Annotated in this window: 56 protein-coding genes (1 of these 56 running past the window's edge); 27 read left to right on the forward strand and 29 right to left on the reverse strand. The window is 67.5% G+C overall.

All coding sequences use genetic code 11. The features are described from left to right. Positions 1–232: 232 nt before the first annotated feature. The gene (locus AC1DYD_RS26030) at positions 233–3,097 is read right to left on the reverse strand and encodes an aconitate hydratase (protein ID WP_478175653.1); all 2,865 of its coding nucleotides are present in this window, start codon (positions 3,095–3,097) and stop codon (positions 233–235) included. 134 nt (positions 3,098–3,231) lie between these two features. Between AC1DYD_RS26030 and AC1DYD_RS26035 the strand changes: the two genes are divergently transcribed. After that, positions 3,232–4,053: a helix-turn-helix domain-containing protein gene (locus AC1DYD_RS26035; protein ID WP_478175654.1), complete on the forward strand. Its 822-nt coding sequence runs from the start codon at positions 3,232–3,234 to the stop codon at positions 4,051–4,053. 76 nt (positions 4,054–4,129) lie between these two features. On the opposite strand, the gene AC1DYD_RS26040 is transcribed toward AC1DYD_RS26035, so the two are convergent. The 5 genes from AC1DYD_RS26040 to AC1DYD_RS26060 all read right to left on the reverse strand — a co-directional run bounded on the left by AC1DYD_RS26040 (position 4,130) and on the right by AC1DYD_RS26060 (position 10,168). After that, complete coding sequence (locus tag AC1DYD_RS26040; RefSeq protein WP_478175655.1) at positions 4,130–6,715, reverse strand: bifunctional aconitate hydratase 2/2-methylisocitrate dehydratase; 2,586 nt, start codon at positions 6,713–6,715, stop codon at positions 4,130–4,132. A gap of 70 nt (positions 6,716–6,785) precedes the next feature. Further along, positions 6,786–7,361: a hypothetical protein gene (locus tag AC1DYD_RS26045; RefSeq protein ID WP_478175656.1), complete on the reverse strand. Its 576-nt coding sequence runs from the start codon at positions 7,359–7,361 to the stop codon at positions 6,786–6,788. 26 nt (positions 7,362–7,387) lie between these two features. Next, positions 7,388–8,395, reverse strand: coding sequence for an HpcH/HpaI aldolase/citrate lyase family protein (locus AC1DYD_RS26050; protein WP_478175657.1), 1,008 nt, complete (start codon positions 8,393–8,395; stop codon positions 7,388–7,390). Then, positions 8,392–9,168, reverse strand: coding sequence for a trans-aconitate 2-methyltransferase (gene tam, locus AC1DYD_RS26055; protein ID WP_478175658.1), 777 nt, complete (start codon positions 9,166–9,168; stop codon positions 8,392–8,394). Before tam ends, AC1DYD_RS26050 begins: the two co-directional genes overlap by 4 nt. A 13-nt stretch (positions 9,169–9,181) precedes the next feature. Continuing rightward, positions 9,182–10,168, reverse strand: a complete 987-nt coding sequence (locus AC1DYD_RS26060; protein ID WP_478175659.1) for a malate dehydrogenase — start codon at positions 10,166–10,168, stop codon at positions 9,182–9,184. A gap of 191 nt (positions 10,169–10,359) precedes the next feature. Here AC1DYD_RS26060 and AC1DYD_RS26065 point away from each other — a divergent pair, with 191 nt between their 5' ends. The 19 genes from AC1DYD_RS26065 to accD all read left to right on the forward strand — a co-directional run bounded on the left by AC1DYD_RS26065 (position 10,360) and on the right by accD (position 29,969). Then, positions 10,360–11,121: a GntR family transcriptional regulator gene (locus AC1DYD_RS26065; protein WP_478175660.1), complete on the forward strand. Its 762-nt coding sequence runs from the start codon at positions 10,360–10,362 to the stop codon at positions 11,119–11,121. Between the two features lie 144 nt (positions 11,122–11,265). Next, positions 11,266–11,712: a succinate dehydrogenase, cytochrome b556 subunit gene (gene sdhC / locus AC1DYD_RS26070; RefSeq protein WP_478175661.1), complete on the forward strand. Its 447-nt coding sequence runs from the start codon at positions 11,266–11,268 to the stop codon at positions 11,710–11,712. Between the two features lie 43 nt (positions 11,713–11,755). Continuing rightward, positions 11,756–12,121, forward strand: a complete 366-nt coding sequence (gene sdhD / locus AC1DYD_RS26075) for a succinate dehydrogenase, hydrophobic membrane anchor protein (RefSeq protein WP_478175662.1) — start codon at positions 11,756–11,758, stop codon at positions 12,119–12,121. A gap of 4 nt (positions 12,122–12,125) precedes the next feature. Next, positions 12,126–13,934 (forward strand): succinate dehydrogenase flavoprotein subunit, encoded by a 1,809-nt coding sequence (sdhA, locus tag AC1DYD_RS26080; protein ID WP_478175663.1) that lies wholly within the window; start codon positions 12,126–12,128, stop codon positions 13,932–13,934. Between the two features lie 73 nt (positions 13,935–14,007). After that, entirely contained in the window at positions 14,008–14,709 is a 702-nt protein-coding gene (locus tag AC1DYD_RS26085; protein ID WP_478175664.1) for a succinate dehydrogenase iron-sulfur subunit, read from the forward strand. A gap of 15 nt (positions 14,710–14,724) precedes the next feature. After that, positions 14,725–15,027 carry an FAD assembly factor SdhE gene (locus tag AC1DYD_RS26090; protein WP_478175665.1) on the forward strand — a complete coding sequence of 101 codons (303 nt, stop codon included), beginning with the start codon at positions 14,725–14,727 and terminating at the stop codon, positions 15,025–15,027. Positions 15,028–15,051: 24 nt separating this feature from the next. Further along, positions 15,052–16,362, forward strand: a complete 1,311-nt coding sequence (gltA, locus tag AC1DYD_RS26095; RefSeq protein ID WP_478175666.1) for a citrate synthase — start codon at positions 15,052–15,054, stop codon at positions 16,360–16,362. Between the two features lie 121 nt (positions 16,363–16,483). After that, complete coding sequence (locus AC1DYD_RS26100) at positions 16,484–16,624, forward strand: entericidin A/B family lipoprotein (RefSeq protein ID WP_477665423.1); 141 nt, start codon at positions 16,484–16,486, stop codon at positions 16,622–16,624. 120 nt (positions 16,625–16,744) lie between these two features. After that, positions 16,745–17,692, forward strand: a complete 948-nt coding sequence (locus AC1DYD_RS26105) for a LysR substrate-binding domain-containing protein (protein WP_478175667.1) — start codon at positions 16,745–16,747, stop codon at positions 17,690–17,692. A gap of 30 nt (positions 17,693–17,722) precedes the next feature. Next, positions 17,723–19,144 carry a 3-isopropylmalate dehydratase large subunit gene (gene leuC, locus AC1DYD_RS26110; protein ID WP_478175668.1) on the forward strand — a complete coding sequence of 474 codons (1,422 nt, stop codon included), beginning with the start codon at positions 17,723–17,725 and terminating at the stop codon, positions 19,142–19,144. 16 nt (positions 19,145–19,160) lie between these two features. Beyond that, positions 19,161–19,814, forward strand: a complete 654-nt coding sequence (gene leuD / locus AC1DYD_RS26115; RefSeq protein ID WP_478175669.1) for a 3-isopropylmalate dehydratase small subunit — start codon at positions 19,161–19,163, stop codon at positions 19,812–19,814. A 216-nt stretch (positions 19,815–20,030) separates the two neighbouring features. Then, positions 20,031–21,119 carry a 3-isopropylmalate dehydrogenase gene (leuB, locus tag AC1DYD_RS26120; RefSeq protein ID WP_478175670.1) on the forward strand — a complete coding sequence of 363 codons (1,089 nt, stop codon included), beginning with the start codon at positions 20,031–20,033 and terminating at the stop codon, positions 21,117–21,119. Between the two features lie 87 nt (positions 21,120–21,206). Further along, the gene (asd, locus tag AC1DYD_RS26125; protein ID WP_478175671.1) at positions 21,207–22,349 is read left to right on the forward strand and encodes an aspartate-semialdehyde dehydrogenase; all 1,143 of its coding nucleotides are present in this window, start codon (positions 21,207–21,209) and stop codon (positions 22,347–22,349) included. Positions 22,350–22,549: 200 nt separating this feature from the next. Next, the gene (locus AC1DYD_RS26130) at positions 22,550–25,285 is read left to right on the forward strand and encodes a FimV/HubP family polar landmark protein (protein ID WP_478175672.1); all 2,736 of its coding nucleotides are present in this window, start codon (positions 22,550–22,552) and stop codon (positions 25,283–25,285) included. A gap of 26 nt (positions 25,286–25,311) precedes the next feature. Next, a complete protein-coding gene (gene truA, locus AC1DYD_RS26135) occupies positions 25,312–26,124 on the forward strand; it encodes a tRNA pseudouridine(38-40) synthase TruA (RefSeq protein WP_478175673.1) in 813 nt (270 codons plus the stop codon). Next, positions 26,121–26,822 carry a phosphoribosylanthranilate isomerase gene (locus AC1DYD_RS26140; RefSeq protein ID WP_478175674.1) on the forward strand — a complete coding sequence of 234 codons (702 nt, stop codon included), beginning with the start codon at positions 26,121–26,123 and terminating at the stop codon, positions 26,820–26,822. The genes truA and AC1DYD_RS26140 overlap by 4 nt, the downstream gene beginning before the upstream one ends. A gap of 48 nt (positions 26,823–26,870) precedes the next feature. After that, entirely contained in the window at positions 26,871–28,148 is a 1,278-nt protein-coding gene (gene trpB, locus AC1DYD_RS26145; protein WP_478175675.1) for a tryptophan synthase subunit beta, read from the forward strand. Continuing rightward, a complete protein-coding gene (trpA, locus tag AC1DYD_RS26150) occupies positions 28,145–28,990 on the forward strand; it encodes a tryptophan synthase subunit alpha (RefSeq protein WP_478175676.1) in 846 nt (281 codons plus the stop codon). The genes trpB and trpA overlap by 4 nt, the downstream gene beginning before the upstream one ends. Positions 28,991–29,096: 106 nt before the next feature. Beyond that, positions 29,097–29,969 (forward strand): acetyl-CoA carboxylase, carboxyltransferase subunit beta, encoded by an 873-nt coding sequence (gene accD / locus AC1DYD_RS26155; protein ID WP_478175677.1) that lies wholly within the window; start codon positions 29,097–29,099, stop codon positions 29,967–29,969. Positions 29,970–30,101: 132 nt separating this feature from the next. Here accD and AC1DYD_RS26160 read toward each other — a convergent pair whose 3' ends face one another. Beyond that, positions 30,102–30,659: a YggT family protein gene (locus AC1DYD_RS26160; RefSeq protein WP_478175678.1), complete on the reverse strand. Its 558-nt coding sequence runs from the start codon at positions 30,657–30,659 to the stop codon at positions 30,102–30,104. A gap of 49 nt (positions 30,660–30,708) precedes the next feature. Between AC1DYD_RS26160 and AC1DYD_RS26165 the strand changes: the two genes are divergently transcribed. From AC1DYD_RS26165 to AC1DYD_RS26180, 4 genes are read left to right on the forward strand one after another with little or no spacing between them, the layout of a single operon-like run. Further along, positions 30,709–31,356, forward strand: a complete 648-nt coding sequence (locus tag AC1DYD_RS26165) for an LON peptidase substrate-binding domain-containing protein (RefSeq protein WP_478175679.1) — start codon at positions 30,709–30,711, stop codon at positions 31,354–31,356. 58 nt (positions 31,357–31,414) lie between these two features. Then, positions 31,415–32,977 (forward strand): lysine--tRNA ligase, encoded by a 1,563-nt coding sequence (lysS, locus tag AC1DYD_RS26170; RefSeq protein ID WP_478175680.1) that lies wholly within the window; start codon positions 31,415–31,417, stop codon positions 32,975–32,977. Then, a complete protein-coding gene (locus AC1DYD_RS26175) occupies positions 32,974–34,260 on the forward strand; it encodes an Hsp70 family protein (RefSeq protein ID WP_478175681.1) in 1,287 nt (428 codons plus the stop codon). The genes lysS and AC1DYD_RS26175 overlap by 4 nt, the downstream gene beginning before the upstream one ends. Then, positions 34,257–34,769, forward strand: coding sequence for a M48 metallopeptidase family protein (locus AC1DYD_RS26180; RefSeq protein WP_478175682.1), 513 nt, complete (start codon positions 34,257–34,259; stop codon positions 34,767–34,769). The genes AC1DYD_RS26175 and AC1DYD_RS26180 overlap by 4 nt, the downstream gene beginning before the upstream one ends. A gap of 4 nt (positions 34,770–34,773) precedes the next feature. Here AC1DYD_RS26180 and nagZ read toward each other — a convergent pair whose 3' ends face one another. The 22 genes from nagZ to AC1DYD_RS26290 all read right to left on the reverse strand — a co-directional run bounded on the left by nagZ (position 34,774) and on the right by AC1DYD_RS26290 (position 54,333). Next, the gene (gene nagZ / locus AC1DYD_RS26185) at positions 34,774–35,847 is read right to left on the reverse strand and encodes a beta-N-acetylhexosaminidase (protein ID WP_478175683.1); all 1,074 of its coding nucleotides are present in this window, start codon (positions 35,845–35,847) and stop codon (positions 34,774–34,776) included. Next, entirely contained in the window at positions 35,844–36,239 is a 396-nt protein-coding gene (gene acpS / locus AC1DYD_RS26190) for a holo-ACP synthase (protein ID WP_478175684.1), read from the reverse strand. The genes nagZ and acpS overlap by 4 nt, the downstream gene beginning before the upstream one ends. After that, complete coding sequence (locus AC1DYD_RS26195; RefSeq protein WP_478175685.1) at positions 36,236–37,009, reverse strand: pyridoxine 5'-phosphate synthase; 774 nt, start codon at positions 37,007–37,009, stop codon at positions 36,236–36,238. Before AC1DYD_RS26195 ends, acpS begins: the two co-directional genes overlap by 4 nt. 55 nt (positions 37,010–37,064) lie before the next feature. Beyond that, positions 37,065–37,823 (reverse strand): DNA repair protein RecO, encoded by a 759-nt coding sequence (recO, locus tag AC1DYD_RS26200; protein ID WP_478175686.1) that lies wholly within the window; start codon positions 37,821–37,823, stop codon positions 37,065–37,067. Further along, a complete protein-coding gene (gene era, locus AC1DYD_RS26205; RefSeq protein WP_478175687.1) occupies positions 37,824–38,777 on the reverse strand; it encodes a GTPase Era in 954 nt (317 codons plus the stop codon). Further along, positions 38,774–39,472 (reverse strand): ribonuclease III, encoded by a 699-nt coding sequence (gene rnc / locus AC1DYD_RS26210; protein ID WP_478175688.1) that lies wholly within the window; start codon positions 39,470–39,472, stop codon positions 38,774–38,776. Before rnc ends, era begins: the two co-directional genes overlap by 4 nt. Positions 39,473–39,482: 10 nt before the next feature. Beyond that, the gene (locus AC1DYD_RS26215) at positions 39,483–39,839 is read right to left on the reverse strand and encodes a DUF4845 domain-containing protein (protein WP_478175689.1); all 357 of its coding nucleotides are present in this window, start codon (positions 39,837–39,839) and stop codon (positions 39,483–39,485) included. Positions 39,840–39,870: 31 nt separating this feature from the next. Further along, complete coding sequence (gene lepB, locus AC1DYD_RS26220; protein WP_478175690.1) at positions 39,871–40,842, reverse strand: signal peptidase I; 972 nt, start codon at positions 40,840–40,842, stop codon at positions 39,871–39,873. A gap of 2 nt (positions 40,843–40,844) precedes the next feature. Beyond that, complete coding sequence (gene lepA, locus AC1DYD_RS26225) at positions 40,845–42,656, reverse strand: translation elongation factor 4 (protein WP_478175691.1); 1,812 nt, start codon at positions 42,654–42,656, stop codon at positions 40,845–40,847. Between the two features lie 608 nt (positions 42,657–43,264). Beyond that, positions 43,265–44,737, reverse strand: a complete 1,473-nt coding sequence (locus AC1DYD_RS26230; RefSeq protein WP_478175692.1) for a DegQ family serine endoprotease — start codon at positions 44,735–44,737, stop codon at positions 43,265–43,267. A 216-nt stretch (positions 44,738–44,953) separates the two neighbouring features. Next, positions 44,954–46,012 (reverse strand): MucB/RseB C-terminal domain-containing protein, encoded by a 1,059-nt coding sequence (locus tag AC1DYD_RS26235; protein ID WP_478175693.1) that lies wholly within the window; start codon positions 46,010–46,012, stop codon positions 44,954–44,956. A gap of 23 nt (positions 46,013–46,035) precedes the next feature. Then, a complete protein-coding gene (locus AC1DYD_RS26240) occupies positions 46,036–46,677 on the reverse strand; it encodes a sigma-E factor negative regulatory protein (RefSeq protein ID WP_478175694.1) in 642 nt (213 codons plus the stop codon). A 13-nt stretch (positions 46,678–46,690) separates the two neighbouring features. Continuing rightward, entirely contained in the window at positions 46,691–47,365 is a 675-nt protein-coding gene (rpoE, locus tag AC1DYD_RS26245; protein ID WP_478175695.1) for an RNA polymerase sigma factor RpoE, read from the reverse strand. Next, the gene (locus tag AC1DYD_RS26250; protein ID WP_478175696.1) at positions 47,362–47,832 is read right to left on the reverse strand and encodes a hypothetical protein; all 471 of its coding nucleotides are present in this window, start codon (positions 47,830–47,832) and stop codon (positions 47,362–47,364) included. Before AC1DYD_RS26250 ends, rpoE begins: the two co-directional genes overlap by 4 nt. A gap of 13 nt (positions 47,833–47,845) precedes the next feature. After that, a complete protein-coding gene (gene fabF / locus AC1DYD_RS26255) occupies positions 47,846–49,090 on the reverse strand; it encodes a beta-ketoacyl-ACP synthase II (RefSeq protein WP_478175697.1) in 1,245 nt (414 codons plus the stop codon). A 93-nt stretch (positions 49,091–49,183) separates the two neighbouring features. After that, entirely contained in the window at positions 49,184–49,423 is a 240-nt protein-coding gene (gene acpP / locus AC1DYD_RS26260) for an acyl carrier protein (RefSeq protein ID WP_007830471.1), read from the reverse strand. 100 nt (positions 49,424–49,523) lie between these two features. Then, positions 49,524–50,267: a 3-oxoacyl-ACP reductase FabG gene (fabG, locus tag AC1DYD_RS26265; protein ID WP_478175698.1), complete on the reverse strand. Its 744-nt coding sequence runs from the start codon at positions 50,265–50,267 to the stop codon at positions 49,524–49,526. A gap of 23 nt (positions 50,268–50,290) precedes the next feature. Further along, positions 50,291–51,244 carry an ACP S-malonyltransferase gene (fabD, locus tag AC1DYD_RS26270; RefSeq protein ID WP_478175699.1) on the reverse strand — a complete coding sequence of 318 codons (954 nt, stop codon included), beginning with the start codon at positions 51,242–51,244 and terminating at the stop codon, positions 50,291–50,293. 46 nt (positions 51,245–51,290) lie between these two features. Beyond that, on the reverse strand, positions 51,291–52,268 hold the full coding sequence (locus AC1DYD_RS26275; RefSeq protein WP_478175700.1) for a beta-ketoacyl-ACP synthase III: 978 nt from the start codon (positions 52,266–52,268) through the stop codon (positions 51,291–51,293). Further along, the gene (plsX, locus tag AC1DYD_RS26280; protein WP_478175701.1) at positions 52,268–53,320 is read right to left on the reverse strand and encodes a phosphate acyltransferase PlsX; all 1,053 of its coding nucleotides are present in this window, start codon (positions 53,318–53,320) and stop codon (positions 52,268–52,270) included. The genes AC1DYD_RS26275 and plsX overlap by 1 nt, the downstream gene beginning before the upstream one ends. Positions 53,321–53,416: 96 nt before the next feature. Further along, positions 53,417–53,599, reverse strand: coding sequence for a 50S ribosomal protein L32 (gene rpmF, locus AC1DYD_RS26285; RefSeq protein ID WP_028248601.1), 183 nt, complete (start codon positions 53,597–53,599; stop codon positions 53,417–53,419). A gap of 179 nt (positions 53,600–53,778) precedes the next feature. Further along, positions 53,779–54,333: a YceD family protein gene (locus tag AC1DYD_RS26290; RefSeq protein ID WP_478175702.1), complete on the reverse strand. Its 555-nt coding sequence runs from the start codon at positions 54,331–54,333 to the stop codon at positions 53,779–53,781. A 37-nt stretch (positions 54,334–54,370) separates the two neighbouring features. Here AC1DYD_RS26290 and AC1DYD_RS26295 point away from each other — a divergent pair, with 37 nt between their 5' ends. The 3 genes in view from AC1DYD_RS26295 to AC1DYD_RS26305 are tightly spaced (at most 13 nt apart) and all read left to right on the forward strand, a layout consistent with a single transcriptional unit that may run on beyond the window. Beyond that, complete coding sequence (locus tag AC1DYD_RS26295; RefSeq protein ID WP_478175703.1) at positions 54,371–54,952, forward strand: Maf family protein; 582 nt, start codon at positions 54,371–54,373, stop codon at positions 54,950–54,952. Next, positions 54,949–55,716, forward strand: coding sequence for an SAM-dependent methyltransferase (locus AC1DYD_RS26300; RefSeq protein ID WP_478175704.1), 768 nt, complete (start codon positions 54,949–54,951; stop codon positions 55,714–55,716). The genes AC1DYD_RS26295 and AC1DYD_RS26300 overlap by 4 nt, the downstream gene beginning before the upstream one ends. Before the next feature lie 13 nt (positions 55,717–55,729). Continuing rightward, positions 55,730–56,516: the 5' portion of an MFS transporter gene (locus AC1DYD_RS26305; protein ID WP_478175705.1), read on the forward strand. 350 nt of this gene lie beyond the right edge of the window; 787 of the gene's 1,137 nt are visible here — the first part of the coding sequence; its start codon is at positions 55,730–55,732; the stop codon falls past the right edge of the window.

The following is a 56,516-nucleotide window of genomic DNA, read 5'->3' on the forward strand; positions in this document are numbered from 1 at the left end:
GCGGCCCCCTCGGGGGGCAGCGACCCACACGCAGTGGGGAGCGTGGGGGCGATCCAGGCCGGCGCCGGGCCGCCCCAAGGCGGCCTGCGGCCCCCCCGGGGGGTCAGCGACCCACACGCAGTGGGGGAGCGTGGGGGTCAGTCAGGCCGGCGCCGGGCCGCCCCAAGGCGGCCTGCGGCCCCCCCGGGGGGCAGCGACCCACACGCAGTGGGGGAGCGTGGGGGCCAGTCAGTCAGGCCAGCAACTGACGCAAGACGAAGGGCAGGATGCCCCCGTGCTTGTAGTAGTCGACCTCGATCGGGGTGTCGATGCGCAGCCGCACCGTGACTTCCTGGTGGGTGCCGTCGGGGCGATGGACCACGATCTTGACGTCCATCTGCGGCTTGAGCTCGCCGCCGATCACGACGTCGATCTTCTCGTCGCCGGTCAGGCCCAGGCTCTCCCACGAATCGGCGCCGCGCAACTGCAGCGGCAGCACGCCCATCCCGACCAGGTTGGCGCGGTGGATGCGCTCGAAGCTGCGCGCCACCACGGCCTTGATGCCCAGCAGCTGCGTGCCCTTGGCGGCCCAGTCGCGCGAGGAGCCGGTACCGTATTCCTCGCCGCCGAAGATCACCGTCGGCACGCCCTGCGCCATGTACTTCATCGCGGCGTCGTAGATGAACATCTTCTCGTTGCCGGGCTGGAACAGCGTCAGGCCGCCCTCCTCGCGCGAACCGTCGGGGCCGGCCGGGATCATGAGGTTCTTGATGCGCACATTGGCGAAAGTGCCGCGCATCATCACGTCGTGGTTGCCGCGGCGCGAGCCGTAGCTGTTGAAGTCGGCCTTCGAGACGCCGTGCGCCTTGAGCCAGAGGCCGGCCGGCGAGCTTTCCTTGATCGAGCCGGCCGGCGAGATGTGGTCGGTGGTGATCGAGTCGCCGAACAGCGCCATGATGCGCGCCCCGGTGAAGCCGGCGTCGCTGGCGTGCGGCTTCATCTTGAAACCCTCGAAGAACGGCGGCTCGGCGATGTAGGTCGACTTGGGCCAGTCGTAGACCTGCCCCTTGGTGCCCTTGATGCTGCTCCAGAGCTTGCCCGGGTTGTCCTTGATCTGCTCGTAGTTCTTGCGGAAGGTCTTGGCGTTCATCGCGAAGCGCAGGTTCTCGTCGATCTCCTTCATGCTGGGCCAGATGTCGCCGAGGTAGACGTCGCGGCCCTTCTTGCCCTTGCCCACCGGCTGGGTCATGAGATCGACCATCACGTTGCCGGCGATCGCGTAGGCCACCACCAGCGGCGGCGAAGCCAGGAAGTTCGCCTTCAGGTTGGGATGGATGCGAGCCTCGAAATTGCGGTTGCCCGACAGCACCGCGGCACCGATCAGGTTGTTCCTGGTGATGACCTCGTTGATCTCGGGCGTCAGGTCGCCGGCATTGCCGATGCAGGTGGTGCAGCCATAGCCGGCCAGGTAGAAGCCCAGCTTCTCGAGGTAGGGCATCAGGCCCGCCTTCTCGAGGTACTCGGTCACGATGCGGGAGCCCGGCGCCAGCGAGGTCTTGACATGCGGCTTCACGGTGAGGCCGGCCTCGACCGCCTTCTTGGCCAGCAGGCCGGCGGCCAGCATCACGCTCGGGTTCGAGGTGTTGGTGCAGGAAGTGATGGCGGCGATCAGCACGTCGCCATTGCCGATCGTCACCTGGCCCTTGGGGGCGGGCGGCGCGCTGGCTGCCACGTGGGCCGCGGCCTTGGTCGAGCGGTTGGCGACCATCTCGACCATTTCGCGCGGCGCCCCCGGCGGCGGCGCGGCGGCTTCCTTGTCGCCGCTGCGGCCGTCGTGCGTCAACGGGTAGCGCAGCGTCAGCGTGTCGGCCGGCTGGTTGAAGCCGTTGGCCTCGTTGGGCTTGCTGTAGAGCTCGGAGAACTTGGTCGCCAGGTCGCCCAGGTTGATGCGGTCCTGCGGGCGCTTCGGGCCGGCCAGGCTGGGCGACACGGTGCCGAGGTCGAGCTTCACGATCTTGGTATAGGAAAGCTCGCCCGGCGCCGGCATGCCGAACAGCCCCTGTGCCTTGTAGTAGGCCTCGAAGCGCTCGACCTCGGCGTCGGTGCGGCCCGTGCCCTTGAAGTAGGCCACGGTCATCTCGTCGACCGGGAAGAAGCCCATGGTGGCGCCGTATTCGGGCGCCATGTTGCCGATGGTGGCGCGGTCGGGCACCGCGATCGAGGCGGCGCCGGGGCCGAAGAACTCGACGAACTTGCCGACCACCTTCTCACCGCGCAGGATGGCGGTCACGTAGAGCACCAAATCGGTGGCGGTGACGCCTTCGCGCAGCTTGCCGGTGAGTTCGAAGCCGACCACGTCGGGGGTCAGCATGTAGACCGGCTGGCCCAGCATCGCAGCCTCGGCCTCGATGCCGCCGACGCCCCAGCCGACCACGCCGATGCCGTTGATCATCGTCGTGTGGCTGTCGGTGCCGACCAGCGAGTCGGGGTAGTAGACCGGCGGGTCGCCCTTGTCGTTCGGGCTCTTGTAGACGCCGCGGGCGAAATACTCGAGGTTGACCTGGTGGACGATGCCGAAGCCCGGCGGCACGACGCCGAAGGTGTCGAAGGCCTGCATGCCCCACTTCATGAACTGGTAGCGCTCGTTGTTGCGCTGGAACTCGAGCTTCATGTTGAGGTCGAGCGCCTTCGGCGTGCCGTAGTGGTCGACCATCACCGAGTGGTCGACCACCAGGTCGACCGGCACCAGCGGCTCGATGGTCTTGGGCGACTTGCCGAGCGACTGCGCCACGCTGCGCATCGCCGCCAGATCGGCCAACAAGGGCACGCCCGTGAAGTCCTGCAGCACCACCCGGGTGACGACGAAAGGCACCTCGTCGGTCCGCTCGGCATTGGGCGCCCAGTTGGCCAGCTGCTCGACGTGCTCGGCCGTGACCTTCTGCCCGTCGCAGTTGCGCAGCACCGATTCGAGCACGATGCGGATCGAGACCGGCAGCTTGTCGACGTTGGGATACTGCTTCGCGAGCTCCTTGAGCGACCAGTACTTGCCGCTCTTGCCCGCCGCGGTCTTGAAGGTCTTGAGCGTGGAGGCGAAGGCGTGCGCCGGTGCTTTGGCCATGAAGAAACTCCTGTGTTCGTGGAAGCTCTCCAAAGATAGCAGGGTTCGACGACCTCGGCTGCATTTCGGGGAGCGCGCAGACGATGACCTGGCAGGTCATGGCCGCCGCGCGCCGCTTCACTAGGATGGCGGCCATGAACACCCTGCGCGCCTCACCACCGACCGCGGCCGACCCGTTCGGCGCCCACCTCCGCCACTGGCGCCAGCATCGGCGCCTGAGCCAGCTCGACCTGGCCCACGAGGCGCAGGTCTCCACCCGCCACCTGAGCTACGTCGAAACCGGCCGCGCCGAACCGAGCCGCGAGATGGTGCTGCGCCTGGCCGAACGGCTCGAAGTGCCGCTGCGCGAGCGCAATGCGCTGCTGGTGGCGGCCGGCTACGCGCCGATGTACCGCGAACGATCGCTGGACGATCCGGCCATGGCCGCGGCGCGCCGCGCGGTCGATCTGGTGCTCAAGGGCCACGAGCCCTTCCCCGCGCTGGCGGTCGACCGCCACTGGAACCTGGTGGCGCACAACGCGATGGTGCCGATGCTGATGGCCGGTGCCGCCCCGCACCTGCTCGAGGCGCCAGTCAACGTGCTGCGGCTCAGCCTGCATCCGGAGGGCCTGGCGCCCCGGATCGCCAACCTGGCCCAGTGGCGGACCCATCTGCTCGAGCGGCTGCAGCAGCAGATCGCCGCCACCGGCGATACCGCGCTCGCGGCGCTGCACGACGAGCTGGCGGCCTACCCGGCGCCGCAGGTGAGCCACGACGCACCGGCCGCCGGCGTCGAACTCTCAAACGTGATCGTGCCCTTCCAGCTCGTCACGCCGGACGGCGTGCTGAGCTTCATCAGCACCACCACGATCTTCGGCACCCCGGTGGACGTCACCTTGCAGGAACTCGCGGTCGAATCGTTCTTCCCGGCGGACGCGCAGACGGCGAAGGCGCTGACCGCACTCGCGCAGCGCTGAAGCAGCCGGCCGCCCGGAGGATCCCCCATGAAAAAAGCCCCGCGGAGGCGGGGCCTTGGGCTCGGACGGCCGAGGATCAGGCGGCGACCGTGGCCGCGACGTCCTTGTAGTCGTCGATCTTGTCGAAGTTCAGGTACTGGTAGATCTGGTCGCTGGCGGCGTCGAGCACGCCGACGCTCGCCATGTACTCGGCCTTGGTCGGAATGCGACCCAGGCGCGAGCAGATCGCGGCCAGCTCGGCGCTGCCGAGGTACACGTTGGAGTTCTTGCCCAGGCGGTTCGGGAAGTTGCGCGTGCTGGTCGACATCACGGTCGCGCCTTCGCGCACCTGCGCCTGGTTGCCCATGCACAGCGAGCAGCCCGGCATCTCGGTGCGCGCACCGGCATTGCCGAAGACGCCGTAGTGGCCCTCTTCGGTGAGCTGCTGCGCGTCCATCTTGGTCGGCGGCGCGATCCACAGCTTGACCGGGATGTCGCGCTTGCCTTCGAGCAGCTTGGACGCCGCGCGGAAGTGGCCGATGTTGGTCATGCACGAACCGATGAACACCTCGTCGATGGTGGCGCCGGCCACGTCCGACAGCGTCTTCACGTCGTCGGGGTCGTTCGGGCAGGCCACGATCGGCTCGTGGATGTCGGCCAGGTCGATCTCGATCACGGCCGCGTAGTCGGCGTCGGCATCGCCCTTGAGCAGCTGCGGGTCCTTGAGCCAGGCTTCCTGGGCGGCGATACGGCGCGCCAGCGTGCGGGCGTCGGCATAGCCCTCGGAAATCATCCAGCGCATCAGCGTGATGTTGCTGTTGATGTACTCGATGATCGGTTCCTTGTTGAGGTGCACCGTGCAGCCGGCGGCCGAGCGTTCGGCCGAGGCGTCGCTGAGCTCGAAAGCCTGTTCGACCTTCAGGTCGGGCAGGCCCTCGATCTCGAGGATGCGACCCGAGAAGACGTTCTTCTTGCCCTTCTTCTCGACCGTCAGCAGGCCCTGCTTGATGGCATAGAGCGGAATCGCGTTGACCAGGTCGCGCAGGGTCACGCCGGGCTGCATCTTGCCCTTGAAGCGCACCAGCACGGATTCGGGCATGTCGAGCGGCATCACGCCGGTGGCGGCCGCGAAGGCCACCAGGCCGGAGCCGGCCGGGAAGCTGATGCCGATCGGGAAGCGCGTGTGGCTGTCGCCGCCGGTGCCGACCGTGTCGGGCGTCAGCAGGCGATTGAGCCAGCTGTGGATCACGCCGTCGCCCGGGCGCAGCGAAACGCCGCCGCGCGTGGCCATGAAGTCCGGCAGCTCGTGGTGCATCTTGACGTCGACCTTCTTGGGGTAGGCGGCCGTGTGGCAGAACGATTGCATGACGAGGTCGGCGCTGAAGCCCAGGCAAGCCAGGTCCTTGAGTTCGTCGCGGGTCATCGGGCCGGTGGTGTCCTGGCTGCCGACCGAGGTCATCTTCGGCTCGCAGTAGGTGCCCGGACGCACGCCCTGGCCTTCAGGCAGGCCGCAGGCGCGACCGACCATCTTCTGCGCCAGCGAGAAGCCCTTCTTGGTGTCGACCGGGCTGACCGGCAGGCGGAACAGCGTCGAAGCCGGCAGACCCAGCGCTTCGCGCGCCTTGGAGGTCAAGCCGCGGCCGATGATCAGCGGAATGCGGCCGCCGGCACGCACTTCGTCGAACAGCACGTCGCTCTTGACGGAGAACTCGGCAATCACCTTGCCGTCCTTGAGCGCCTTGCCCTCATAGGGACGCAGTTCGACCACGTCGCCCATGTTCATCTGGCTGACGTCAAGTTCGATCGGCAGCGCGCCGGAGTCTTCCATCGTGTTGTAGAAGATCGGGGCGATCTTGCCGCCGAGGCAGACGCCGCCGAAGCGCTTGTTCGGCACGTAGGGGATGTCTTCGCCGGTGAACCAGAGCACCGAGTTGGTCGCGCTCTTGCGCGACGAGCCCGTGCCGACGACGTCGCCGGCATAGGCCACCAGGTGGCCGCGGGCGCGCAGGTCCTCGATGAACTTCACCGGGCCGCGCTTGCCGTCTTCCTCCGGCACGATGCCGGGGCGCGCGTTCTTGTGCATCGCCAGTGCGTGCATCGGAATGTCGGGGCGCGTGGTCGCGTCGGGTGCGGGCGACAGGTCGTCGGTGTTGATTTCGCCCGCCACCTTGAAGATGCTGACGGTGATGCTCTCCGGCACCTCGGGGCGGCTGGTGAACCATTCGGCATCGGCCCAGCTCTGCAGCACGGCCTTGGCATTGGCGTTGCCCTTGTCGGCCTTTTCCTTGACGTCGTGGAACTGGTCGAACATCAGCAGGGTCTTCTTGAGGCCGTCGGCCGCGACGGCGCCGACTTCGGCGTCGTCCAGCAGGTCGACCAGCGGTCCGATGTTGTAGCCGCCGAGCATGGTGCCGAGCAGTTCCGTGGCCCGGGCGCGCGTCAGCAGCGCGCTCTTTTCAGTGCCGTGCGCCACGGCGGCGAGGTAGCTGGCCTTGACCTTGGCGGCGTCGTCGACGCCCGCCGGCACGCGATGCGACAGCAGGTTCAGCAGGAAGTCGGCCTGGGCCACGGCCGGCGTCTTCATGAGCTCGATCAGTTCGGCGGTCTGCTTGGCGGTCAGCGGCAGCGGCGGGATGCCGAGCGCGGCGCGTTCGGCAACATGTTCAACGTAGGCTTGCAACATCTTCTTTTCTCCGGAAACACAAAAGGTCGGGCGGCTCCCGCTCGGAAGCAAGAGCCGCGCCTCGGCTGGATTAGTGCGTCTTGGCGGTCGACGACGAATCGCCGCTCTCGAACAGGCTCTTGGGCGGGTTCTTCTTCATGTCCTCAGCCACTTCGACCTGCTTGGACGCCTGGCATTCGTCGGCCAGCCGCAGGCCCTGCTTCTGGCTCATGAGCATCGACTTGTTGCCCAGCTGCAGCCACATGGCCTCGCGGACCGGGTCTTCGAGCCGGACCGCGCCGGTACGGCTGGTGACCGGGTGCAGGCGGTACTTCACGTTGGCATGCGTCAGGATGAAGAAGCCGGGCTTCTTGGGATCGGCCTCGATGTTCACGCTGGCGCCGAGTTCGCACTTGATGGTGCCGGTCAGGATGGTCTCGGCGACCTTCAGGTCCTGCTCCGACAGCGTGACGTCGGTTTCTTCGCTGATGGGTTTGGCTTCCTCGACCCGCTTGATGATGCGCTTGGGCACCACCTTCTGCACGACCTTCTTGCCGGTCGTGTTGGCTGCCGGCTGCTTCGACGTGGTGCTTGCAGCATCGGTCTGGGCCATCGCCGCGAGCGGCAAAGCGAGGGCGGTGGCGGCGATCAGGGCAATCGTCTTCATGGGTTGGGTTCTTTCAGGGGTAGGTTTCAGGAGATGGCGGGAGCAAACCACTGCCGCGCCTCGGTAGGCAAGTCGCGGCCGGTGGCATGCGCCCGTTCGAGCACCTGCCAGAAATGGCGGTAACTGGCACGATCATGCAATGTGCCATCGATACTGACCGGCGCCCATGCGGCAAGGGCGGCGGCGGCCATGATTTTTGTAGCGATTTGAATCTGCCGCTCGTCGGGCGCGAAGGCCTCGAGGATCGGGCGGATCTGGTTCGGGTGGATGCTCCACATCCGCGTATATCCGAATTCCGTCGCGGCCCTGCGGGCGGCGGCACGCATCGCATCGATGTCGTTGAACTCGGTCACGACGCAGTGCGAAGGCACCTTGCCATGGGCGTGCGCCGCGGAGGCGATCGCCAGCTTGGCACGCACCACCAGCGGGTGCGTGAACTGCCCGGCGGCAGCCATGCCCTCGGCCGGAATCGCGCCGCCGTGCGAGGAGACGAAATCCATCAGGCCGAAGCTCAGCGACTGCACCCGCGGATGGGCCGCGATCTCGAAGGCGTGGTGCACCGCCAGCGGGGATTCGATCAGCACGTGCAGCGGCAGCGCCTCGGCGCCGACGGCGTCGAGCGCCAGCACGGCTTCGCGAACGTCGTCGACCGACTCCACCTTGGGCACCATCAGGTGGCTCAGGCGATGGCCGGCGCGTCCGGCGATGGTCATCACGTCGGCCGGGAACGCCGAATGGTCGACCGAATGGACCCGTGCGCCCACGCGCATGCCCGGGGCCGCCGACAGCGCGAGTTCGGTCACCAGCGCCGCATGCTCGGCCTCGCCGCCCACCGGCGCGCCGTCCTCGCAGTCGAGCGTGACGTCGAACACGCAGGCGCCGAACTCCTGGGCCATCTCGGCCTGCAGCCCCAGGCTCTTGCGCATGCGCGCCTCGACACCGCTGTAGTGGTCGCAGACCGGCAGCGCCACGGCGCCGGCCTGGGCGCCGAGCAGCACCTCGCGCGGATGGTGGGTGGAGATGCTTTCGGTCATGCCTTTTTCTGCGCCACGATGAACAGGCGCGGAAAAGCCAGCAGCAGCTTTCCGTCGCTGCGCGCCGCATAGGCACGGGCGATGCGGCGTTCGTATTCGGCCAGGTAGCGGGTCTTCAGTTCGCCGGGCAAGGGGTCGACGAAGGGCTTCAGCCCGGTGCCGCTGACCCACTCGACGATGGCCGCCGCGGAGGCCATCGGATGCTGGTAGGCGGTGCGCCAGACGTCGACCGCCGCGGCCTCGCCGGCCAGCAGGTCGTAGTAGCCCTCGATGCCCAGCAATTCGGTGCGCAACCGGTCGGGGTTGCCGATGGCCTGCGCCCAGGGCGCCTCGGCCGCCACCTCGCGCATCAGCCGGTGCGTGGGCTCCTGGCGGTTGTCGGGCATCTGGATCGCCAGCACGCCGCCGGGCGCCAGCGCCGCGAAGAGCCTGGGGATCAGGGCTTCGTGGTCGGGCACCCACTGCAGGGCGGCATTGGCATAGATGAGGTCGGGCGCCGCTTCCGGCGCCCAGGTGGCGATGTCGCCGAGCTCGAAGCGGGCCTGCGGCAGGCGCTGCCTGGCACTGGCGAGCATCGGCTCGGAATTGTCGGTGCCGACCACCGCGGCAGCCGGAAAACGCTGCACCAGCAGCTCGGTGGAGTTGCCCGGCCCGCAGCCGAGATCGAACACCCGCGCGGCCTGGGCCAACGGCACCCGGGCCAGCAGGTCCCGGGCCGGACGGGTGCGCTCGTCCTCGTAGCGGCTGTAGAGCGCGGGGTTCCAGTCGAGCATGCCGGGTCGTGGCTTACAGCAGATGGGCGACGCCGGCTTGCTCGTCGGTCAGTTCCTTGAGCGTCTTGTCGATGCGTTCCTGGCTGAAGGCGTCGATGGCCAGGCCTTCGACCAGCTTGTATTCGCCGTTCTCGCAGGTGACAGGGAAGCCGAACATCACGTCCTTCGGAATGCCGTACTGGCCATCCGACGGGATGCCCATCGTGACCCACTTGCCGTTGGTGCCCAGGGCCCAGTCGTGCATGTGGTCGATGGCGGCGTTGGCGGCCGAGGCGGCCGACGACAGGCCGCGGGCCTCGATGATGGCGGCGCCGCGCTTGCCGACGGTCGGCAGGAAGGTGTTGGCGTTCCAGTCCTGGTCGTTGATCATCTTGGCGACGCTTTCGCCGTTGATGGTGGCGAAGCGGTAGTCGGCGTACATCGTGGGCGAGTGGTTGCCCCAGACGGTCAGCTTCTCGATGTCGGCCACGGCCTTGCCGGTCTTGGCGGCGAGCTGGCTGGCGGCGCGGTTGTGGTCCAGGCGCAGCATGGCGGTGAAGTTCTTGCGCGGCAGGTCGGGGGCGCTCTTCATTGCGATGTAGGCGTTGGTGTTGGCCGGGTTGCCCACCACCAGCACCTTGACGTTGCGGCTGGCGACGGCGTTCAGGGCCTTGCCTTGCGCGGTGAAGATGGCGCCGTTGACGGCCAGCAGCTCGGCGCGTTCCATGCCCGGGCCACGCGGACGCGAACCGACCAGCAGCGCGTAGTCGGCGTCCTTGAAGGCGGTCATCGGGTCGCCGTGGGCTTCCATGCCGGCCAGCAGCGGGAAGGCGCAGTCGTCGAGCTCCATCATCACGCCCTTGAGCGCCTTCTGGGCCTTTTCGTCGGGGATCTCGAGCAGTTGCAGGATGACCGGCTGGTCCTTGCCCAGCATTTCGCCGGAGGCGATGCGGAACAGCAGGGCGTAACCGATTTGGCCAGCGGCACCGGTGACGGCAACGCGAACAGGCTTTTTGCTCATGGGAAAACTCCAGGAAATGATGAAAACGGTGCACGGCCGCGGAGTGCGGCCACGAGGTCGGGCCGGGACACGTGGCCCGGCCATTTGGCCGCCTTCGATTTTATGCCGATTTGCGGTTTCGGTGGCGCCTGTCTTATGTCTTATATAAGATGTCGGCCCGAAGCACCTTCGCGGTGCGCTCCCGAAACCCCATGGCCACCTCCCCCACCCCTGTCGCCGAGCCCTCCACGCCGTCGTTCAGTCCGCTCTACCAGCAGATCAAATCGCTGATCCTGCAGAGCCTGCACGCCGGCGAATGGAAGCCCGGCGAGCCGATCCCGAGCGAGATCGATCTGGCCGCCCGCTTCCGGGTCAGCCAGGGCACGGTGCGCAAGGCGATCGACGAACTGTCGGCCGAAAACCTCGTGGTGCGCCGCCAGGGCAAAGGCACCTTCGTCGCGACCCATGCCGAGCAGCATGTGCAATACCGATTCCTCAAGCTGGTGCCCGACAGCGGCGACGCCGACAGCGAAGGTCCGGCCGAGCGCGAGATCGTCGACTGCAAGCGCCAGCGCGCCTCGGCCGACGTCGCCCGCGCCTTGGCCTTGCGCACCGGCGACACCGTGCTGCAGGTGCGGCGCGTGCTGGCCTATCGCGGCACGCCGACCATTCTCGAGGAGCTCTGGCTGTCCGGCGCGCAGTTCAAGGGCCTGACCGCGGAGCGGCTCACCGCCTGGCGCGGCCCGATGTACGCGCTGTTCGAGACCGAATTCGGCGTCCGCATGGTGCGCGCCGAGGAAAAGATCCGCGCCGTGTTGCCCGATTCCGCCCAGGCGGCGCTGCTGGCAGTCGACACCTCGACCCCGCTCCTGAGCGTGGAGCGCGTCGCCTACACCTACCACGACACGCCGATGGAACTGCGCCGCGGGCTCTATCGCACCGACACCCACCACTATCGAAACGACCTCGGCTGAGAGCGCAAGGCCCGCGCAGCAACCGACCTTCGCAGTGCGATGACCGGACAGCGAAAGCCGCGCGATGGTGCATTGCAATAGAATTTTGAGTTGTTTGCTTTTCGCCGAAGAACAAGTAGCCCCTCGTAAAACCCGAAAGCCCCCATGACAGAGCTGGCCACCCCACCCCGACAACCGCGGCGAGAGTTCCGCAATATCAACCCGCTGTCTGACCTGACCACCTACCGGTTGCCGCCGGCGGGCATCGTGTCGATCCTGCACCGCATCAGCGGGGCGCTGATGTTCCTGCTGCTGCCCTTCATCGTCTGGATGTTCGACACCTCGGTCTCCTCCGAAATTTCCTTCGCCCGCTTCAAGGCCGCCTTCAACAGCGGCCTTGGCTTCGTTCCGGGCTGGTTCCTCAAGCTCGTGGCATTGGCACTGATCTGGGCCTACCTGCACCACTTCATCGCCGGCGTGCGCCACATCTACATGGACGTGAACCATCACGCGGTGGACAAGAAGTCCGGCAACAGCACCGCCCTCGCCACGCTGGCCCTGAGCATCCTGCTGACCGTCGTTCTTGGCGCCAAACTGTTCGGCCTCTATTGAATCCGCTCCGGCATCGCGGCCGCAACTGAATAGGAAATTGACCATGTCCGTGAACTACGGCTCCAAGCGCATCGTCGTCGGTGCGCACTACGGATTGCGCGACTGGCTCAGCCAGCGCATCACCGGCGCCCTGATGGCGCTCTTCACCGTCATCCTGCTGGCGCAGCTGATCTTCACGCGCGGCCCGATCGGCTACGACCTGTGGGCCGGCATCTTCGCCGCCCAGTGGATGAAGGTGCTCACCTTCGTGGTGATCGCCTCGCTGCTCTATCACGTCTGGGTCGGCATGCGTGACGTCTGGATGGACTATGTCCAGCCGGTCGGCATCCGCCTGCTGTGCCAAGTTTTCACCATCGTCTGGCTTGTGGGTTGCGCGGGTTGGGCCATTCAAGTGCTCTGGAGGCTGTAACCCCATGTCTTACACAAAAGAACAAATCACCACGCGAAAGTTCGACGTTGTCATCGTCGGTGCCGGCGGCTCCGGCATGCGTGCCTCGCTGCAACTGGCGCGCGCCGGCCTCAACGTGGCCGTGCTCTCGAAGGTGTTCCCGACCCGTTCGCACACCGTCGCGGCCCAGGGCGGCGTCGGCGCCTCGCTCGGCAACATGAGCGAGGACAACTGGCACTACCACTTCTACGACACGATCAAGGGCTCCGACTGGCTCGGCGACCAGGACGCGATCGAGTTCATGTGCCGCGAGGCACCGAAGGTGGTGTACGAGCTCGAGCATTTCGGCATGCCCTTCGACCGCAATCCGGACGGCACGATCTACCAGCGCCCGTTCGGCGGCCACACCGCCAACTACGGCGAGAAGCCGGTGCAGCGCGCCTGCGCCGCGGCCGACCGCACCGGCCACGCGATGCTGCACACGCTCTACCAGAAGAACGTCGAGGCCCGCACCCAGTTCTTCGTCGAGTGGATGGCGCTCGACCTGATCCGCGACGCCGAAGGCGATGTGGTCGGCGTGACCGCGCTCGAGATGGAAACCGGCGACCTGCACATCCTGCAGGCCAAGACCGTGCTGCTGGCCACGGGCGGCGCGGGCCGCATCTTCGCGGCCTCGACCAACGCATTCATCAACACCGGCGACGGCCTCGGCATGGCCGCGCGCTCGGGCATCCCGCTGCAGGACATGGAGTTCTGGCAGTTCCACCCGACCGGCGTGGCCGGCGCCGGCGTGCTGCTGACCGAAGGCTGCCGCGGTGAAGGCGCGATCCTGCTCAACAGCAACGGCGAGCGCTTCATGGAACGCTACGCGCCGACCCTGAAGGACCTGGCGCCGCGCGACTTCGTCTCGCGCTCGATGGACCAGGAAATCAAGGAAGGGCGCGGCTGCGGCCCCAACAAGGACTACGTGCTGCTGAAGCTCGACCACCTCGGTGCCGAGACCATCCACAAGCGCCTGCCCTCGGTGTACGAGATCGGCGTCAACTTCGCCAACGTCGACATCACCAAGGAGCCGATCCCGGTGGTGCCGACCATCCACTACCAGATGGGCGGCATTCCGACCAACATCAACGGCCAGGTCGTGATCCAGAAGGGCGAAGAGAACAGCGCCGTGGTGAACGGCCTGTACGCGGTCGGCGAATGCTCCTGCGTCAGCGTCCATGGCGCCAACCGGCTGGGCACCAACTCGCTGCTCGACCTGCTGGTGTTCGGCCGTGCGGCCGGCAACCACATCGTCGAGTTCAACGACAAGCTGAAGGAACACAAGCCGCTGCCGGCCGATGCCGCCGACCGCACGCTGGAGCGCCTGAACCAGCTCGAGGCCTCGACCTCGGGCGAGTACGCCCAGGACGTCGCCAACGAGATCCGCTCGGTGATGCAGCAGCACGCGGCCGTGTTCCGCAAGCAGGCGTCAATGGACGAAGGCGTGCAGAAGATCGCCGATGTGCGCAAACGAGTCGCCGCAGTCACGCTCAAGGACAAGTCGCGGATCTTCAACACCGCGCGCATCGAAGCGCTGGAAGTCGACAACCTGATCGAAGTGGCGCAGGCCACGATGGTCTCGGCCGCTGCCCGCAAGGAATGTCGCGGCGCCCACACGGTCGAGGACTACGAGCGCCCGGCCGACGATCCGGTCGCCCCGCTCGGCCGCGACGACGCCAACTGGATGAAGCACACGCTCTGGTACAGCCAGGACAACCGCCTCTCCTACAAGCCGGTCAAGCTGCAGCCGCTGACGGTGGCCTCGGTGCCGCCCAAGGTTCGGACATTCTGAGAACTTGCGGGACAGACCGCAGTGGCGCACCGCGCCGCAAGCCCGGTCCCCAACTGACTAAAGGTATCCCACGATGAAGCGCACATTCCAGATCTACCGCTACGACCCGGACAAGGACGCCAAGCCCTACATGCAGACCGTCGAGATCGAACTCGACGGCCACGAGCGGATGCTGCTCGACGCCCTGATGAAGCTCAAGGCGCAGGATCCGTCGCTGTCGTTCCGCCGCTCCTGCCGCGAAGGCGTCTGCGGCTCGGATGCAATGAACATCAACGGCAAGAACGGCCTGGCCTGCCTGACCAACATGCTGACGCTCAAGGGCACGATCGTGCTCAAGCCGCTGCCCGGCCTGCCGGTGATCCGCGACCTGATCGTCGACATGACGCAGTTCTTCAAGCAGTACAACTCGATCAAGCCGTACCTGCAGAACGACACCGTGCCGCCCGAGAAGGAGCGCCTGCAGTCGCCCGAGGAGCGCGACGAGCTCAACGGCCTGTACGAGTGCATCCTGTGCGCGAGCTGCTCGACCAGCTGCCCGAGCTTCTGGTGGAACCCCGACAAGTTCGTCGGCCCGGCCGGCCTGCTGCAGGCCTACCGCTTCATCGCCGACAGCCGCGACGAAGCGACCGGCGAGCGCCTCGACAACCTCGAGGACCCGTACCGCCTGTTCCGCTGCCACTCGATCATGAATTGCGTCGACGTCTGCCCGAAGAACCTGAATCCGACCCGGGCGATCGGCAAGATCAAGGAACTGATGGTGCGTCGCGCCATCTAGATCTGGCGACCCACGATGCCAGCCACCGACGACCTCTCCGAGCCGATCAGCGTGCGCGCGCTGAGCAAGCTCAAATGGCGCTGCCGGCGCGGCTTGCTCGAGAACGACCTGTTCATTGCCCGCTTCTTCGAACGGCACGAGGCAAGCCTGACCCGCGGGCAGGCACAGGCACTGGAGACATTGATGGACCTGTCGGACAACGACCTGCTCGACCTCCTGCTCGCGCGAAAGGAGCCTGAGCCCGGATGGGCCGGGGCCGAGGTGATCGAGCTGCTGCGGCTGATGCGCAGCGACGGTGCGCAATCCCTATCTTCCTGATCCATTCTTTGAAAGACACTCGAAATGAAAGCATCCGAGAACAAGGCCACGCTGTCGTTCAGCAACGGCGGACAGAACGTCGAGCTACCGATCTACAAGGGCACCCTCGGCCCTGATGTGATCGACATCCGCAAGCTCTACGCCCAGACGGGCATGTTCACCTACGACCCGGGCTTCATGTCGACGGCCTCGTGCGAATCGGCCATCACGTACATCGACGGCGACAAGGGCGAGCTGCTGTACCGCGGCTACCCGATCGAGCAGCTCGCGACCAACTGCGACTTCCTCGAGACCTGCCACCTGCTGCTTTACGGCGAGCTGCCCGACCAGGCCAAGAAGACCAACTTCACCAAGCTCGTGACCAACCACACGATGGTCAACGAGCAGATGCAGTTCTTCCTGCGGGGCTTTCGCCGCGATGCCCACCCGATGGCCATCATGACCGGCCTGGTGGGCGCGCTGTCGGCCTTCTATCACGACAGCACGGACATCAACAATCCGAAGCACCGCGAGATCGCCGCGATCCGCCTGATCGCCAAGATGCCGACGCTGGTCGCCATGGCCTACAAGTACACCGTGGGCCAGCCCTACATGTACCCGAAGAACGACCTGAGCTACGCGGGCAACTTCCTGCACATGATGTTCGCGACCCCGTGCGAAGAGTACAAGGTGAGCCCGGTGCTCGAGCGCGCGCTCGACCGCATCTTCATCCTGCACGCCGACCACGAGCAGAACGCATCGACCTCGACCGTGCGCCTGTGCGGCTCGTCGGGCACCAACCCCTTCGCGGCGATCGCGGCCGGCGTGGCCTGCCTCTGGGGCCCGGCTCACGGCGGCGCCAACGAAGCGGCGCTCAACATGCTCTACGACATCCAGAAGGCCGGCGGCGTCGAGAAGATCGGCGAGTTCATCAAGCAGGTCAAGGACAAGAACTCGAACGTCAAGCTGATGGGTTTCGGGCATCGCGTCTACAAGAACTACGACCCACGCGCCAAGCTGATGCAGGAAACCTGCAAGGAGGTGCTCAGCGAGTTGGGCCTGGAAAACGACCCGCTGTTCAAGCTCGCGATGGCGCTGGAAAAGATCGCGCTGGAAGACGAATACTTCGTCTCGCGCAAGCTCTACCCGAACGTCGACTTCTATTCGGGCATCGTGCAGCGCGCGATCGGCATCCCGGTGCCGCTGTTCACCGCCATCTTCGCGCTGGCGCGCACGGTCGGCTGGATCGCCCAGCTCAACGAGATGATCGGCGACCCCGACTACAAGATCGGCCGCCCGCGCCAGCTCTTCGAAGGCTCGGTCAAGCGCGACGTCCAGCCGATCGCCCAGCGCTGATTGCCGAACGGCCCGCACCCAGGAAAGCTGCCCTCGGGCAGCTTTCTTGCGTCTTGGCTGACACAGCGGCCCGGGCGGGCCGAATAGCGTGGGCTCCTCATCCAAACGAAGGAGTTCCACCATGAAGAAGCTTGCAGCGCTGATCACCGTTGCCTTTGCCTTCGCCGTGCCGCTGGCCGCTTGCAACACCATGAAGGGCGCCGGCCAGGACATCCAGAAGGGCGGCCAGAAGTTGGAAGACGCCGCGCAGAAGAAGCAGTAATTCCGGGTCGCGGCGCTCATCGCGCCGCGGCATCGAAGCCATCTCCGATCACGATGGCTTCTTGCATGAAACTGAGGGAAAATTCAGCCTTCCATCTCTGAACGAGATGCCAAGGCCCCGATGACCTCCTCTGAACGCAGCTTCGCCCGCCGCATCGACCTGACGTCGCTGCAGTTGTTCGTGGCCGTCTGCGAACTCGGCAGCATCGGCCGCGCGGCGGAGCGAGAGTTCATCGCGGCGTCGGCCATCAGCAAGCGGCTGTCCGACCTCGAGGCCACCCTCGGCACCCCCCTGCTCTACCGCCATGCGCGCGGCGTCGACCTGACGCCGGCCGGCGAGAGCCTGCTGCACCATGCGCGCTCGGTGCTCTACAGCCTCGAGAAGATGCAGGGCGAACTCAGCGAGTACGCCGACGGCGTGCGCGGCCATGTGCGGGTGCACGCCAACATCTCCGCCATCGTGCAGTTCCTGCCCGAGGACCTCGGCGCCTTCACGCGCGCCCACGACGCGATCAAGATCGACCTCGAGGAACACCTGAGCAGCGAGGTCGTTCGGGCCGTCCACGAGGGCGCGGCCGACCTTGGCGTCTGCCACCTGGCCGAAGGCAGCACGGAACTGCAAAGCCTGCCCTACCGCGACGACGCGCTGGCGCTGATCGTGCCGGCGGGCCACGCCCTGGCGTCCGTGCGCACCATCGACTTCATCGACTCGCTCGACTTCGACCACGTCGGACTGCACACCAACAGCTCGATCTACGTCGCCATGCACCAGGCCGCGCTGGCCGCCAATCGCAGCATCCGCCTGCGCATCCACGTGACCGGCCTCGACGCGATGTGCCGGATGATCGAAAACGAACTCGGCGTCGGCGTGATGCCCTTGCGCGCCTTCGAGCTGATGCAGGGCGGCATCGGCCGCGGCCTGACCCCCGTGGCGCTCAACGACCCCTGGGCCGCACGGCAGATCCGGCTCATCGCGCGCGACTTCTCGACCCTGCCGGTCGCTGCCCGCACGCTGGTCAAGCACCTGCACACACCCGCTGACGCGACACCCGCGCAGCGCGCCGCATAAGACAATCACCTCCCCACGAAAGAGACTTCCATGGCACGCACGCTCTACGACAAACTCTGGGACGAACACGTCGTCCACACCGAGGAAGACGGCACCGCGATCCTCTACATCGATCGCCACCTGGTGCACGAAGTGACCAGCCCGCAGGCCTTCGAAGGGCTGCGCGAGGCCGGCCGCAAGCTGTGGCGCATCAGCTCGGTGGTGGCCACGGCCGACCACAACACGCCGACCACCGGCTGGGAGCGCGGCTACGACGGCATCGCCGACCCGACCAGCAAGGAACAGGTCACGACCCTGGACAGCAACATCAAGGAATTCGGCGCCGCCGCCTTCTTTCCGTTCCTGAGCAAGCGCCAGGGCATCGTGCACGTGATCGGGCCCGAGTCGGGCGCCACCTTGCCCGGCATGACCGTGGTCTGCGGCGATTCGCACACCTCCACGCACGGCGCCTTCGGCGCGCTGGCGCACGGCATCGGCACCAGCGAAGTCGAGCACGTCATGGCGACCCAGACCCTGCTCGGCAAGAAGGCGAAGAACCTGCTCGTGAAGGTCGAGGGCAAGTTGCCGCTCGGCTGCACCGCCAAGGACATCGTGCTCGCGATCATCGGCAAGATCGGCACCGCGGGCGGCACTGGCTACACCATCGAATTCGCCGGCTCGGCGATCCGCGACCTCAGCATGGAAGGCCGCATGACGGTCTGCAACATGGCGATCGAGGCCGGCGCGCGCGCCGGGCTGGTGGCGGTCGACGAGAAGACCATCGCCTACGTCAAGGGCCGTCCGCTGGCGCCGACCGGCGTCGAATGGGAGCAGGCGGTCGCCTATTGGAAGACCTTGCAGTCCGACCCCGGCGCGCACTTCGACCACGTGGTCGAACTCGACGCCACGCAGATCAAGCCGCAGGTCACCTGGGGCACCTCGCCCGAGATGGTGGTGCCGATCGATGGCCGCGTGCCCGACCCCGACAAGGAAAAGGACGCCGGCAAGCGCGGCGCGATCGAACGCGCCCTGGTCTACATGGGACTGGAACCCAACAAGCCCATGAACGACATCTTCATCGACAAGGTGTTCATCGGTTCCTGCACCAACAGCCGCATCGAGGACATGCGCGAGGCCGCGGCGGTGGTCAAGAAGCTCGGCCGGAAGGTGGCGAAGAATGTCAAGCTCGCGATGGTCGTGCCGGGCTCCGGCGTGGTGAAGGAACAGGCCGAGCGCGAAGGGCTCGACCAGATCTTCAAGGCCGCGGGCTTCGAATGGCGCGAACCCGGCTGCTCGATGTGCCTCGCGATGAACGCCGACCGCCTCGAGCCCGGCGAGCGCTGCGCCTCGACCAGCAACCGCAACTTCGAAGGCCGCCAGGGCGCCGGTGGCCGCACCCACCTCGTGAGCCCTGCGATGGCCGCTGCGGCTGCCGTGCACGGCCATTTCGTCGACGTCCGAATCTTCGCCTGACCCAGGAGCCCACACCATGCAGAAATTCACCGTACACAAGGGCCTCGTGGCGCCGCTGGACCGCGAGAACGTCGACACCGACGCGATCATCCCGAAGCAGTTCCTCAAGTCGATCAAGAAGACCGGCTTCGGCCAGAACCTGTTCGACGCCTGGCGCTATCTCGATCCGGGCGAACCGGGCCAGGATCCGGCGTCGCGCAAGCCGAACCCCGATTTCGTGCTGAACCAGCCGCGCTATGCCGGCGCATCGATCCTGCTGGCGCGACAGAACTTCGGTTGCGGCTCGTCGCGCGAGCATGCGCCCTGGGCGCTCGACCAATACGGCTTTCGCGCGATCATCGCGCCGAGCTATGCGGACATCTTCTTCAACAACAGCTTCAAGAACGGCCTGCTGCCGATCGTGCTGCCCGAGGCGCAGGTCGCTCAATTGTTCGACCAGACCTTCGCCTTCCCGGGCTACAGCCTGACGATCGACCTCGAGCGCCAGGTGGTCATCAAGCCGGACGGCGGCGAATTCGCCTTCGACGTCCAGGCCTTCCGCAAGTACTGCCTGGTCAACGGCCTCGACGACATCGGCCTGACGCTGCGCCACAAGGACAAGATCAAGGCCTTCGAGGCCGCGCGCCTGGCGCAGAAGCCCTGGCTGGCGCACACGATGCTCGACGCCTGAAAGACATGTGGCCCCCACGCTCGGCACTGCGTGTCCTCGCTGCCCCCCCGAGGGGGYCGCAGGCCGCCTTGGGGCGGCCCGGCGCCGGCCTGGTGGCCCCCACGCTCGGCACTGCGTGTCCTCGCTGCCCCCCGAGGGGGCCGCAGGCCGCCTTGGGGCGGCCCGGCGCCGGCCTGAAACCCTCCCGTTTAACCGCAACCTCCGTACAAACCCCTCATGAAAATCGCAGTCCTCCCCGGTGACGGCATCGGCACCGAAATCGTCGCCGAAGCCATCCGCGTGCTCGAAACGCTCGATCTCAAGTTCGAGATGGAGTCGGCCCTGGTCGGCGGCGCGGCCTACGAAGCCCATGGCCACCCGCTGCCGGAATCGACGCTGAAGCTGGCCAAGGAAGCCGATGCCGTGCTGTTCGGCGCCGTCGGCGACTGGAAGTACGACAAGCTCGAACGCTCGCTGCGTCCCGAACAGGCCATCCTGGGCCTGCGCAAGAACCTCGGCCTGTTCGCCAACTTCCGCCCGGCCATCTGCTACGAGCAGCTGGTCGGTGCCTCCAGCCTCAAGCCCGAGCTGATCGCAGGCCTGGACATCCTCATCATTCGCGAGCTGACCGGCGACATCTACTTCGGCCAGCCGCGTGGCCGCCGCACCGCGGTCGACGGCCACTTCCCAGGCGCCGAGGAAGCCTTCGACACCATGCGCTACTCGCGCCCCGAGGTCGAGCGCATCGCCCACGTCGCCTTCCAGGCGGCCCGCAAGCGCAGCAAGCGCGTGACCAGCGTCGACAAGGCCAACGTGCTCGAGACCTTCCAGTTCTGGAAGGACATCGTGACCGAGGTCGGCCGCGAATATCCGGACGTCGAACTCGACCACATGTACGTCGACAACGCCGCCATGCAGTTGGTCAAGGCACCGAAGAAATTCGACGTCGTGGTCACCGGCAACATGTTCGGCGACATCCTGTCGGACGAGGCGGCGATGCTCACCGGCTCGATCGGCATGCTGCCCTCGGCCTCGCTGAATGCCAGCAACCAGGGCCTCTACGAGCCCAGCCACGGCAGCGCGCCCGACATTGCGGGCAAGGGGGTTGCCAATCCTTTGGCTACAATCCTGTCTGCTGCCATGATGCTTCGCTTCTCCCTCAACCAGCCCGAGGCTGCCGACCGGATCGAGTCGGCGGTCCAATCCGTGCTGGCGCAGGGCCTGCGTACGGCAGACATCTGGTCCGGGGGCACCATCAAGGTCGGCACCCGCGAAATGGGCGACGCCGTGGTGGCTGCCATCACCAAAAAGACGATTACCGGCTAAACCAGCCCGCTTCGTCACGCCCTCCCCGGCTCTGACGAGCCGGGCGCGAAGAGAAGACAGTTTCTTTTTTCACAAGGGCAAATTGAAATGGCGAACGCAAATCAACCTCTGGTCGGCCTCGTGGGCTGGCGCGGCATGGTCGGCTCGGTCCTGATGGACCGGATGCAGGCCGAAGGGGACTTCGGACTGATCGAGCCGGTCTTCTTCTCGACTTCCAACGCCGGCGGCAAGGCCCCGGCGATGGCCAAGAACGAAACCGCGCTGAAGGACGCCCACGACATCGAGGCACTGAAGAAGTGCGACATCGTCGTCACGGCCCAGGGCGGCGACTACACGACCGAGGTGTTCCCGAAGCTGCGTGCGGCCGGCTGGAAGGGCCACTGGATCGACGCAGCCTCGACGCTGCGCATGGACGACGACGCCATCATCGTGCTCGACCCGGTCAACCTGCCGGTGATCCAGAACGCGCTCGCCAAGGGCGGCAAGAACTGGATCGGCGGCAACTGCACCGTCAGCTGCATGCTGATGGGCGTCGGCGCGCTCTACAAGGCCGGCCTGGTCGAGTGGATGACCAGCATGACCTATCAGGCGGCCTCGGGCGGCGGCGCCCAGCACATGCGCGAGCTGCTGACCCAGTTCGGCACGCTCAACGCCGAGGTCCGCGCACTGCTCGACGATCCCAAGTCGGCCATCCTCGAGATCGACCGCAAGGTGCTGGCCAGGCAGCAGTCGCTGAGCGCCGCCGAGACCGCCAATTTCGGCGCCCCGCTGGGCGGCAGCCTGATCCCCTGGATCGACAAGGACCTGGGCGACGGCATGAGCAAGGAAGAGTGGAAGGGCGGCGCCGAGACCAACAAGATCCTCGGCCAGGGCGCCGGCTTCGGCACCGCGGCGACGCCGGTCGATGGCTTCTGCGTGCGCATCGGCGCCATGCGCTGCCACAGCCAGGCGCTGACCTTCAAGCTCAAGAAGGACGTGCCGGTGGCCGACATCGAGGCGCTGATCGCCGCCGACAACGAATGGGTCAAGGTGGTGCCGAACACCCGCGAGGCCACTGTCAAGGACCTGACGCCGGTCGCGGTCACCGGCACCATGACGATCCCGGTCGGCCGGGTCCGCAAGCTGGCGATGGGACCGGAATACGTCGGCGCCTTCACCATCGGCGACCAGCTGCTGTGGGGCGCCGCCGAACCGCTGCGCCGCATGCTGCGCATCCTTCTGGAAGCTTGAGCCATTGATTCGCGCCCTCTTCGGAGGGCGCGCCGTTGCGGCGGTGCAACGGCAAATGCATGACGAAGTTTGCACGCACTGGGGAGACAAGCCTTGTCGCCTTGTCAGTGCCGAGTGTTGATGTTAACGTCCCCTTACACTTTTGGGCCGAGCTGCCCCCTCACAGCATGACACGACAATCGTTGCCTGCGGCCCGCCTTTTGGCCACCCCCCCGAGTTCGACGATCCCTGGCCGGAGTCAACTCACGCTGGTCAGCGCGGCGGTGGCCTTGGCTCTGGGCGGTTTCGCCGCCGACGCCAGCGCGCTCGCACTGGGACGGCTGAACGTGCAGTCGGCGCTGGGCGAACCGCTGCGGGCCGAAATCGAGATCACCGAGATCACGGCCGCCGAGGCCGACAACCTCAAGGTCAACATCGCCTCCACCGAGGCTTTCCGCGCCGCCGGCGTTCCTTACAACGCCGCCCTGTCGGACGTCCGGGTCGGCGTCCAGAAACGCCCGGATGGCCGCTACGTGGTGCGCCTCAGCAGCAACCGGCTGTTGAGCGAACCCTTCGTCGACCTGCTGCTCGAGGCCAACTGGAGCTCGGGCCGTATCGTCCGCGACTACACGGTCCTGCTCGACCCGCCGGCCAGCCGCCAGGCTGCGGCCCAGGTCGCTCCGACAGCACCCCAGATCGCCCCGCAGCGTGTCGCGCCGGCCGTCGTGCAGGCAGCTCCAAGCCGGCGCGAACGCCCGGTCGCCACGGCACCTGCCGCGCCCGCCGCCCCGGCGGACAGTGGCACGGTTCGCACCGGCAGCAGCGAGCAGGTCAAGGTCCAGCCGGGCGATACCGCCGGCAAGATCGCCGCCGCCTACAAGCCGGCCGAGGTCTCGCTCGACCAGATGCTCGTGGCCCTGCTGCGCGCCAATCCGAACGCCTTCATCGGCGGCAACGTCAACCGGATCAAGGCCGGGGCCGTGCTCGACGTGCCCGGCGCACCCCAGGCCGAAGCCATCCCGGCGTCCGAAGCCCGACGGATGGTCACCGCGCAGAGCCAGGACTTCGGCGAGTACCGCCGCCGTCTGGCCGACAACGCGCCGACCTCGCGGGTGGCCGATGCCGACCGCCAGACCTCGGGCAAGCTGCAAGCCAATGTCGAGGACCGCAATGCGGCCAATGCCGCGAGCGACAAGCTCAAGATCTCCCAGGGCATCGCCCCGGGACGCCCGACCGAGGAGCAGATCGCCCAGGCGCGCCAGACGCAGGCCAGCAACGCGCGCGTGGCCGAGCTGTCGAAGAACATCTCGGAACTGAACAAGATCCAGGCCGCCAGCGGCGCCGTGCCGGCCGCGGCCAGTCCGGCCCCGGCGCCTGCTTCCGCGGCCCCCGCCGCACCGGCCGCCACCCCCCGCCCTGCCTCCGCAGCAGCGCCGGCAGCAGCACCTGCAGCAGCGCCGGCAGCCGCACCTGCAACAGCGCCCGCCGCAGCGCCGGCAGCCGCAACACCGGCGACTCCGGCACCGGCGGCCACACCCGCCGCCTCGGCACCTGCACCTGCACCTGCGCCTGTAGCCGCCCCTGCCGCCCCCGCGGCTTCTTCCGCAGCCCCGGCAGTGGCTGCTGCCGCCTCCGCCCCGGCCGCCGCACCCGCGGTGACCGCCCCGGCCGCGGCCGCCAAGCCGGCCGCCAAGGCGCCGCCCCCGCCGCCGCCCGCGCAGCCGAGCTTCTTCTCCGAGCTGCTCGACAACCCGCTGATGGCCGGCGCCGCCGCGCTGATCGCCCTGCTGATCGGTGTCCTGCTCTACCGCGTGCTCGGCCGCAAGCGCCGCGATGCCGGAGACAGCGTGTTCATCGAAAGCCGGATTCCCAAGGACTCCTTCTTCGGCGCCAGCGGCGGCGAGTCGGTGGACACCAAGAACCGCGGCAACTCCGTCGTGTCGTCGCTGTCGTATTCGCCGAGCCAGCTGGATGCCGGCGACGTCGACCCGGTGGCCGAGGCCGACGTCTACCTGGCCTACGGCCGCGACCTCCAGGCCGAGGAAATCCTGCGCGAGGCCCTGCGGGTCAATCCCGAACGCACCGCGATCCATCTCAAGCTGCTCGAGATCCATGCCAAGCGCCGCGACCTGCGCGCCTACGAAGCGCTCGCGGCCGACGTCCACAAGCTGACCGGGGGCACAGGCAGCGAATGGAACCGCGTGGTCGAACTCGGCAAGGACCTCGATCCGGGCAATCCGCTCTACGAGAGCGGCAACCGCGGCGGTGTGTCCGCCGCCGAAGCCGCCGCCTTCGCCGGCACCCTCGCCGCCGCCAGCGCCCCAGTGCCGCTCGCACCGGCGCCCGCACCCGTGAAGGAAGCGCCGCCGCCGGCCTTCATGCCGTCGGTGGCGCCTCTGGACTTCGATCTCGACCTGAACCCACCGCCGGCAACGACCGCCCCGGCCTCGGTCACGGCCAGCCTGCCCCTGACCCCGGCGGCGGCGCCGAAGCCGTTCCAGGCGATCGCCCCCGAGTTGCCGAGCACGGTCACCGCGCCGCTCAACGGCCACGCGCCGGCCCGCCAGGTTCCCAGCCGGCTCGATCTCGAGAACGACTTCGATACCGCCCCTGCGGCCCTCGAGCCGCGCGCGCGTGAAGCGTCGCAGCCCGACGAGGAGCGCACCCAGCCCGCCCCCCTGCGCGCCGGCCTGCCCACGGATTCAGGCTTCATCGAATTCGACATGAGCTCGCTGGCCGGCCTGTCGAACCGCACCCCGCCCGACACCGAGCGCGGCCGCCTCGAGGCGATCGACGACAGCGGCGAAAACCCGCACGCGATCAAGCTCTCGCTGGCACGCGAACTGAAGGCGCTCGGCGACGTCGAGGGTGCCCGCTCGCTGGTCGAGGAAGTGGCCGCCGAAAGCGCCGGCGACATCAAGGCCGAAGCCAAGCAACTGCTCGGCCAATTGCGCTGAGCGGCCATGCGGCCGCCGATTCTGCTGTGAGGCTGGCCCTCGGCATCCGCTACAACGGACAGGCCTACCAGGGCTGGCAAAGCCAGCTCTCGGGCCGCACGGTGCAAGACAAGCTCGAGGCGGCGCTGAGCCAGTTCGCCGCCCAGCCGATCTCGACCCTGTGCGCCGGCCGCACCGACACCGGCGTCCACGGCCTGATGCAGGTGGTGCACTTCGATACCTCCATCGAGCGCCGGCCCATCTCCTGGGTCCGCGGCACCAACCGCTTCCTGCCGCCCGACATCGCCGTGCAATGGGCGCAGCCGGTGCCCGACCCGTTCCACTGCCGGGCCAGTGCGTTGACCCGCCGCTACCTGTACGTGCTGTCGCAATCGCCGGTCCGCCCGAGCCTCGACGCCGGCCGGGTCGGCTGGTCGATGCGTGCGCTCGACGGCGATGCGATGCGCGCCGCCGCCACCGTGCTGGTGGGACAGCACGATTTCAGCTCTTTCCGCGCCTCGGCCTGCCAAGCCCGCTCGCCGGTCAAGGACCTGCGCCGCATCGAGATCACGCGCCACGGCGAGGGCGAGCGCTGCCGCTGGCATTTCGAGTTCGAGGCCGACGCCTTCCTGCACCACATGATCCGCAACATCATGGGCTGCCTGGTGCGCATCGGCCACGGCGATGCGGCGCCCGAATGGATGGCCGAGGTGCTGGCCGCGCGCAGCCGGGTGGTCGCGGCCCCCACCTTTTCTGCCGCCGGACTCTACTTCCTGGGACCGCTGTACGACGCCGGCTGGGGCCTGCCGCCCGAGGCGACGCTGCAGGCCGACCGCGCTGCGTATGATGGCCCGCCATGACCACTCCCGCCGCCTTCCCGCTCCCCCGCACCCGCGTCAAGATCTGCGGACTGACGCGTGAGGCCGACGTCGACGCCGCGGTCGAGGCCGGCGCGGACGCGGTCGGCTTCGTGCTCTATCCCGCCAGCCCGCGTGCAGTGACGGCCGAGCGCGCCGCCGCACTGGCCGGGCGGCTGCCGCCCTTCGTGACGCCGGTGCTGCTGTTCGTCAACGCGTCGGCGCCGGCGACCCTCGATGCGCTGGCGCGCGTGGCCGGCGCCATGGCCCAGTTCCACGGCGACGAGACGCCCGAACAGTGCTGGGAAGCCAGCGGCCGCGGCGCCCACCGCTACATGCGGGCGGCCCGGATTCCGCTCGGCGCCGCCGGGGCTTCCTTCGACCTCGTAAAATATGCGTCCGATTACTCCCGCGCCCAGGCCATCCTGCTCGACGCCCATGTCGAAGCCTATGGCGGTGGCGGCAAGGCATTCGATTGGTCACTTCTTCCACCCGCCGTCGACGCTCACCTCGTCTTGAGTGGTGGGCTCGCACCTGCAAACGTGGGCGATGGCATTCGTCAGCTGCGGACGCGCTGCAAGTCGCTGTCCGTTGACGTGAGTTCGGGCGTCGAGGCCGCCAAGGGCCTCAAGGACGCCGCGAAGATCCGCGAATTCGTGGCCGCCGTGCGGGCGGCCGATGCCTTTTCCCCAGTTCACTAGCCAGCGCGCCGCCTCGATCCGCGGGCGCCGGCCCAACGCAGCGAGACCATGGACACCTACCAGCAACCCGACGCCAGCGGCCATTTCGGCATCTACGGCGGCACTTTCGCGAGCGAGACGCTGACCCACGCGATCAGCGAACTGCGCGATGCCTACGCCCGGTACAAGGACGACCCCGAGTTCCTCGCCGAATTCCACTACGAACTGGCCCATTTCGTGGGCCGGCCGTCGCCGATCTACCACGCGGCGCGCACCAGCCGCGAGATCGGCGGCGCCCAGATCTACCTCAAGCGCGAGGACCTGAACCACACCGGCGCCCACAAGGTCAACAACACCATCGGCCAGGCGATGCTCGCCAAGCGCATGGGCAAGCCGCGCGTGATCGCCGAAACGGGCGCCGGCCAGCACGGCGTGGCGACCGCCACGATCTGCGCCCGCTACGGGCTCGAATGCGTGGTCTACATGGGCAGCCAGGACGTCAAGCGCCAGAGCCCGAACGTGTACCGCATGAACCTGCTCGGCGCCACCGTGGTGCCGGTCGAGTCGGGCAGCAAGACCCTGAAGGATGCGCTCAACGAGGCGATGCGCGACTGGGTCACCAACGTCGAGAACACCTTCTACATCATCGGCACCGTGGCCGGCCCGCACCCCTATCCGATGATGGTGCGCGACTTCCAGAGCGTGATCGGCACCGAGTGCATCGTGCAGATGCCGGCCATGCTGGCGGCGCAGGGCATCACCGGCGAGGCCGAGGGCAAGCAGCCCGACGTGGTGGTGGCCTGCGTGGGCGGCGGAAGCAACGCGATGGGCATCTTCCATCCGTACATCCCGTTCGAGCGCACGCGGCTAATCGGCGTCGAGGCCGCCGGCGAAGGCCTGGACAGCGGCAAGCATGCGGCCTCGATCCTGCGCGGCAGTCCGGGCGTGCTGCACGGCAACCGCACCTACCTGCTGCAGAACGACGACGGCCAGGTCACCGAGACCCACAGCATCAGCGCCGGCCTGGACTATCCGGGCGTCGGCCCCGAGCACGCCTACCTGGCCGACATCGGCCGCGCCGAATACGTCGGCATCACCGACGGCGAGGCGCTGGAGGCCTTCCACTACCTGTGCCGGACCGAAGGCATCATTCCGGCGCTCGAATCGAGCCACGCCTTCGCCTACGCGATGAAGCTGGCGAAGACGATGCGGCCGGACCAGTCGATCCTGGTCAATCTCTCGGGCCGGGGCGACAAGGACATCGGCACCGTGGCCGACCTCTCGGGCGTCGATTTCTACGACCGGCCGTCGATGCGCGGCCTCCAGGTGAAGGGAGGCAAGGCATGAGCCGGATTGCTGCCACCTTCGACGCCCTGCAGAAACAGGGCCGCAAGGCATTGATTCCCTACGTGACGGCCGGCTTCCCGTATGCCGACATCACGCCCGCCCTGATGCACGGCATGGTCGCCGCCGGGGCCGACGTGATCGAGCTCGGCGTGCCCTTCTCCGACCCGATGGCCGACGGCCCGGTGATCCAGCAGGCCGGCGAGGCCGCGCTGGCGCTCGGCGTCGGCATGAAGCAGGTGCTGGCCATGGTGACCGCCTTCCGCGAGACCGACACCGCCACGCCGGTGGTGCTGATGGGCTACGCCAACCCGGTCGAGCGCTATGACGGCGTGCACGGCAAGGGCGCCTTCATCCGCGACGCCGCGGCCGCCGGCGTCGACGGCCTGCTGGTGGTCGACTACCCGCCCGAGGAATGCGAGGACTTCGCCGCCGCCCTGCAGGCCCGCGGCATCGACCTGATCTTCCTGCTGGCGCCGACCAGCACCGACGAGCGCATGGCCCAGGTCGGCCGCATCGCGACGGGCTATGTCTACTACGTCTCGCTGAAAGGCGTGACCGGTGCCGGCCACCTCGACACCGATGCGGTCGGCCGGATGATCCCGCGGATCCGCCGGCATGTGGGCGTGCCGGTCGGCGTCGGTTTCGGTATCCGCGATGCACGCACGGCCCAGGCGGTCGGTGCGAGCGCCGACGCGGTCGTGATCGGCACCCGCATCATCCAGCTGATCGACGGCCAGCCCCGCGACGCCGTGGTGCCGCGGGTGCGCGAATTCCTGGCCGAGATCCGCCAGGCGCTCGACGCCCTGCCCGCCGCCACGCCCCGGACCACGGCTGGCGGATAATCCATGCCCACACAAGGAGAAATGATGACGCCCCACGCTGTGCACTTCGTGTCTTCGCTGCCCCCCGGGGGGGCGTTTCACCTTGGGGCGGCCCGGCGGTGAAACCATGAGCTGGCTTGAAAAACTGCTTCCCCCCAAGATCACGCCGACCGACCCGAGCGAGCGGCGCCAGATGCCCGAGGGCCTCTGGATCAAGTGCCCGAGCTGCGAGACGGTGCTCTACAAGACCGACCTGGAACACAACCAGAACGTCTGCCCGAGCTGCGGCCACCACCACCGCATCGGCGCCCGGGCCCGGCTCGACGCCTTCCTCGACCCCGAGGGCCGCTACGAGATCGGCCAGGAGGTGCTGCCGGTCGACGCCCTGAAGTTCAAGGACAGCCGCAAGTACCCCGAGCGGCTCAAGGAGGCGCTCGAGAACACCGGCGAGACCGACGCCCTGGTGGTCATCGGCGGCTCGGTGCACAGCATCAACGTGGTGGTCGCCTGCTTCGAGTTCGACTTCATGGGCGGCAGCATGGGCAGCGTGGTCGGCGAGCGCTTCGTGCGCGGCGTCGAAACGGCCATCGAGCAGAAGGTGCCCTTCATCTGCTTCACCGCCACCGGCGGCGCGCGGATGCAGGAAGGCCTGCTTTCGCTGATGCAGATGGCCAAGACCAACGCGGCGCTGACCCGCCTGGCCAAGAAGGGCCTGCCCTATATCAGCGTGCTGACCGACCCGACCATGGGCGGTGTGAGTGCCGGCTTCGCTTTCGTCGGCGACGTCGTGATCGCCGAGCCCAAGGCGCTGATCGGTTTCGCCGGCCCGCGCGTGATCGAGTCGACCGTGCGGGTGACCCTGCCTGAAGGCTTCCAGCGTGCCGAGTTCCTGCAAACCAAGGGCGCGATCGACTTCATCTGCGATCGCCGCGAACTGCGCAAGACGATTGCCAGCACGCTGGCGATGCTGCTGCGCCAACCCGCCGACGCGGTGGACTAGATATCGCTCGCCCCCAGGTCGGGCTCACTTCGTGTAGCCCTCCCACCCCCTACCGGGGGCAACACCAGCGGCCCGGCAAAGCCGGTTCCGCGGTGTTTCACCAACGGGCCTGGCTGCGCCGGCCGCGCACGGTCAACCGAGAGTGAAGGCGGCTTGCATCAGGTTGCCGAGGATGATGGCAACGACCTGCAGCAGCACGATCACGGCCAGCACCGACAGGTCGACACCGCCGATCAGCGGGATGAAGCGGCGCAGCGGCCGAACCAGCGGTTCGGCCAGACGCGCGATCAGGTCGTGCAGCATCGACGACGCGCTCGGCACCCAGGACAGCACGGCGTAGACGATCAGCAGCGCGGTCAGCCCCGACACCGCGAGTTGCAGCAGACCGACCACTGACACCAGCGGCAGCACGGCCCAGCGCCCGACGCCGCCCAGCAGCAGCCACAGAAGCAGGAACTTCGCCAGCACCAGCAGCCAGGCGGCCACCGCACTGGCCAGGTCCCAGCGCTTGGCCGACGGGATCACGCGGCGCAGCGGCAGCACGATCCAGTCGCTGACCGCGAACACGAAACGCCCCAGCGGATTGCCGAAAGGCACCCGGTGGTATTGCATGTAGAGACGCAGCAGGCAAGCGCCGCCCAGGAGGCCGACGATCACGTCGAGCAGGAACGAGGGGATCTGATAGAACATGGCGCGTGGTCGTGAAGGAATGCGATGATAGCCACGCAAAGGTTCATCGATGACGACACAACCCCTTCTGCGCTCCCTCCCTTTGTTCCCGCTCGGCACGGTGCTGTTTCCCGACGGCCTGCTGCCCTTGCGGATCTTCGAGGTCCGCTACCTCGACATGATCGGGCGCTGCCACAAGAACGGTGCACCCTTCGGCGTCGTCAGCCTGACGCAGGGCACGGAGGTGCGCCGCGCCGGCGCCGAAGCCGAGGCCTTCGCGGAGGTCGGCACGCTCGCCGTGATCCGCGAGTTCGATGCCCCGCAGGCCGGCCTGCTGCAGATCGAATGCATCGGCACGCAGCGTTTTCGCGTGCGCACCAGCGAACTGCAGAAATACGGCCTCTGGACCGCCGAGGTCGAGGCCGTCGCCGACGACAGGCCGCTGGCACTGCCCGAAGACCTGCAGCACACCGCCGACGCGCTGCGGCGCCTCGTCGACACCCTCGAGGAGCGGCGCCGCCTGGAAGGCGACGACAGCGTCCGGCTGCCGATCGGCGCACCGCACCGTTTCGAGGATTGCGGCTGGGTTGCCAACCGCTGGTGCGAACTGCTGCCGATGCAGACCGAACTCAAGCAGCGCCTGATGGCGCTCGACAGTCCGTTGATGCGCCTGGAACTGGTCAGCGACCTGCTCGTGCGGGCCGGCATCACGAAGTAGCGCCGCCCGTTAAAATGTCGGGTTGCGCGCTTTTTGCCGCGCCCTCAATCCAGCGCCCATGTCCGACCACCTGACTCCATCCGTTCCCGCGCCTGCCGCGGCCTCCGCACCGACGCCGGCCGTCGACGACAACCAGCTCATGGCCGAACGGCGCGAGAAGCTCAAGGCGCTGCGCAGCGCCCAGGCGGAAGGCAAGGGGGTCGCGTTCCCGAACGACTTCAAGCCCGGCCACCGCGCCGCCGCCCTGCTCGCCGCCCACGGCGAGGCCGAGCCCGGGGCGCTCGAAGCCACGCCGATCCCGGTCAGCGTGGCCGGCCGCATGATGCTCAAGCGCGTGATGGGCAAGGCCAGCTTCGCGACCCTGCAGGACGCCACCGGACGCATCCAGCTCTATGTCCAGCGCGAAGCCATCGGCGACGAGGCCTATGCCGAATTCAAGCACTGGGACCTCGGCGACATCGTCGGCGCCGAAGGCACGGTCTTCAAGACCAAGACCGGCGAGCTGTCGGTCAAGGTGACCAGGCTGCGCCTGCTCACCAAGAGCCTGCGGCCGCTGCCCGACAAGTTCCACGGCATGGCCGACCAGGAGCAGAAGTACCGCCAGCGCTATGTCGACCTGATCACCGACGCCACGGCGCGCGATCGCTTCACGGCACGCAGCCGCGCCGTCAGCGCGCTGCGCGAGTTCATGGTGGCCAACGACTTCCTCGAGGTCGAGACGCCGATGCTGCATCCGATCCCGGGCGGCGCCAACGCCAAGCCCTTCAAGACGCACCACAACGCGCTCGACCAGGAGATGTTCCTGCGCATCGCGCCCGAGCTGTACCTCAAGCGGCTGATCGTCGGCGGCTTCGAGCGCGTGTTCGAGATCAACCGCAGCTACCGCAACGAAGGCATCTCGGTCCGGCACAACCCCGAGTTCACGATGATGGAGTTCTACGCGGCCTACTGGAACTACCGCGACCTGATGGACTTCACCGAGACGCTGATCCGCACCATCGCGGACAAGGCGGTCGGCAGCCAGCAGCTCGCGTACCAGGGCAAGCCGGTCGACCTCGCCCAGCCCTTCGAGCGGCTCACGATCCGCGAGGCGATCCTCAAGCACACCGATGCCGGCAGCAACGTCGACGATGCCGCCTGGCTCGTCAACGCGCTGCGCAAGATCGGCCTCAGCGAGGAAAAGGACAAGCTCTCCCAGCGCAGCCTCGCGAGCCTGCAGGTCATGTACTTCGAGGAAACCGTCGAAGAGAAGCTCTGGCAGCCGACCTTCATCATGGAGCACCCGACCGAGATCTCGCCGCTGGCGCGCGCCAACGACGAGCGTCCCGAGGTCACCGAACGCTTCGAGCTCTACATCACGGGGCGCGAGTTCGGCAACGGCTTCAGCGAGCTCAACGACGCCGAAGACCAGGCCGCGCGCTTCAACGCCCAGGTCGCGGCCAAGGACAGCGGCGACGACGAAGCCATGTTCTACGACCACGACTTCGTGCGTGCGCTCGAATACGGCATGCCGCCCACCGGCGGCTGCGGCATCGGCATCGACCGCCTGATGATGCTCCTGACCGACTCGCCGAGCATCCGCGACGTGATCCTGTTCCCGGCCCTGCGTCGCGAATCTTGAGCCGGCACGCACCCGCGATCGGGATCGACTTCGGCACGTCGAATTCCGCCGCCGCCTGCGTGGGCGAGGACGGCCTCGCCCGGCCGCTGCGGCTCGAAGGCTCGGCGATCGCGATCCCGACCGCGATCTTCTTCAACGCCGAAGATCGCAGCACGCATTTCGGCCGCGAGGCGATGGCCCTCTACCTGGCCGGCACCGAAGGCCGCCTGATGCGTTCGCTCAAGAGCATCCTGGGCAGCGCGCTGATGCAGGAGCCGACCGAGATCGACAACCAGCCGGTGAGCTTCGAGGACATCATCACGCTGTTCCTCGCCGAGCTCGGCAGCCGGGCCCGCCAGCAGCTCGGCACCCCGCCCGGCCGGGTCGTGATCGGCCGCCCGATCCGCTTCGTCGACGACGACGACAGGCGCGACGCGCTGGCCGAAGCCTCGTTGCGCCAGGCGGCCGAGAACGCCGGACTCGGCGAAGTCACGTTCCAGTACGAGCCGATCGCCGCCGCCTTCGACTTCGAGCGCCGCGTGAGCCGCGAATCGCTGGTACTGATCGTCGACATCGGCGGCGGCACCTCCGACTTCACGGTGGTGCGGCTCGGCCCCGAGCGCATGCGCCACCCCGACCGCGCCGGCGACGTGCTGGCCACCACCGGCATCCACATCGGCGGCACCGACTACGACCAGCGGCTGAGCCTGGCCTGCGCGATGCCGCACCTGGGCTTCCGGCACCACGGGCCGCAGGGCCGCGAAGTGCCGAGCCGGACCTTCTTCGATCTGTCGACCTGGCACCTGATCAACTGGCTGCAGACACCGAAGTCGATCCGCCAGGTGCAGGAACTGCGCAGCAGCTACCTCGACAACCGGCTGCACGACCGGCTCATGAACGTGCTCGAGAACCGCGAAGGGCACCGCGTGGCGAGCGAGGTCGAGGAGGCCAAGATCCGGAGTTCGATGACCGCCGACGAGGTGGCGATCGATCTTTCATGCGCCGAGCCGGGCCTGAAGGCCGCGCTGACCGCCGCCGGCATGGCGCAGCACCTCGCCACGCTGCTCGACAGCGTGGTCGGCTGCGCCCGCGAGTGCGTGCGGCGCGCGGGTCTGCAGTCCGGCGACCTCGACGCCATCTACCTGACCGGCGGCTCGTCGGCCCTGCGCCCGTTCCAGAGCGCCCTGCGCGACGCCTTCCCGGGGGTCGACGTGGTGGAAGGCGACCTGTTCGGCGGTGTGGCGGCCGGCCTGGCTTACGCCGCTTCGGCCGCCGCGAACGAGCGAAGCCCGCAACCCGCATGAAGTACCTCGCCGCGTACCCCGCGGCGCTGCGCGCCCAGGTCGAAGCGCTGGTCGCCGAAGGCCGGCTCGGCGACTGGCTGCAAAAGCGCTACCGCGCCCCGCACGACATCCGCACCGACCGCGCACTGTACGACTACGTCAGCGATCTCAAGAGCGAGTTCCTGCGCAACGCCGAGCCGCTGTCCAAGGTGGCGTTCGACAACAAGCTGCACGTGATCCGCAACGCGCTCGGCACCCACACCACGGTCTCGCGCGTGCAGGGCGGCAAGCTCAAGGCCAAGCGCGAGATCCGGGTCGCGAGCCTGTTCAAGGAAGTACCGATCGAGTGGCTGCGGATGATCGTCGTGCACGAGCTCGCGCACATGAAGGAGCGCGACCACGACAAGGCCTTCTACAAGCTGTGCACGCACATGGAACCCGACTACCACCAGCACGAGTTCGACCTGCGGCTGTACCTGACGCACCTGGACGGCGGCGGCGAACGGCTGTGGACGACGTCCGCCGCCTGAGCGGCTAGGCGCTCGGCAGCATGGCCACCGCCTGGCGGTAGGCGGACGACGCCACGAGCGCATCCCAGTCGAGCGCGCCGGCACGGGGCATGAGGCTGCGCCGGCGCAGTTCGCTGGCCGGATTCGGCGTCCAGCGCCCGCCGCGCTGCGCTTCGGCAAAGCCGTCGAGCAGCTGGTCGAGCGCCGCGCCCTCCCCCACGCTCTGATTGCACAGCAGCGCGAGGTCGCACCCCGCATCGAGCGCCGCCAGCGCCGCATCGGTGTAGCTCAGCAGCCGACCGTCGATACGGCGCGCCGCCTCCATGCTCAGGTCGTCGCTGAACACCGCGCCATCGAAGCCGAGCTTGCCGCGCAGGATCTGATGCAGCCATTTCGACGAGAAACCGGCCGGGCGGGCATCGACCTTCGGGTAGATCACGTGCGCCGGCATCACGGCCGCCAGGGTGCCGACGAGCCAGTCGTAGGGCCGCGCGTCATCGGCCAGGATCGCCTTGAGGCTGCGTCGGTCGACCGGCATCGCCACATGCGAATCGGCCTTGACGAAACCATGCCCCGGAAAATGCTTGCCGCAGTTGGCCATGCCGGCCTGCAGCAGCCCGTGCATCAGGCTGCGCGCCAGCAGCGCCACCACGCGCGGGTCGCGATGGAAGCTGCGGTCGCCGATCACGCTGCTTTCGCCATAGTCCAGGTCGAGCACCGGCGCGAAGCTGAAATCGACGCCGCAGGCCCGCAGTTCACCGCCCAGCACGCGGCCGCAGGCGGCGGCGGCCTGCGTGGCGCGCAGCGGGTCGCGCATCCACAGCTCGCCCAGCATGCGCATCGACGGCAAGCGGGTGAAGCCGTCGGTGCGGAAGCGCTGCACCCGGCCACCCTCGTGGTCGACGCAGATCAGGAGATCGGGCCGCAGCGCCTTGATCTCGGCATTCAGCGCGCGCATCTGCGCCCGGTCCTGCCAGTTGCGCGCGAAGTGGATCACGCCGCCCACCAGGGGGTCGGCCAAGCGCCGCCGGTCGGCCGCGTTCAGTTCGGTTCCCGCCACGTCGATGATCAAGGGCGCGTGCAAGGTCTTGTCGGTCATTCTTTGCGCTCGACGACGACGAAGCTCGCCGCGTAGTCGGTTTCGTCGGTCACGGTCACGTGGGCCCGCAGGCCCTCGGCCTCGAACCAGTCCTTCAGGCCGCCGTGCAGGACGATCACGGGCTTGCCGCTTTTTTCATTGACGATCTCGCACAGCCGCCAGCTCATCGGCATCCGCATGCCCATGCCGATCGCCTTGCTGAAAGCCTCCTTGGCCGAGAAGCGCGTGGCCAGGTAGCGCAGGCCGCGCTTCGGCCAGCGCGCGCTGCGGGCCTGCCAGACAGCAAACTCGGCATCGCTCAGCACCTTTTGCGCGAAGCGCTCGCCCTGGCGCTCGAAGGTGGCGGCGATGCGCCGGATGTCGCAGATGTCGGTGCCGATGCCGTAGATCACTGCTGCGCCGTCTTGTCTTGGGCTTCCTCGATGCGGCGCAGGTACTCGCGCGTCGCCGCGGTGTAGCCGAGTTCCAGCGCATCGGAGACGAAGGCGTGGCCGATCGAGACCTCGCGAACGCCCGGCACGGCGCGCAGGAAATCGCTCAGGTTGTCGCGACTCAGGTCGTGGCCGGCATTGACCTCGAGCCCGGCCGCCTGCGCGGCGCGCGCCGTTTCGGCATACAGCTGCAGCACCGCGTCGGCCTTGGAGGTGCCGCGCGAGGCGGCGTAGCCCTCGGTGTAGAGCTCGACCCGGTCGGCGCCGACGGCCTTGGCGGCCGCCATCATCTCGGGCGCGGGGTCCATGAAGAGGCTCACGCGCACCCCCAGCGCCCGGGTCTCGGCGATCAGCGGCCGCAGCCGCTCGGCGTCCTCGGGAAAGCGCCAGCCGTGGTCGCTGGTGGCCTGGGTCTGGCTGTCGGGCACGAAGGTGGCCTGGTGCGGACGCAGTTCGCGCACGAATTCCATCAGGTTGTGGAACGGGTTGCCCTCGATATTGAACTCGGCCGCCGGCCAGTCCCGATGCAGCAGGCCGGACAGGTCGCGCACGTCCTGCGGCCGGATGTGGCGCTCGTCGGGCCGCGGGTGCACGGTGATGCCGTGCGCGCCGGCGTCCAGGCACAGCGCCGCCGCGAACAGCACGCTCGGGATGCCGAGCGCACGCGTGTTGCGCACCAGCGCGACCTTGTTGAGATTGACGGACAGTGCAGTGGACATGGTGGTGCTCATAGAAAACCTCCGCGCAGCAGCGCTTCGGTACTCGCCTTGGGAACGGCCCGGCGGCTCATAAGGCTTGCAGATCCCGCATCATCTGCCGCGTACGCAGCGTCGTGACGCCGCAATGGTAGTTGAGCAGGATGCGCAGCTGGGTGCGCAATGCGCCGTTGAGGCCGGCGCAGACTCTGAGTGTCGAGGCGAAGGGCGCCGGGCCGTCGAGCGCTGACTGCAGGGCCAGCCATTCGGACCCGGTCAGCGCAGGCTCGGCGTCCTCGGCCGGGCGCAGGCCGGCCTCGGGCACCAGCGCATAGCGCCCGGCCGGCGCCAACGGGGCCAGGGTGGAGGTCTGGGCCGCCAGCGAGGGCAGCAGCCCGACCTCGCGCAGCAGCAGCAGCTCGAAGGCCCGCAGCGCAGCCGCCTGCGTGGCCGCCTGCGCGCCCGCATGGTCGCCCGCCAGCACCTGCACCACGGCCGCATAGGCATCGAACAGCGCTTCGTGCGGATCGTCGCGTGCCAGCAGGCGCAGCAGCAGTTCGTTGACGTAGTAGCCCGAAAGCAGCGCCTCGCCGGTCGGCATCACGTGGCCGCCCATCCATTCGGCGCCCTTGAGCGTCCGGATCTCGGCCTCGCCGGTGAAGTTCAGCTGCAGCGGCTGCAGCGGCAGCAGCACCGGGCGGAAATTGGAGCTCGGGCGCTTGGCCCCCTTGGCCACCAGCGCGATCCGCCCCAGGTGCCGCGTGAACACCTCGAGGATCAGGCTGGACTCGCTCCAGTCGTAGCGGTGGAGCACATAGGCCGGTTCATGCGAAACGCGCTTGACGGCCACTCATTCGTATCCGAAGGAGCGGACCCTGGCCTCGTCGTCCGCCCAGCCCGAGCGCACCTTGACCCACAGCTCGATGAACACCTTGGCGTCCATGAGTTTCTCGAGCTCCTGGCGGGTCTCCATGCCGATGCGCTTGATGCGCTCGCCCTTGTCGCCGATCACCATCGCCTTGTGGCCGTCGCGCTCGACCACGATCGTGGCGGCGATCTTGAGCAGCCGCTTGTGGCCCTTGCGCTGCGGCGGCTCCTCCTCGAACTTGTCGATCACCACGGTGGAGGTGTAGGGCAGCTCGTCGCCGGTCAGGCGGAACAGCTTCTCGCGCACCATCTCGCTGGCCAGGAACTGCTCGCTGCGGTCGGTGAGTTCGTCTTCGGCGTACCACCAATCCTGCGCGGGCAGGTACTTCTCGCAGATGCCGAACAGCCGCTCGATGTCCTTGGGGTTCTTGGCCGACATCGGCACGAACTCGGCGAAGGCATGCTTCTGCTGCATGGTCTGCAGCCAGGGCGCGATGTCGCCACGGCGGTGCACGTTGTCCAGCTTGTTGGCGATCAGCAGGGTCGGGATGCCGCTGCCGAGCAGCTTCAGCACCCGCTCGTCGGCCGGCGTGAAGCTGCCGGCCTCGACCACGAACAGGATCAGGTCGACGTCGGACACCGCCCCGACCACGGTCTTGTTGAGCGAGCGGTTGAGCGCGTTGGCGTGCAGGGTCTGGAAGCCCGGCGTGTCGACGAAGACGAACTGGGTCGCGCCCCGCGTGCGCATGCCGGTGATGCGGTGCCGCGTGGTCTGCGCCTTGCGAGAGGTGATGCTGATCTTCTGCCCGACCAGAGCGTTGAGCAGCGTCGATTTGCCCACGTTGGGCTTGCCGACGATGGCCACCAGGCCGCATCGCCGGGCGCTCTCCGCACCGTCATCGGGCGCGGGGAGGATGGAATCGTTCGCTTGGTTCATGGGGTTGCCTTTGCGCCGCGCGCCTTGAGCCGGATCAACATGGCCGCCGCGGCGGCCTGCTCACCGGCGCGGCGCGAGCCGCCGATGCCGCGTTCGCGCAAGCCCAGGTCGGCCACTTCGCATTCGACATCGAAAGTTTGCTTGTGTGCCGCCCCGAGCGTCCCGACGACGCGGTAGGCCGGCAGCTTCATTTTGTGACCCTGCAGCCATTCCTGCAATTCGGTCTTGGGGTCCTTGGAGGCCGCTTCCATGCGCGGGCTGATCGTCACCGACTCGTAGAGGCGGTGCACCAGCGCCTGCGCCGCGCCGAAGCCGGCATCGAGGTAGACCGCGCCGATCACGGCTTCCAGCGCATCGGCGAGGATCGACGGCCGGTTCTGGCCGCCCGAGCGCGCCTCGCCCTCGCCCAGCCGCAGCAGGGGCGACAGTGCCAGCTTGAGTGCCAGCTGATGCAGCGTGTCCTGCTTGACCAGGTTGGCGCGCACCCGCGACAGATCGCCCTCGGGCAGGGTCGCCAGCCGCACATAGAGCAGGTGCGAGACGGCGAGGTTCAGCACCGAATCGCCGAGAAACTCCAGCCGCTCGTTGTGATCCGCCGAAAAACTGCGATGGGTCAGCGCCAGCTGCAGCAGCCGCGCATCGGCGAAGGAGTGCTGGAGGCGCGCCTGCAGCGCGACGAGGCCGCCGTCGGTCACGGAGCGAACGTCAACGGGATTGGCCCCGGTACTTCAGCAGCAGGTAGGCCGGGCCGAACAGATGGATTTCGCGGTCGTAGGCGAAGGAAACGACCACCTTGTCGCCGTCCTTCTTGACTTCAAGGTCCTTGCCGCTGACCGACTGGAAGTCGTCGATGGCCTGGGCGCGGTCGAAGATCGCGCGCACCTCGGGCACCGTCGAGCCTTCCTTGGCCTTGTTGGCCGCCTTGGTGATCGCCTGGTACTCGATCAGCGTCGGGATCACCTGCGCGACCACCACGCCGACGCAGGCCAGCACGATCGCCACGAACAGCAACCCGATGAACGAGATGCCACGCTGTTTGTGTCCTGTCTTCCTTGGTCTCATGCCCTCTTTCCCTCGATCTGGAACCGGATGCTTATTGGAATGTGCCGATGCGCTTGAGATTGCCGAAGTTCATCCACACCAGGAAGGCCTTGCCCACGATGTTCTGGTCCGGAACGAAACCCCAGTAACGCGAATCGAGCGAGTTGTCGCGGTTGTCGCCCATCATGAAATAGTGGCCGGGCGGCACCTTGCACACCACGCCCTCGACACTGTAACGACAATTTTCCTGGTTCGGGAACGGCATGATCTCGGCTTCGGAAAGCCCGGCGCGCCGGCTGTCGTCGTTGAGCAGGCGGTGCGCCTTGCCGCCGAGATCCTCGTTGTACTGCTTGAGGTAGCGCATCGTCTCCTCGTCGAAATACTCGGGGATCGCCACCTTGGGGACCGGCTGGCCGTTGACGGTGAGCTGCTTGTTGAGGTAGGACACCTCGTCGCCCGGGACTCCGACCACGCGCTTGATGTAGTCCATGCTGGGCTTGGGCGGGTAGCGGAACACCATGACGTCGCCGCGCGTCGGCGGTTGGCCCTCGGTGATGCGGGTGTTGCTGACCGGCAGCCGCAGGCCATAGACGAACTTGTTCACCAGGATCAGGTCGCCGGTGAGCAGCGTCGGCATCATCGAGCCCGACGGGATCTTGAAGGGCTCGAACAGGAAGGAACGCAGCAGGAACACGGCCAGGATCACCGGGAACAGGCCGGCGGTCCAGTCCAGCCACCACGGCTGCATGAACAGGCGTTCGCGGGCCTTGGTGTCGACCGTGTCGACCTGCGTGATGCCCTGGCGCGCGAGTTCCTCGCGCCGCTGCGCCAGCGAGGCGTCGAGCGCCTCGGCCGCGCGCCGGCGCTTCGGCAGGAAATAGAAGCGCTCGGCCAGCCAGTAGAGACCGGTGACCACCGTGGCCAGGAACAGCAGCAGCGCGAAGTTGCCTTCGACCGCGCCGAAATACCAGGCGCCGATGTAGCCGACGAAGGCGGCGAGGATCAGGGATGTGAGAAATGCCATCTTTAGTCTTCGACTTGCAGGATGGCGAGGAAGGCCTCTTGCGGGACCTCGACCGAGCCGATCTGCTTCATTCTTTTTTTGCCCGCCTTCTGCTTCTCGAGCAGCTTCTTCTTGCGGGTGATGTCGCCGCCGTAGCACTTGGCGAGCACGTTCTTGCGGAGGGCCTTGATTGTCTCACGCGCGATGATGTTGACCCCGATGGCGGCCTGGATCGCGACGTCGAACATCTGGCGCGAAATGATCTCGCGCATCTTCGAGACCACCGCCCGGCCGCGGTACTGGCTCTGGCTGCGGTGGACGATGATCGACAGCGCGTCGACCTTCTCGCCGTTCAGCAGGATGTCGACCTTGACCACGTCCGAGGCCCGGTACTCCTTGAATTCGTAGTCCATCGAGGCGTAGCCGCGGCTGACCGACTTCAGCTTGTCGAAGAAGTCGAGCACGATCTCGCCCAGCGGCATCTCGTAGGTCAGCATGACCTGGCGGCCATGGTAGGCCATGTTCATCTGCACGCCGCGCTTCTGGTTGGCCAGCGTCATCACCGCGCCGACGTATTCCTGCGGCATGTAGAGGTGCACCGTGACGATCGGCTCGCGGATCTCGGCCATCTTGCCGACGTCGGGCATCTTCGACGGGTTCTCCACCATGATCACCTCGCCGTCATTCTTCATGACCTGGTAGACCACGCTGGGCGCGGTCGTGATCAGGTCCTGGTCGAACTCGCGCTCGAGCCGCTCCTGCACGATCTCCATGTGCAGCAGGCCCAGGAAGCCGCAGCGGAAGCCGAAGCCCAGCGCCTGGCTCACCTCGGGCTCGTAGCGCAGCGACGAATCGTTGAGCTTCAGCTTCTCGAGGGCGTCGCGCAGGGAGTCGTACTCGCTGGCCTCGGTCGGGTAGAGCCCGGCGAACACCTGCGGCTGGATCTCCTTGAAGCCCGGAAGCGCTTCGGTCGCGGTGGCCGCGGCGCCGCCGGTACCGGGCTTGATCAAGGTCACGGTGTCGCCGACCTTGGCCGCCTGCAGTTCCTTGATGCCGGCGATGATGTAGCCCACCTCGCCGGCCTCGAGCGAAGCGCGCGGCTCGTTGGCTGGCGTGAACACGCCGATGTTGTCGGCGTTGTACATCGCGCCCGAGGCCATCATCTTGATGCGCTCGCCCTTCGCCAGCCGGCCATCGACCACGCGCACCAGCATCACGACGCCGACGTAGGGATCGAACCAGCTGTCGATGATCATCGCGCGCAGCGGACCGTCGGGGTTGCCGCGCGGCGCCGGCATTCTCGCCACCACCGCCTCGAGGATTTCCTCGATGCCCATGCCGGTCTTCGCGGAGCACGGAATCGCATCGGTCGCATCGATGCCGATCACGTCCTCGATCTCGGAGCGCGCGTTGTCGGGGTCCGCGTTGGGCAGGTCCATCTTGTTGAGCACCGGCACCACCTCGACGCCGAGGTCGAGCGCGGTGTAGCAGTTGGCCACCGTCTGCGCTTCGACGCCCTGGCTCGCATCGACGACGAGCAACGCACCTTCGCAAGCCGACAGCGAGCGACTCACTTCATACGAGAAGTCGACGTGGCCCGGCGTGTCGATCAGATTGAGGTTGTAGACCTGCCCATCCTTGGCCTTGTAGTGCAGCGCGGCGGTCTGTGCCTTGATGGTTATCCCACGCTCTTTCTCGATGTCCATCGAGTCGAGAACCTGCGCTTCCATCTCGCGCTCGGCGAGGCCACCACAACGTTGGATCAAGCGATCGGCAAGCGTCGACTTGCCGTGATCGATGTGCGCAATGATCGAAAAATTTCTGATGTGATTCATCAACGGGAACGCTTAAGTACTTGAATTGGCTCGTGCGCTGAAGGCGACAGGCAAGAAAAAAGGGCGCGTCTACAAGAGACGCGCCCTGAACCAACAAGCAATGGCAACTGCAGTAGTTGGAACTTCATTGTAGGCAAAAAGGGGGGCGCGTACAGCCGGGCCCAAGCCCGGGAGGGGTCGTTGCAGGTCAGCAACATGCGAATTATTAACAGCTTATCAACAGGATCAGTGGAGCAATTGCTTAACAACTTGTGGGCGAACTGTGGAGCGCCGGTGGACGGACGGCGGGAATCTCGCATCGTGAAGCACCTCGGACTGCTTATGCGACGAGCGAGGATCGGACGGGTCCTATTCTACCGAAATTCATCGTTAGACCCTCTACAAGTTAGTGGTCGCCAACCAAAATCCATGGTCCGAGCTGTCAAAAAAATTTCTTGGACGCTGCGGCCGGAACGCGACAACGGCCGAAAAATGGCCCAAAACCCGACTGCCGGGTGGGGCCACTTGACGCTTGAATGGCCCCCACGCTCCCCCACTTCATGTGGGTCGCTGCCCCCCGAGGGGGCCGCAAGCCGGCTTGGGAGCGGCCCGGCACCGGCCTGGCCCGATCAGCGAGCCGGCCGGAGCAGCGCGTATTGCGCCCAGTCACCGCGGCGGAACAGCAGGCTCACCGGCTTGCTCTTGTCGGCCTTGGCCAGCGCGGCATCGAACTCCTTCAGGTTCACGACCTCGACGTTGCTCACCGCGAGCACCACGTCGCCTTCGCGCAGGCCCGCGCGAGCGGCCGCGTCGGTGGCGGCATCGATCCGCACGCCGCCCTTGAGCTTTAGCTCCTTCTTCTGGGCTTCGCTCAGGTCGCTGAGCGCCAGCCCCATCGACTTGGCGGCGGCCGAGCCCGACGGCTTGGCCGCCGACTCGTCGCGGTCGGCCGCGACCTTGGTCGGCTTGTCGGGCTCGATCTCGGCGATGGTCACGTTGATGTCGCGCAAGCTGCCGCGGCGGAACACGGTGATCGAGCTCTTGGTGCCGGGCTTGGTGTTGCCCACCAGGCGCGGCAGATCGCTCGGCTTCTCGATGGCCTTGCCGTCGAACTTGGTGATGATGTCGCCCGGCTCGATGCCGGCCTTGTCGCCCGGCGAACCGGACTCGACGCCGCGCACCAGCGCCCCCTGCGCCTTGCCCAGACCGATCGATTCCGCCACGTCCTTCGTGACCTGGTCGATCTGGACGCCAATGCGGCCGCGCGAGACGCGGCCCGAGGTGCGCAGCTGGTCGGCGACCCGGGTTGCCTCGTCGATCGGGATCGAGAACGAGATGCCCATGAAGCCGCCCGAGCGCGAGTAGATCTGGCTGTTGATGCCCACCACTTCGCCGCGCATGTTGATCAGCGGGCCGCCCGAGTTGCCGGGGTTGATGGCCACGTCGGTCTGGATGAAGGGCAGGTAGTCGCCGGTGTCGCGCTGCTTGGCGCTCACGATGCCGGCGGTGACCGTGTTCTCGAGGCCGAAGGGCGAGCCGATGGCCATGACCCACTCGCCGACGCGCAGCTTCGACACGTCGCCGACCTTGACCGCCGGCAGTCCGGTGGCTTCGATCTTGACGACCGCGACGTCGGTGCGCTTGTCGGCGCCGATGAGCCGGGCCTTGAACTCACGCTTGTCGGTCAGCGTGACCAGCACTTCGGAGGCCCCATCGACCACGTGCGCATTGGTCATCACGAAGCCATCGGACGACAGGATGAAGCCAGAGCCGACGCCGCGCGGACGCTCTTCGTCAGGCGCCTGCGGCCGGTTCGGGCGCGGCCCCTGGCGCGGAACACCGGGCATCGGCTGGCCGAAGAAGCGGCGGAAGAATTCCTGCATCTCCTCGTCGGGCTCGTTGCCGGCCTGCGCGACCTTCTCGATGGTCCGGATGTTGACCACCGACGGGCCGACCTGGTCGACCAGGTCGGTGAAATCGGGCAGTGCCCGCGCCTGTGCATGCACCGGCGTCACGGGCAGCAGCGCGGCGGTCGAAGCGAGCGCGAGCGCGCAGGCCATCAGGGACGAACGGAAGGTGTTCCCCTTGATCTTGAGCATCATCGGTTTCTTTCGTTGGAGAGACAAAAACTGCCAGGGGCACGCCAGGCCGGCGCCGGGCCGCTCCCAAGGCGGCCTGCGGCCCCCTCGGGGGGCAGCGACCACACGAAGTGAGGGCGCGTGGGCGCCAGTTCAGGCCGGCGCCGGGCCGTCCCAAGGCCGCCTGCGGCCCCCTCGAGGGGTAGCGAGTACACGCAGTGACGGAGCGTGGGGGCCATGCTAGCGCGAGCGGACCAGGTTCTGTGCGAACGCATCGAGGGTCTGCGGCGGCACCTCGCCGACCGCGGTCAGCCACCAGTCGCCGTCCTTGTCGGTCATGCGGCGCGTCATGGTGTAGGTGGCGCCGAGCGCGAGCAGCACTTCCTCGGGCTTGCGTTGCGCATCGTAGGGCTCGATGAACAGGGACACGGTCGCCAGGCCATCCGAGAAAGTCCACTGCATCGTGTGGCCCAGCCCTTCGCCGCCCATCGGGCGACGGAAGGAATTGACCGGCCGGAACCCCGGCACCGGCTTGCTGAGCGCCCAGCCCTCGCGCTGCGCAGTGGTGCGCTCGAGTTCCGATTTCTCGACCCGGTAGCCGGCGGTGCTGCCCATCATCTGCGTCAGCGCCTGGACCTTGACGGGCGCATCGAGCTGGAGTTCGGAGAACGCCGACTGCTCGATCACCTTGTTGTCGCGATCGACGGTCTGCAGCTTGATCACCAGGCCCGAGCGGCGCTCGCTCCAGACCCGATAGCCGAAGCGCAGCGCGTCGCGCGGCTCGATCTGGACCACGTCGGCATCGAAGCCGGCAACCCGGTCCTTGCCGATCGTGCGGACAGCGTAGGAATCGGCGATCGACGAGTCGGGCGTGCCCGACAGATTGGGAAACAGCTCGAGGTTCTCGCGCTTCTCGCGCTTGACCACCTTCGAATCCGGCAGGAAGGTCACGACCTGGTCATTGCGCCGGAAGGTCGAGCGCGGCGGCCCCGACAGGGCTTCGATGCGCTCCATCTGCAAGTCGCCCTCGCACACGTGCCAGATGCGCGCGCTCGACAGGTTGCCGGCCGGCACCGAGACCACAAAGGTGCCGACATAGCTGCGCAGGCGCGCCGCGGCATGCATGCGCTCCAGCCACTCGACCACACCCATCGCGGGCGCGTCGCCGCCGGTCGCGCTGGGTACGCTCTTCACTGGCGGCGAGGGACTTCGGCTCTGGGCCAGCGACACCTGCGCCATGCACAGTGCAGCCACCAGAACCAGGAACCCACGCGCGGAGATCGACATCGGATGAGTCATCGCTAGGACTGCAGGCGCGCGCGTCAGCGCGACGGTCGGTCGAAGGTGGCGTTGCGCAGGAATCCCGAGGGCATCTGCGAAGCGCCTCCAGCCTGCTGGTGCGCTTCGAGCAACTGGTCCAGCCGCGGATCGCGCAGCATGACCTGCGGATTGCCGCTGCCGATCGTGACCCGTGTCGATGCGAAGCTCGGGGCCGTCTGCGTCGGTGCCTCGGCCGTGGCGAACACGGCCGGTGCGGTCTGCTGCAGCGCCAACTGGGCGCCGGCGGGGCGGGAATCGGCGACGCCGACCCAGTTCCATCCGATCGCTGCGGCCGCCGCCAGCGAGGCCGCGCCGGCCACCAGCTTCCAGCGGAACACCGGTTCGTTGGCGGCTTCGACCCTTCGCTGCACCAACTTGGGCTCCGGCAGCACCGGCAGCAGGGCCGGCACCACCGGCTCGGCCGCCAGGCGGCTCTGGAAGCGCGACAGGAACGTCGAAGTGTCGCTGCAAGCTGCGTGGCCACCCGAACGCAAGATGTCACCCACCACATGATAGGTCTGCCAGGTCGCGCGCAATTCGTCGTCGACGCAGAGTCTGCCGATCACCTGCGCGAACTCGTCGTCGCGCAAATGACCATCGGCGAGCGCGGAAACCTGCTCTTGGACTGTGTTTCTTTGGTTCATCTTGTTCACCTGCTTACCAACGCTTGCCCGACTGGTTGTCCAGCAAGGGCTTGACCCGGGCCGAAATCGCTTCGCGGGCGCGGAAAATCCGCGACCGCACCGTGCCGATCGGGCAGTTCATGACCTCGGCGATCTCTTCGTAACTCATGCCCTCGATCTCGCGCAGCGTCACCGCCTGCCGCAACTCGGCCGGCAGCGCCTCCATGGCCGCCTCGACGGCCGCAGCGATTTCGTTGGCGGCCATCACGGTTTCGGGGGTCTCGTCGGTGATTGGTTCGTTTCCGGGCCGGTAAGTTTCATCCTCGTCGTCAGAAGACGATCGCAGGGCACTCTCGGAGATGGTCGGATCGCGCTTCATGTCGACCAGCGCCTTCTTGGCCGTGTTGACTGCGATCCGATAAAGCCAGGTATAGAACTGGGCCTCGCCGCGGAACTGGTGCAGCGCGCGGTAGGCGCGGATGAAGGTCTCCTGGGCGATGTCCTCGACCAGATTGACATCGCGCACCATGCGCCCGATCAGCCGCTCGATGCGCCGCTGGTACTTGATGACCAGCAGTTCGAAGGCCTTCTGGTCGCCCGCGAGGGTGCGCTGGACCAGCTGGAAATCGACCTCGCCCGGCCTGTCCGTTGCCGCAGGCGCATCGGTCTGGCCGGTGCCGGGCGGCACGGGGGGCGGGGAAACGGTCATACGCCGGGATGATGCACCGTCGATGCGCCTGTGTCCGGTTCGGCCGGAAGCACGCGCGCATGGAGCGCCCGGCGCAGATCCAGCCAGCGGTCCGGCAGGGCCTGGCGATCGACCCAGACCCAGCGTCGACGCCGCGCCGGCTCGTCCAGGCTCACCAGCAGCAAGGATTGCAGATCGAGCGCGACGCTGGCACGGGCGGCCTGGAGCGGCGCGCCACCGGAGATCGACCAGTGGCGGCCGTCGAAAGCCAGCCGGCCCGGCGCCGTGCTCTGCAGCAGGCCGGTCCATGCGGCCACGCCGGCCACGACGGCGCTCAGCGCCAGCATGGCGCGCCGCCAGTCGAAACCCTCGGCCTGCAGCGACGCGAGCGTGACGCCGGCGACGCCGAGCGCCCAGACAAGAACCAGAAGTCGTCGCGCATAGCGCGAACGCCCCACCGGATAGATCACCGACGGGGCGCTGTGCATGGGTCGGGAAATATCAAACGCGCTTGAACACCAGCGTGCCGTTGGTGCCGCCGAAGCCGAAGTTGTTTTTGACCGCGACATCGATCTTCATATCGCGCGCCTCGTTGGCGCAATAGTCGAGATCGCACTCGGGATCCTGATTGAAGATGTTGATCGTTGGCGGGCTCTTCTGGTGATGCAGTGCCAGCACCGTGAACACCGACTCGATGCCGCCGGCGCCGCCCAGCAGGTGGCCGGTCATCGACTTGGTCGAATTCACGACCAGCTTCCTGGCGTGGTCGCCGAAGGCGTTCTTGATCGCGTTGGTTTCGTTCAAGTCACCCAGCGGCGTCGAGGTGCCGTGCGCATTGACGTAATGCACCTGGTCGGCATTGACGCCCGCATTGGCCAGCGCCATCTGCATCGAGCGGCGCGGGCCGTCGACGTTCGGCGCCGTCATGTGGAAGGCGTCGCCACTCATGCCGAAGCCCGAGACTTCGGCGTAGATCCTGGCGCCTCGGGCCTTGGCGCGCTCGTATTCCTCGAGCACGACCACGCCGGCACCCTCGCCGAGCACGAAGCCGTCGCGGTCCTTGTCCCAGGGCCGCGAGGCGGTCTTGGGGTCGTCGTTGCGGGTCGACAGCGCGCGCGCCGCGGCGAAGCCGCCGAGCCCGAGCGGCGACACAGTCGATTCGGCGCCGCCGGCGATCATCACGTCGGCATCGCCGTACTCGATCATGCGGGCCGAAAGGCCGATGGCATGCAAGCCGGTGGTGCAGGCCGTGACCACCGCGATGTTCGGGCCCTTGAATCCATACTTGATGGAAACATGGCCCGAGATCATGTTGATGATCGACGCCGGCACGAAGAACGGCGACACGCGGCGCGGGCCGCGGTTGACCAGTTCGGCATGCGTGTCCTCGATCAGCGGCAGCCCGCCGATGCCGGAGCCGATGTTGCAGCCGATGCGCACCGCTTCTTCTTCGGACAGCGCGTCGCCGGTGGGCAAACCGCTGTCCTGCACCGCCTGGATGGCGGCGGCGAGCCCGAGATGGATGAAGCGGTCCATGTGGCGCGCTTCCTTCTCGGGGATGTAGTCCTTGATGTCGAAACCCTTGACCTCGCCTGCGAACTTGCAGGAAAAGGCGCTCACATCGAACTTGGTGATGGTGTCGATGCCCGAATTCCCGGCCAACAGGTTGGCCCAGGATTCGGCAACGGAATTTCCGACAGGAGCGAGGCAACCGAGTCCGGTCACGACGACGCGGCGTTTGGTCATGCCGGCAAACCTTTCTGGGAGCTGAGGCCGCTGCCCGGTGCGCGCAGGCGTTGAAACCGCGGACCGGGGCGACGGCGACTCAGCGCGGCCGTATCAGGCCTTTTGATTCTTGGTGGCGTAGTCGACGGCATTCTGCACCGTCGTGATCTTCTCGGCGTCTTCGTCGGGGATCTCGATGCCGAATTCGTCTTCGAGCGCCATCACGAGTTCGACCGTGTCGAGCGAGTCCGCGCCGAGGTCGGCCACGAAAGCCTTTTCATTGGTGACTTGGGACTCTTCAACGCCGAGTTGTTCGGCAATGATTTTCTTGACACGTGCTTCGATATCGCTCATTTTGTTCCCTCTGAGGGTTGTAGGTAATCGGTTGATTTTAGCCGGCCGCATTGTGGCATTTGCCGCACGGCCGTAGGTGAAAGCGCTTGCGTTCCCAGGGCTACATGTGCATGCCGCCGTTCACGTGCAGCTCCTGCCCCGTGACATAGGCGGCCTGGGGCGACGCCAGGTAGGCGACCGCGTGGGCGATATCGGCTGGCTTGCCGAGATGGCCGAGGGGAATCTGAGCCAGCAGCGCCTGCTGCTGGGCCTCGGGCAGGCTGGCCGTCATGTCGGTCTCGATGAAGCCCGGCGCGACGCAGTTGACCGTGATGTTGCGACTGCCGAGCTCGCGCGCCAGCGCCCGCGTCATGCCCGCCACGCCGGCCTTGGCGGCCGCGTAGTTGGCCTGGCCGGCATTGCCGGAGGCGCCGACCACGCTGGTGATGCTGATGATGCGCCCGTAGCGCTGCTTCATCATCGGCCGGATCACGGCGCGCGACAGGCGGAACACCGCCTTCAGGTTGGTGTCGATGACGGCGTCCCAGTCGGCGTCCTTGAGCCGCATGGCGAGCATGTCGCGCGTGATGCCGGCGTTGTTGACCAGCACGTGGAGCGCGCCGTACACCTTGACGATCTCGTCGATCAGGGCCTCGACGGCGGCGCCGTCGTTGACGTCCAGCACGCAGCCTCGGCCATCGAAGGCGGCGAGTGCGGCCGTGATCTTGGCGGCACCCTCTTCGGTGGTGCCGGTGCCGATGACCTTGAGTCCGCGCTGGGCCAGCTCGAGCGCGATGGCGGCGCCGATGCCGCGGGTCGCGCCGGTGACCAGGGCAACCTGGCCTTCGAATTTGACAGTACTCATGAACAGAACCTCTGGGCCGGCGCTCAGGCGCCTAGCAATTGCCTGGTTTCGGCGAGCGTCGCCGGATCGTAGACCGCGGCCGCAGCCAGTGCCGGCGCGATCCGCTTGGCCATGCCGGCCAGCACCTTGCCGGGGCCGCATTCGACGATCGCCTCGACCCCGCGGGCCTCGAGGGCCTGCACCGTTTCGACCCAGCGCACCGGCCCCGCCGCCTGGCGCACCAGGGCCGCGCGGATGCGCTCCGGGTCGGTCTCGATCGCGACATCGATGTTGTTGACGACCGGAATCCGGGGCACCGCCAGCTGAACCGATGCCAGCCGCTCGCGCAATGCCTCGGCCGCCGGCTTCATCAGGCTCGAATGGAAGGGCGCCGAAACCGGCAGCGGCAGCGCGCGCTTGGCGCCGTTGGCCTTCAGGACCTCGCAGGCCTTGTCGACCGCCGCCTTGCTGCCCGCGATCACGGTCTGCATCGGGTCGTTGAAATTCACCGCCTCCACCACTTCGGCGCTGCCGGGGCCGAACGAGGCCGTGACCTCGGCGCAGCCGGCCTGCACCTTGGCGGCCTCCATGCCGAGCACGGCGGCCATCGCGCCGACGCCCACCGGCACGGCCTGCTGCATCGCCTGGGCGCGAAAGCGCACCAGGGGCGCAGCCTGCGCCAGGGTCAGGACGCCCGAAGCCACGAGGGCCGAGTATTCGCCCAGCGAATGGCCGGCCACCACCGACGGCTCGGCGCCGCCTTCGGCCCGCCAGGCACGCCAGGCGGCGATCGCAGCGACCAGCATCACGGGCTGGGTGTTGGTGGTCAGGGCCAGGGCTTCCTTGGGGCCTTCGCGGATCAGGCGCGCGATGTCTTCATCGAGCGCGTCCGAGGCCTCGCGCAGCGTTTCGGCCACGGCCGGGTGATCGCCCCAGGCGTCGAGCATGCCGACGGCCTGCGAACCCTGGCCCGGAAATACAAAAGCGAAAGACTTCATGAGCTTGTGTCTCCAAGACGCCGCCCGCTGCGGGCAGCGCGCTGTATCAATAGTTCAACAGCACCGCGCCCCAGGTGAAGCCGCCGCCGACGCCTTCGAGCATCAGCGTGTCGCCCTTCTTCACCTTGCCCGAACGGACCGCTTCGTCCAGCGCGAGCGGAATCGAAGCCGCCGAGGTGTTGCCGTGCTCGTCGACAGTGACGATCAACTTGTCGCGCGGCAGCTTGAGCTTCTTGGCCGTGCCTTCCATGATGCGGATATTGGCCTGGTGCGGAATCAGCCAGTCGATGTCGGCCTCGGTCTTGCCGGCCTTGGCCAGCGTGGCACGTGCGGCTTCCTCGAGCACCCGGACTGCCAGCTTGAAGACGGCCTGGCCATCCATATGCAGCAGCGGCTTGCCCAGCACCTCGCCGCCCGAGACGTGGCCGGGCACGCACAGGATGCCGACATGCTTGCCGTCGGCATGCAGGTCGCTCGCCAGGATGCCGGGCTCGCTGCTGGCCTCCAGGACCACCGCACCGGCGCCGTCGCCGAACAGCACGCAGGTCGTGCGGTCATTGAAATCCAGGATCCGGGAGAACACCTCGGCACCGACGACCAGCGCGCACCTCGCCGAACCGGTGCGGATCATCGCGTCGGCCACCGTCAGGGCGTAGACGAAGCCACTGCAGACCGCCTGGACATCGAAGGCCGCGCAGCCTGCGACGCCCAGCTTGTTCTGGAGGATCGCCGCCGACGACGGGAACACCATGTCGGGCGTCGAGGTCGCGACGATGATCAGGTCGAGGTCGCCGGCGCTGCGGCCGGCGGCCTCGAGCGCATGCCTGGAGGCCTCCAGCGCGAGGTCGCTGCTGGTGACTTCGGGGGCGGCGAAATGGCGCGCCCGGATGCCGGTGCGCTCGATGATCCACTGATCGGAAGTCTCGATGCCGCGGGCGGCGAGTTCCTGAGCCAGGTCGTCATTGGTCACGCGGCGGGGCGGCAGGAAGCTGCCGGTGCCTGTGATGCGGGAAAAAAGGGTCATCAGACGTGGAGCGCCGGCGCGTCGGCCGGCACCGCCGGGTCTTGCCGCGCCAGCAATGGCGCGGCGTGGGCGATGCGGGCCCGAACGCGGTCGAGCAGGTTGTTGCGAGCGGCATCATAAGCGCGATCCAGCGCATGGCCGAAAGCCACCTCGTCCGCCGAACCGTGGCTCTTGAACACCAGCCCGCGCAGGCCGAGCAAGGCCGCGCCGTTGTAGCGCCGATGATCAAGACGCTTTTTAAGCGCTTTTAGAACCGGATAGGAAACGATCGCCGCAAATTTACTGAAAATGCCATTCGAGTACTCGATCCTCAGGAAGTCGACGATCATCGACGCAACGCCTTCGGTGGCCTTCAGCGTCACGTTGCCGACGAAGCCGTCACAGACGACGATGTCGGTCGTGCCCTTGAAGATATCGTTGCCCTCGACATTCCCGTAGAAATTGAGATCCTGCGAACTGGCCGCTTTTCGCAGCAGCTGACTCGCCTTCTTGATGGTTTCGCTGCCTTTGATGGCCTCTTCGCCGACATTCAACAAGCCGACGCTGGGCGACTCGTTGCCGGTCAAGGCGGAAACCAGCGCCGACCCGAGCACCGCGAACTGAAGCAGGTCCTCGGCGTCGCAATCGACATTGGCGCCCAGGTCCAGCACGGTGGTGGCGCCGCCCTTGCTGTTGGGCAGCTGGGGGGCGATGGCGGGGCGGTCGATGCCGTCGAGCGTTTTCAGGAGATAGCGTGCGATCGCCATCAATGCGCCGGTGTTACCCGCAGAAATGGCAGCCTGCGCCGCACCGTCCTTGACCTGCTGGATGGCGACCCGCATCGACGAGTCTTTTTTCTTGCGCAGCGCGACCTCGATCGGGTCGTCCATGCCGACCACCTCGCTGGCGCCGACGATCGTGGCGCGAGGGTGCGAGAAGCTCGCCAGTGCAGCCGGCGCACCGACCAGCAGCAGCGAGGCTTCGGCGTGCCGCTCGAGAAAGGACTTGCAGGCCGCAAGCGTGACGCGCGGCCCGTGATCGCCACCCATGCAATCAACGGCGAGCGTGATCACGGCAGGCACTGGAACGGAGGCTGAAGGTGCGGCCATCAAAACAAAGGCCCGACGCTACACATAGAGTAGCTTCGGGCCTTGGCCTTGGAACGGAGCTCAGGCTTCGGACTTGGTCTTGAGAACCTTGCGGCCACGATAGAAGCCGTTCGGGCTGATGTGGTGGCGCAGATGGGTTTCACCGGTGGTCGGCTCGACGGCGATGCCGGGCACGCCCAGCGCATTGTGCGAACGGTGCATGCCGCGCTTCGACGGCGACTTCTTGTTTTGCTGGACGGCCATGCTGGCTCCTGGAAATATGGGTGTGAGTTGGCGGTGTGCGTGCGGGGCGGCCTACGAATAGGAATGCGGATACGAAATCTGCATGAATCACATGCCCAACGGCGCGCGCGAAGCCCATGATTATAGCCCATCCGCATTGCCGTGACCAGTGCCGCGCTCGCGCAACGTTCTCGAGCCCCTCAGGGCTTCCCGGACTTGCCGGAGCGCAGGGCGCCCAGCACGGCGAAGGGATTGGGGCGGGCCGCTTCGGCGCCCTCGAAGTCGGGGTCCACGGCCGACAGCCGGGTCGGCTCCGGACAGACCTCGTGCCGCGGCGTGACCGGGATCTCCATCAGCAGCTCGTCTTCGATCAACACATGCAGGTCGAAATCACGGCTGGCGACCAGCACGTCCTCCTCGGACTCCTCGTCCTCGGCGGCCGCGGTGTCTTCGTCCGGCGCAAAGCGGAACCAGCGGTCGACCTTCAATTCGATCTCGACCGGCGAAAGACAACGCTGGCAGATCAAGGGCGCGTTGGCCTGCGCTTCGAGGTGCAGCCAGGACACTGGCCTGCCGTCGGCACCGCTGCGCGACTGGCCGGTTGCCTGCCACTGAACCGTCGCATCGGCGGCCGGGGCCGCCAGTTCGGCGCTCAGGCGCTCGAAGCCCGACAGCGGGTCGCTTGCGGAAAGGGTCGCTGCCGCGGCGGCGAAGCCGTTCACGTCGAGCCGGCCGGGGACAAATTCTTTGGTCATCCACGCCAGTCTAAACCGCTCGCGCACAATCACGCCCATGCAACGCCCCCTGATCCTTGCCTCGACTTCCCGCTACCGCCGCGAACTGCTGACCCGCCTGCACCTGCCCTTCGACGTCCAGGCGCCGGACGTCGACGAAACCCCGCTGGCGCACGAGGCGCCGCGCGCCCTGGCCGAGCGGCTGGCACTCGAGAAGGCGCGCGAAGTGGCCCGCCGTTTTCCGCAGGCCGTCGTGATCGGCTCGGACCAGGTCGCGGACCTGGCCGGCGAGCCGCTCGGAAAGCCCGGCGACCATGCCCGTGCCACGGCGCAGCTGCGGCGGATGCGCGGCCAGACCCTGGTTTTCCAGACCGCGGTCGCCGTGGTCTGCCAGGCGACCGGCTTCGAGGCGCACGACCTGGCACCGGTGCGCGTGGTGTTCAGGCAGCTCGACGATGCCGCGATCGAGAAATACCTGCGCGCCGAGCAACCCTATGACTGCGCCGGCAGCGCCAAGAGCGAGGGCCTGGGCATTGCCCTGCTCGAGTCGATCGACAGCGACGATCCCACCGCCCTCGTCGGGCTGCCGCTGATCCGCACCGCCCGCATGCTGCGCTCCGCTGGCGTCGACCTCCTATGAGCGCCCTACCCCTCGGAAGGCTCTACCTCGTCCCCGCGCCGCTGGATTTCGGCTGCGAGGAGCAGGCGCCGCTGGACGACGCGCTGCCCCGCGGCACGCTGGCGACCGCCGCCGGCATCACGCACTGGATCTGCGAGAACGCCAAGTCCGCCCGCGCCTACCTCAAGCGCATCGACGCCACCACGCCGCTGGCGGCGCCAATGCAGGCGCAGCAAATCCAGGAGTTACCGCGCGAAATCCACAAGAAGGGCGATCATGCGGGGCAGTTCGATGCACGGCCGCTGCTGGCCCCCGCGCTGGCCGGACACGACATCGGACTGCTCAGCGAGGCCGGGATGCCCGCGGTGGCCGATCCCGGCTCCTCGGTCGTGCGGGCCGCCCACGAGCTCGGCATCACCGTGGTCCCCTTGACCGGACCGGTGTCGCTGCTGCTTGGCCTGGCGGCCAGCGGGCTCAACGGCCAGAACTTCGCTTTCGTCGGCTACCTGCCGCAGGAGGCGGATGCGCGCAATCAACGCATCCGCGAACTGGAGGCGCTCGCCCTGCGGACCGGCCAGACGCAGCTCTTCATCGAAACGCCTTACCGCAATGCCGCCCTGCTGCAGGCGCTGACGCAGACACTGCAGCACAACACCCGGCTGGCCGTGGCGCGCGGGCTTACGCTGGCGTCCTGCAACGTGCGCAGCGACACCGTGAAGAGCTGGCGTGGCAGGCCGCTGCCGGCCGACGAGCGCACGCCGGCGGTGTTCGCGATCGGCCGCTGACCGCCTCTTGCACATGGAGATCTCGAACCGCATGCGCTGGGCCGCGCGCGCGCAGTTCTTTTGCTCGGGCTTCGTGTTCGCGACCTGGGGCGTGCACATCCCGACCATCAAGGCCCACTACGGCGTCGACGAGGCCGAACTCGGCCTCGCGATGCTGGCCGCAGGCGTCGGCGCCCTGCTGGGGCTGACCCAGGCCAGCCGCTGGATCGGCCGCCACGGCGCCCGCCGCACCGCCGCCATTTGCGGTGTCACCTACGCTCTGCTGCTCGCCGGGCTGCTGGCGATGCCGGCCTATCCGGCACTGCTGGGGCTGCTGGCCGTGTTCGGCATCGCCACCAGCGTGTTCGACGTAGCGATCAACACCGAAGCGGCGCAACTCGAGCTTCGAGACGGCCAGCCGCTGATGAGCGGCATGCACGGCATGTTCAGCCTCGGCGGCATGGTCGGCGCCCTGACCGGCGGTGCCGCGCTTGCGGCGGGCCTGCGGCCGCAGTTCCACCTTGTCCTCGTCGCCGCGGCCATGGCACTGACCATTGCCGCGGCCGCACGCTCAATGCTGCCCAGGGAAGCCACGGCTTCTTCCGGCGCAGACCACGGCTTCCGGTTGCCGCGCGGCACCCTGGCGCTGCTGGGCGTGCTGGCGGCGCTCGGCCTGGTTGCCGAAGGCGCGATCTACGACTGGAGCGTGCTCTACCTGCAGCAGGAACTGGGCAGCCCCCAGCAGCAGGCCGCACTGGCCTATGCGAGCTTCTCGGCCGCGATGGCGCTGGCCCGCTTCGGCGGCGATGCGATGCGCGCCC

This window comes from Variovorax sp. P4_B11, from assembly GCF_056402355.1.

Coding starts and splice junctions, on each gene's coding strand:
- AC1DYD_RS26030 (WP_478175653.1), bottom strand. CDS start 3,097: ATGGCCAAAGCACCGGCGCACGCCTTCGCCTCCACGCTCAAGACCTTC.
- AC1DYD_RS26035 (WP_478175654.1), top strand. CDS start 3,232: ATGAACACCCTGCGCGCCTCACCACCGACCGCGGCCGACCCGTTCGGC.
- AC1DYD_RS26040 (WP_478175655.1), bottom strand. CDS start 6,715: ATGTTGCAAGCCTACGTTGAACATGTTGCCGAACGCGCCGCGCTCGGC.
- AC1DYD_RS26045 (WP_478175656.1), bottom strand. CDS start 7,361: ATGAAGACGATTGCCCTGATCGCCGCCACCGCCCTCGCTTTGCCGCTC.
- AC1DYD_RS26050 (WP_478175657.1), bottom strand. CDS start 8,395: ATGACCGAAAGCATCTCCACCCACCATCCGCGCGAGGTGCTGCTCGGC.
- tam (WP_478175658.1), bottom strand. CDS start 9,168: ATGCTCGACTGGAACCCCGCGCTCTACAGCCGCTACGAGGACGAGCGC.
- AC1DYD_RS26060 (WP_478175659.1), bottom strand. CDS start 10,168: ATGAGCAAAAAGCCTGTTCGCGTTGCCGTCACCGGTGCCGCTGGCCAA.
- AC1DYD_RS26065 (WP_478175660.1), top strand. CDS start 10,360: ATGGCCACCTCCCCCACCCCTGTCGCCGAGCCCTCCACGCCGTCGTTC.
- sdhC (WP_478175661.1), top strand. CDS start 11,266: ATGACAGAGCTGGCCACCCCACCCCGACAACCGCGGCGAGAGTTCCGC.
- sdhD (WP_478175662.1), top strand. CDS start 11,756: ATGTCCGTGAACTACGGCTCCAAGCGCATCGTCGTCGGTGCGCACTAC.
- sdhA (WP_478175663.1), top strand. CDS start 12,126: ATGTCTTACACAAAAGAACAAATCACCACGCGAAAGTTCGACGTTGTC.
- AC1DYD_RS26085 (WP_478175664.1), top strand. CDS start 14,008: ATGAAGCGCACATTCCAGATCTACCGCTACGACCCGGACAAGGACGCC.
- AC1DYD_RS26090 (WP_478175665.1), top strand. CDS start 14,725: ATGCCAGCCACCGACGACCTCTCCGAGCCGATCAGCGTGCGCGCGCTG.
- gltA (WP_478175666.1), top strand. CDS start 15,052: ATGAAAGCATCCGAGAACAAGGCCACGCTGTCGTTCAGCAACGGCGGA.
- AC1DYD_RS26100 (WP_477665423.1), top strand. CDS start 16,484: ATGAAGAAGCTTGCAGCGCTGATCACCGTTGCCTTTGCCTTCGCCGTG.
- AC1DYD_RS26105 (WP_478175667.1), top strand. CDS start 16,745: ATGACCTCCTCTGAACGCAGCTTCGCCCGCCGCATCGACCTGACGTCG.
- leuC (WP_478175668.1), top strand. CDS start 17,723: ATGGCACGCACGCTCTACGACAAACTCTGGGACGAACACGTCGTCCAC.
- leuD (WP_478175669.1), top strand. CDS start 19,161: ATGCAGAAATTCACCGTACACAAGGGCCTCGTGGCGCCGCTGGACCGC.
- leuB (WP_478175670.1), top strand. CDS start 20,031: ATGAAAATCGCAGTCCTCCCCGGTGACGGCATCGGCACCGAAATCGTC.
- asd (WP_478175671.1), top strand. CDS start 21,207: ATGGCGAACGCAAATCAACCTCTGGTCGGCCTCGTGGGCTGGCGCGGC.
- AC1DYD_RS26140 (WP_478175674.1), top strand. CDS start 26,121: ATGACCACTCCCGCCGCCTTCCCGCTCCCCCGCACCCGCGTCAAGATC.
- trpB (WP_478175675.1), top strand. CDS start 26,871: ATGGACACCTACCAGCAACCCGACGCCAGCGGCCATTTCGGCATCTAC.
- trpA (WP_478175676.1), top strand. CDS start 28,145: ATGAGCCGGATTGCTGCCACCTTCGACGCCCTGCAGAAACAGGGCCGC.
- accD (WP_478175677.1), top strand. CDS start 29,097: ATGAGCTGGCTTGAAAAACTGCTTCCCCCCAAGATCACGCCGACCGAC.
- AC1DYD_RS26160 (WP_478175678.1), bottom strand. CDS start 30,659: ATGTTCTATCAGATCCCCTCGTTCCTGCTCGACGTGATCGTCGGCCTC.
- AC1DYD_RS26165 (WP_478175679.1), top strand. CDS start 30,709: ATGACGACACAACCCCTTCTGCGCTCCCTCCCTTTGTTCCCGCTCGGC.
- lysS (WP_478175680.1), top strand. CDS start 31,415: ATGTCCGACCACCTGACTCCATCCGTTCCCGCGCCTGCCGCGGCCTCC.
- AC1DYD_RS26180 (WP_478175682.1), top strand. CDS start 34,257: ATGAAGTACCTCGCCGCGTACCCCGCGGCGCTGCGCGCCCAGGTCGAA.
- nagZ (WP_478175683.1), bottom strand. CDS start 35,847: ATGACCGACAAGACCTTGCACGCGCCCTTGATCATCGACGTGGCGGGA.
- AC1DYD_RS26195 (WP_478175685.1), bottom strand. CDS start 37,009: ATGAGCACCACCATGTCCACTGCACTGTCCGTCAATCTCAACAAGGTC.
- era (WP_478175687.1), bottom strand. CDS start 38,777: ATGAACCAAGCGAACGATTCCATCCTCCCCGCGCCCGATGACGGTGCG.
- AC1DYD_RS26215 (WP_478175689.1), bottom strand. CDS start 39,839: ATGAGACCAAGGAAGACAGGACACAAACAGCGTGGCATCTCGTTCATC.
- lepB (WP_478175690.1), bottom strand. CDS start 40,842: ATGGCATTTCTCACATCCCTGATCCTCGCCGCCTTCGTCGGCTACATC.
- lepA (WP_478175691.1), bottom strand. CDS start 42,656: ATGAATCACATCAGAAATTTTTCGATCATTGCGCACATCGATCACGGC.
- AC1DYD_RS26230 (WP_478175692.1), bottom strand. CDS start 44,737: ATGATGCTCAAGATCAAGGGGAACACCTTCCGTTCGTCCCTGATGGCC.
- AC1DYD_RS26235 (WP_478175693.1), bottom strand. CDS start 46,012: ATGACTCATCCGATGTCGATCTCCGCGCGTGGGTTCCTGGTTCTGGTG.
- AC1DYD_RS26240 (WP_478175694.1), bottom strand. CDS start 46,677: ATGAACCAAAGAAACACAGTCCAAGAGCAGGTTTCCGCGCTCGCCGAT.
- rpoE (WP_478175695.1), bottom strand. CDS start 47,365: ATGACCGTTTCCCCGCCCCCCGTGCCGCCCGGCACCGGCCAGACCGAT.
- AC1DYD_RS26250 (WP_478175696.1), bottom strand. CDS start 47,832: ATGCACAGCGCCCCGTCGGTGATCTATCCGGTGGGGCGTTCGCGCTAT.
- fabF (WP_478175697.1), bottom strand. CDS start 49,090: ATGACCAAACGCCGCGTCGTCGTGACCGGACTCGGTTGCCTCGCTCCT.
- acpP (WP_007830471.1), bottom strand. CDS start 49,423: ATGAGCGATATCGAAGCACGTGTCAAGAAAATCATTGCCGAACAACTC.
- fabG (WP_478175698.1), bottom strand. CDS start 50,267: ATGAGTACTGTCAAATTCGAAGGCCAGGTTGCCCTGGTCACCGGCGCG.
- fabD (WP_478175699.1), bottom strand. CDS start 51,244: ATGAAGTCTTTCGCTTTTGTATTTCCGGGCCAGGGTTCGCAGGCCGTC.
- AC1DYD_RS26275 (WP_478175700.1), bottom strand. CDS start 52,268: ATGACCCTTTTTTCCCGCATCACAGGCACCGGCAGCTTCCTGCCGCCC.
- rpmF (WP_028248601.1), bottom strand. CDS start 53,599: ATGGCCGTCCAGCAAAACAAGAAGTCGCCGTCGAAGCGCGGCATGCAC.
- AC1DYD_RS26290 (WP_478175702.1), bottom strand. CDS start 54,333: ATGACCAAAGAATTTGTCCCCGGCCGGCTCGACGTGAACGGCTTCGCC.
- AC1DYD_RS26295 (WP_478175703.1), top strand. CDS start 54,371: ATGCAACGCCCCCTGATCCTTGCCTCGACTTCCCGCTACCGCCGCGAA.
- AC1DYD_RS26300 (WP_478175704.1), top strand. CDS start 54,949: ATGAGCGCCCTACCCCTCGGAAGGCTCTACCTCGTCCCCGCGCCGCTG.